The 57,671-nt window shown below is 70.3% G+C and carries 49 protein-coding genes, 1 tRNA gene and 1 pseudogene (1 of these 51 running past the window's edge); 32 read left to right on the forward strand and 19 right to left on the reverse strand.

Annotation, left to right across the window (positions count from 1 at the left end):
• The first annotated feature begins 229 nt into the window (after positions 1–229).
• The 20 genes from ACIBQ1_RS31955 (at position 230) to ACIBQ1_RS32050 (ending at position 24,101) form a co-directional block, all read left to right on the forward strand.
• Entirely contained in the window at positions 230–1,522 is a 1,293-nt protein-coding gene (locus ACIBQ1_RS31955) for a bifunctional folylpolyglutamate synthase/dihydrofolate synthase (protein ID WP_397283234.1), read from the forward strand.
• A complete protein-coding gene (locus tag ACIBQ1_RS31960) occupies positions 1,519–1,860 on the forward strand; it encodes a DUF4233 domain-containing protein (protein ID WP_397283013.1) in 342 nt (113 codons plus the stop codon). The genes ACIBQ1_RS31955 and ACIBQ1_RS31960 overlap by 4 nt, the downstream gene beginning before the upstream one ends.
• A 9-nt stretch (positions 1,861–1,869) precedes the next feature.
• Positions 1,870–3,345, forward strand: coding sequence for a hypothetical protein (locus ACIBQ1_RS31965; RefSeq protein WP_397283014.1), 1,476 nt, complete (start codon positions 1,870–1,872; stop codon positions 3,343–3,345).
• 153 nt (positions 3,346–3,498) lie between these two features.
• The gene (gene ndk, locus ACIBQ1_RS31970) at positions 3,499–3,909 is read left to right on the forward strand and encodes a nucleoside-diphosphate kinase (RefSeq protein ID WP_350740740.1); all 411 of its coding nucleotides are present in this window, start codon (positions 3,499–3,501) and stop codon (positions 3,907–3,909) included.
• A 380-nt stretch (positions 3,910–4,289) separates the two neighbouring features.
• A complete protein-coding gene (locus tag ACIBQ1_RS31975) occupies positions 4,290–5,321 on the forward strand; it encodes a rod shape-determining protein (RefSeq protein WP_397283015.1) in 1,032 nt (343 codons plus the stop codon).
• Positions 5,321–6,214, forward strand: coding sequence for a rod shape-determining protein MreC (gene mreC, locus ACIBQ1_RS31980; protein WP_397283016.1), 894 nt, complete (start codon positions 5,321–5,323; stop codon positions 6,212–6,214). Before ACIBQ1_RS31975 ends, mreC begins: the two co-directional genes overlap by 1 nt.
• A gap of 679 nt (positions 6,215–6,893) precedes the next feature.
• Positions 6,894–7,358 (forward strand): rod shape-determining protein MreD, encoded by a 465-nt coding sequence (mreD, locus tag ACIBQ1_RS31985; RefSeq protein WP_355374900.1) that lies wholly within the window; start codon positions 6,894–6,896, stop codon positions 7,356–7,358.
• Positions 7,355–9,400, forward strand: a complete 2,046-nt coding sequence (mrdA, locus tag ACIBQ1_RS31990) for a penicillin-binding protein 2 (RefSeq protein WP_397283017.1) — start codon at positions 7,355–7,357, stop codon at positions 9,398–9,400. Before mreD ends, mrdA begins: the two co-directional genes overlap by 4 nt.
• Positions 9,401–10,151: 751 nt before the next feature.
• Positions 10,152–11,318: a rod shape-determining protein RodA gene (rodA, locus tag ACIBQ1_RS31995; protein ID WP_397283018.1), complete on the forward strand. Its 1,167-nt coding sequence runs from the start codon at positions 10,152–10,154 to the stop codon at positions 11,316–11,318.
• Between the two features lie 4 nt (positions 11,319–11,322).
• Positions 11,323–11,502 carry a hypothetical protein gene (locus ACIBQ1_RS32000; protein WP_355374891.1) on the forward strand — a complete coding sequence of 60 codons (180 nt, stop codon included), beginning with the start codon at positions 11,323–11,325 and terminating at the stop codon, positions 11,500–11,502.
• 20 nt (positions 11,503–11,522) lie between these two features.
• Entirely contained in the window at positions 11,523–13,433 is a 1,911-nt protein-coding gene (locus tag ACIBQ1_RS32005) for a TIGR03960 family B12-binding radical SAM protein (protein ID WP_397283019.1), read from the forward strand.
• A 138-nt stretch (positions 13,434–13,571) separates the two neighbouring features.
• Positions 13,572–14,339: a TIGR03936 family radical SAM-associated protein gene (locus tag ACIBQ1_RS32010; protein WP_397283020.1), complete on the forward strand. Its 768-nt coding sequence runs from the start codon at positions 13,572–13,574 to the stop codon at positions 14,337–14,339.
• 144 nt (positions 14,340–14,483) lie between these two features.
• Positions 14,484–17,342, forward strand: a complete 2,859-nt coding sequence (locus ACIBQ1_RS32015; protein WP_397283021.1) for a ribonuclease E/G — start codon at positions 14,484–14,486, stop codon at positions 17,340–17,342.
• A 216-nt stretch (positions 17,343–17,558) separates the two neighbouring features.
• Entirely contained in the window at positions 17,559–17,861 is a 303-nt protein-coding gene (rplU, locus tag ACIBQ1_RS32020; RefSeq protein ID WP_139635552.1) for a 50S ribosomal protein L21, read from the forward strand.
• A gap of 15 nt (positions 17,862–17,876) precedes the next feature.
• Positions 17,877–18,134 (forward strand): 50S ribosomal protein L27, encoded by a 258-nt coding sequence (gene rpmA / locus ACIBQ1_RS32025; RefSeq protein WP_012893687.1) that lies wholly within the window; start codon positions 17,877–17,879, stop codon positions 18,132–18,134.
• A 121-nt stretch (positions 18,135–18,255) separates the two neighbouring features.
• On the forward strand, positions 18,256–19,608 hold the full coding sequence (gene obgE, locus ACIBQ1_RS32030; protein ID WP_397283022.1) for a GTPase ObgE: 1,353 nt from the start codon (positions 18,256–18,258) through the stop codon (positions 19,606–19,608).
• Between the two features lie 63 nt (positions 19,609–19,671).
• Complete coding sequence (gene proB, locus ACIBQ1_RS32035; protein WP_397283023.1) at positions 19,672–20,790, forward strand: glutamate 5-kinase; 1,119 nt, start codon at positions 19,672–19,674, stop codon at positions 20,788–20,790.
• 26 nt (positions 20,791–20,816) lie between these two features.
• Positions 20,817–22,091, forward strand: coding sequence for a glutamate-5-semialdehyde dehydrogenase (locus tag ACIBQ1_RS32040; protein ID WP_397283024.1), 1,275 nt, complete (start codon positions 20,817–20,819; stop codon positions 22,089–22,091).
• 50 nt (positions 22,092–22,141) lie between these two features.
• Positions 22,142–22,318 carry a hypothetical protein gene (locus tag ACIBQ1_RS32045; RefSeq protein ID WP_397283025.1) on the forward strand — a complete coding sequence of 59 codons (177 nt, stop codon included), beginning with the start codon at positions 22,142–22,144 and terminating at the stop codon, positions 22,316–22,318.
• 82 nt (positions 22,319–22,400) lie between these two features.
• Entirely contained in the window at positions 22,401–24,101 is a 1,701-nt protein-coding gene (locus ACIBQ1_RS32050) for a serine/threonine protein kinase (protein ID WP_397283026.1), read from the forward strand.
• A gap of 146 nt (positions 24,102–24,247) precedes the next feature.
• On the opposite strand, the gene ACIBQ1_RS32055 is transcribed toward ACIBQ1_RS32050, so the two are convergent.
• The gene (locus ACIBQ1_RS32055; RefSeq protein ID WP_397283027.1) at positions 24,248–25,279 is read right to left on the reverse strand and encodes a M48 family metallopeptidase; all 1,032 of its coding nucleotides are present in this window, start codon (positions 25,277–25,279) and stop codon (positions 24,248–24,250) included.
• A gap of 87 nt (positions 25,280–25,366) precedes the next feature.
• On the opposite strand from ACIBQ1_RS32055, the gene nadD reads away from it, so the two are divergent.
• The 6 genes and pseudogenes from nadD to ACIBQ1_RS32085 form a co-directional block, all read left to right on the forward strand.
• A complete protein-coding gene (gene nadD / locus ACIBQ1_RS32060; RefSeq protein ID WP_397283028.1) occupies positions 25,367–25,984 on the forward strand; it encodes a nicotinate-nucleotide adenylyltransferase in 618 nt (205 codons plus the stop codon).
• A 91-nt stretch (positions 25,985–26,075) separates the two neighbouring features.
• Positions 26,076–26,471: a ribosome silencing factor gene (gene rsfS / locus ACIBQ1_RS32065; RefSeq protein ID WP_192786886.1), complete on the forward strand. Its 396-nt coding sequence runs from the start codon at positions 26,076–26,078 to the stop codon at positions 26,469–26,471.
• A gap of 34 nt (positions 26,472–26,505) precedes the next feature.
• Complete coding sequence (locus tag ACIBQ1_RS32070; protein ID WP_355374861.1) at positions 26,506–27,135, forward strand: histidine phosphatase family protein; 630 nt, start codon at positions 26,506–26,508, stop codon at positions 27,133–27,135.
• A gap of 113 nt (positions 27,136–27,248) precedes the next feature.
• Positions 27,249–27,321, forward strand: a tRNA-Ala gene (locus ACIBQ1_RS32075).
• A 61-nt stretch (positions 27,322–27,382) separates the two neighbouring features.
• Positions 27,383–28,165, forward strand: a complete 783-nt coding sequence (locus ACIBQ1_RS32080) for a glycerophosphodiester phosphodiesterase (RefSeq protein WP_397283029.1) — start codon at positions 27,383–27,385, stop codon at positions 28,163–28,165.
• Positions 28,166–28,171: 6 nt separating this feature from the next.
• Positions 28,172–28,498: pseudogene (locus ACIBQ1_RS32085) on the forward strand (Hsp20/alpha crystallin family protein); the annotation flags it as partial.
• A gap of 29 nt (positions 28,499–28,527) precedes the next feature.
• On the opposite strand, the gene ACIBQ1_RS32090 reads toward ACIBQ1_RS32085, so the two are convergent.
• The 5 genes from ACIBQ1_RS32090 to ACIBQ1_RS32110 form a co-directional block, all read right to left on the reverse strand.
• Positions 28,528–29,814, reverse strand: coding sequence for an HEXXH motif domain-containing protein (locus ACIBQ1_RS32090; RefSeq protein ID WP_397283030.1), 1,287 nt, complete (start codon positions 29,812–29,814; stop codon positions 28,528–28,530).
• Positions 29,815–29,822: 8 nt separating this feature from the next.
• The gene (locus tag ACIBQ1_RS32095; RefSeq protein ID WP_397283031.1) at positions 29,823–31,007 is read right to left on the reverse strand and encodes an FxsB family cyclophane-forming radical SAM/SPASM peptide maturase; all 1,185 of its coding nucleotides are present in this window, start codon (positions 31,005–31,007) and stop codon (positions 29,823–29,825) included.
• A gap of 49 nt (positions 31,008–31,056) precedes the next feature.
• Positions 31,057–32,706, reverse strand: coding sequence for a tetratricopeptide repeat protein (locus tag ACIBQ1_RS32100; protein ID WP_397283032.1), 1,650 nt, complete (start codon positions 32,704–32,706; stop codon positions 31,057–31,059).
• Positions 32,703–33,590: an SIR2 family NAD-dependent protein deacylase gene (locus ACIBQ1_RS32105; RefSeq protein ID WP_397283033.1), complete on the reverse strand. Its 888-nt coding sequence runs from the start codon at positions 33,588–33,590 to the stop codon at positions 32,703–32,705. Before ACIBQ1_RS32105 ends, ACIBQ1_RS32100 begins: the two co-directional genes overlap by 4 nt.
• Before the next feature lie 146 nt (positions 33,591–33,736).
• On the reverse strand, positions 33,737–33,904 hold the full coding sequence (locus tag ACIBQ1_RS32110) for a hypothetical protein (protein WP_397283034.1): 168 nt from the start codon (positions 33,902–33,904) through the stop codon (positions 33,737–33,739).
• Positions 33,905–34,014: 110 nt separating this feature from the next.
• Between ACIBQ1_RS32110 and fxsT the strand changes: the two genes are divergently transcribed.
• Complete coding sequence (gene fxsT, locus ACIBQ1_RS32115; protein ID WP_397283035.1) at positions 34,015–36,570, forward strand: FxSxx-COOH system tetratricopeptide repeat protein; 2,556 nt, start codon at positions 34,015–34,017, stop codon at positions 36,568–36,570.
• A 423-nt stretch (positions 36,571–36,993) separates the two neighbouring features.
• On the opposite strand, the gene ACIBQ1_RS32120 is transcribed toward fxsT, so the two are convergent.
• The 4 genes from ACIBQ1_RS32120 to ACIBQ1_RS32135 form a co-directional block, all read right to left on the reverse strand.
• Positions 36,994–37,875 (reverse strand): 4'-phosphopantetheinyl transferase, encoded by an 882-nt coding sequence (locus ACIBQ1_RS32120; RefSeq protein WP_397283036.1) that lies wholly within the window; start codon positions 37,873–37,875, stop codon positions 36,994–36,996.
• 71 nt (positions 37,876–37,946) lie between these two features.
• Entirely contained in the window at positions 37,947–38,996 is a 1,050-nt protein-coding gene (locus ACIBQ1_RS32125; RefSeq protein ID WP_397283037.1) for a glycosyltransferase family 2 protein, read from the reverse strand.
• A gap of 1,118 nt (positions 38,997–40,114) precedes the next feature.
• Positions 40,115–43,960: a S8 family peptidase gene (locus ACIBQ1_RS32130; protein WP_397283038.1), complete on the reverse strand. Its 3,846-nt coding sequence runs from the start codon at positions 43,958–43,960 to the stop codon at positions 40,115–40,117.
• A 130-nt stretch (positions 43,961–44,090) separates the two neighbouring features.
• Positions 44,091–45,377: a PHB depolymerase family esterase gene (locus ACIBQ1_RS32135; RefSeq protein WP_397283039.1), complete on the reverse strand. Its 1,287-nt coding sequence runs from the start codon at positions 45,375–45,377 to the stop codon at positions 44,091–44,093.
• Positions 45,378–45,649: 272 nt separating this feature from the next.
• On the opposite strand from ACIBQ1_RS32135, the gene ACIBQ1_RS32140 reads away from it, so the two are divergent.
• Positions 45,650–46,582: a GNAT family N-acetyltransferase gene (locus ACIBQ1_RS32140; RefSeq protein WP_397283040.1), complete on the forward strand. Its 933-nt coding sequence runs from the start codon at positions 45,650–45,652 to the stop codon at positions 46,580–46,582.
• Entirely contained in the window at positions 46,579–46,794 is a 216-nt protein-coding gene (locus ACIBQ1_RS32145; RefSeq protein ID WP_397283041.1) for a hypothetical protein, read from the forward strand. The genes ACIBQ1_RS32140 and ACIBQ1_RS32145 overlap by 4 nt, the downstream gene beginning before the upstream one ends.
• Here the strand turns inward: ACIBQ1_RS32145 and ACIBQ1_RS32150 are convergent.
• Complete coding sequence (locus tag ACIBQ1_RS32150; protein WP_397283042.1) at positions 46,779–47,756, reverse strand: helix-turn-helix transcriptional regulator; 978 nt, start codon at positions 47,754–47,756, stop codon at positions 46,779–46,781. The two genes, ACIBQ1_RS32145 and ACIBQ1_RS32150, sit on opposite strands and share 16 nt — an antisense overlap.
• A gap of 46 nt (positions 47,757–47,802) precedes the next feature.
• Here ACIBQ1_RS32150 and ACIBQ1_RS32155 point away from each other — a divergent pair, with 46 nt between their 5' ends.
• On the forward strand, positions 47,803–48,255 hold the full coding sequence (locus ACIBQ1_RS32155; RefSeq protein WP_397283043.1) for a hypothetical protein: 453 nt from the start codon (positions 47,803–47,805) through the stop codon (positions 48,253–48,255).
• Positions 48,256–48,270: 15 nt separating this feature from the next.
• On the opposite strand, the gene ACIBQ1_RS32160 is transcribed toward ACIBQ1_RS32155, so the two are convergent.
• The 8 genes from ACIBQ1_RS32160 to ACIBQ1_RS32195 form a co-directional block, all read right to left on the reverse strand.
• On the reverse strand, positions 48,271–48,474 hold the full coding sequence (locus ACIBQ1_RS32160) for a hypothetical protein (protein ID WP_397283044.1): 204 nt from the start codon (positions 48,472–48,474) through the stop codon (positions 48,271–48,273).
• Between the two features lie 428 nt (positions 48,475–48,902).
• Complete coding sequence (locus ACIBQ1_RS32165) at positions 48,903–49,361, reverse strand: hypothetical protein (RefSeq protein ID WP_397283045.1); 459 nt, start codon at positions 49,359–49,361, stop codon at positions 48,903–48,905.
• Between the two features lie 38 nt (positions 49,362–49,399).
• Positions 49,400–51,196, reverse strand: a complete 1,797-nt coding sequence (nhaA, locus tag ACIBQ1_RS32170) for a Na+/H+ antiporter NhaA (RefSeq protein WP_397283046.1) — start codon at positions 51,194–51,196, stop codon at positions 49,400–49,402.
• A gap of 40 nt (positions 51,197–51,236) precedes the next feature.
• On the reverse strand, positions 51,237–51,920 hold the full coding sequence (locus tag ACIBQ1_RS32175; protein WP_397283047.1) for a GAP family protein: 684 nt from the start codon (positions 51,918–51,920) through the stop codon (positions 51,237–51,239).
• Positions 51,921–52,034: 114 nt separating this feature from the next.
• Positions 52,035–53,405 carry a Dyp-type peroxidase gene (locus ACIBQ1_RS32180; RefSeq protein ID WP_397283048.1) on the reverse strand — a complete coding sequence of 457 codons (1,371 nt, stop codon included), beginning with the start codon at positions 53,403–53,405 and terminating at the stop codon, positions 52,035–52,037.
• A 159-nt stretch (positions 53,406–53,564) separates the two neighbouring features.
• Entirely contained in the window at positions 53,565–54,563 is a 999-nt protein-coding gene (locus ACIBQ1_RS32185) for a lytic polysaccharide monooxygenase (RefSeq protein ID WP_397283049.1), read from the reverse strand.
• A gap of 41 nt (positions 54,564–54,604) precedes the next feature.
• Positions 54,605–55,903: a sensor histidine kinase gene (locus ACIBQ1_RS32190; protein WP_397283050.1), complete on the reverse strand. Its 1,299-nt coding sequence runs from the start codon at positions 55,901–55,903 to the stop codon at positions 54,605–54,607.
• A gap of 52 nt (positions 55,904–55,955) precedes the next feature.
• A complete protein-coding gene (locus ACIBQ1_RS32195; RefSeq protein WP_355374782.1) occupies positions 55,956–56,633 on the reverse strand; it encodes a response regulator transcription factor in 678 nt (225 codons plus the stop codon).
• Positions 56,634–56,672: 39 nt separating this feature from the next.
• Here ACIBQ1_RS32195 and ACIBQ1_RS32200 point away from each other — a divergent pair, with 39 nt between their 5' ends.
• Positions 56,673–57,215 carry a hypothetical protein gene (locus tag ACIBQ1_RS32200; protein WP_397283051.1) on the forward strand — a complete coding sequence of 181 codons (543 nt, stop codon included), beginning with the start codon at positions 56,673–56,675 and terminating at the stop codon, positions 57,213–57,215.
• 79 nt (positions 57,216–57,294) lie between these two features.
• Positions 57,295–57,671: the 5' portion of a hypothetical protein gene (locus ACIBQ1_RS32205; protein ID WP_397283052.1), read on the forward strand. It continues 67 nt past the right edge of the window; the window shows 377 of its 444 coding nt (coding positions 1–377); its start codon is at positions 57,295–57,297; its stop codon lies beyond the right edge, outside the window.

Consider the following 57,671-nt stretch of genomic DNA (forward strand, 5'->3'; position numbering starts at 1 on the left):
TACTGCACTCGGGAGGGTGTGGGAGAGTAGGTCGCCGCCGGACAATTTTTGGAGAAGGGCCTCACGCTTGGGCGTGGGGCCTTTCTTGTTTTGTGGGGGGGTTCGACGCCGTGTGCGTCGGGCCCCCTCTTTTTGTTGCGCGTCCATGTCGGCACAGCCCCCGGTCGGGACCGCGTCCGGCGGTCAGTAGGGTTGAGGTGTGGATTATCGTGCGGTTGAACGCGCGATCATGGAGCGCGGCGTCGAGTGGGATTTCGAGCCGACGCTCGACAGGATCGCGGCCCTTCTCGATGTGCTCGGCTCGCCGCAACGGGCGTACCCGGTCATACACATCGCGGGCACCAACGGAAAGACGAGCACGGCGCGGCTCACCGAGGCCCTGCTCAAGGAGCGCAATCTGAGGGTGGGGCGGTTCACCAGCCCCCATCTGGTGTCGGTGCGCGAGCGCATCACCGTGGACGGCGAGCCGCTGAGCGAAGAGCGGTTCGCGGAGGTCTACGAGGAGATCATCCCCTACGTCGAGCTGACCGACACCCAAGGGCGGCGCATCCAGTTCTTCGAGCTGCTGACCGCCATGGCCTTCGCCGCCTTCGCGGACACCCCGGTCGACGTCGCCGTCATCGAGGCCGGCATGGGTGGGTCCTGGGACGCGACGAACGTGGCCGACGGCATCGTCTCCGTCATCACGCCCATCTCGCTCGATCACACCGATCGGCTGGGCCCCGACATCCCCAGCATCGCCGGTGAGAAGGCGGGCATCATCAAGCCCGACACCACCACCGTGCTCGGCCAGCAGGAACTGGCCGCGGCCGAGGTGCTCATGCGGCGGGCCGCCGAGGTCGGCGCGGTCGTGGCCCGTGAGGGGCTCGAGTTCGGGGTGCTCAACCGGGAGGTGGCCATCGGCGGGCAGTTGCTCACGCTGCGCGGCCTCAAGGGCGTCTACGACGAGGTCTACCTGCCGCTCTACGGCGCGCACCAGGCGAGTAACGCGGCCTGCGCGCTGGCCGCCGTCGAGGCGCTGACCGGCGGAGACGACCCGCTCGACGTCGATCTCGTACGGCAGGCGTTCGCCCAGGCCTCGTCGCCGGGGCGGATGGAGGTCGTGCGGCGCACGCCGACCGTCGTGATCGACGCGGCCCACAATCCGGGCGGCATGCAGGCCACCCTGGAGGGGCTGCACGAGGCGTTCGACTTCGCCAAGGTCGTCGGGGTCGTCGCGGTCATGCGGGACAAGGACGTCGACGCCCTGCTCGAACTGCTCGAACCGATGCTCGACGAGATCGTCGTCACGCGTAACTCCTCCCCCAGGTCCATGTCGCCGGAGGAGCTCGCGTCCCTGGCCGAGCCGCTGTTCGGCGAGGAGCGCGTACACGTCGTCGACCGGCTCGACGACGCCATCGACCAGGCCATCGGCATGGCCGACGCCGAAGGCGAGTTCAGCGGCACGGGCGTGCTCATCACCGGGTCGGTCGTGACGGCGGGTGACGCGCGGCAGCTGCTCAAGGCGGATGGTTCGCGATGAATTTCCAGGTAACTCCAGGTATGCGCAGGCTGGGCGCCAGCGTGCTCGGCATGGAGGCCATCGTGGCGGGGCTGATCACGCCCGTGGCGATCACCGTGGGCGGAGTGACGCCCGCGCTGGCGGTGACCGCCGGCATCGGGCTGGCCGTCCTGTGCGTGGTCGCCGCGGGCCTGCTCAAGCGGCCTGTCGGGTATGTCCTCGGCAGTCTCGTACAGGTGCTGGCGATCTGCACGGGCTTCCTGGTGCCCATGATGTTCTTCCTCGGTGCGATCTTCGCGGCGCTGTGGATCACGGCGATTATCGTCGCTCGGCGTGTTGAGGGCGCTACTTCCCGCTAAAGTCGGCCCATGACCGTCCCCCCGATAGAGCGGTCGGCCGGGCCCAGGGTCCCGTGGCTGCTCGACGTGACGCTCGGGCTGCTCGTCGTTGTGGCGCTGCCGCTGGCGATCGTCACCGTTCCCAACACGCTCTCCGTCGTCGCCAGGCTGCTGCCCGGCGACATCGACCAGGTCGGGCTGATGCGCACGCACGGGCTCGCCCTGCCGGTGCTGATGCTGACCGTGCCGCTGGCGGCCGCGGTGCTGCGGCGGGCGCAGGTGGTTCACGTGGTGCTGGCGGGGCTGGCGCTGGTGGCGCTGTCCGACGTCGCCGGTGGGTACGCGGGTTCAGAGCTCCTCGCCGGGGTGGCGCGCGTGCTGCGTGGCGTCGGCGCGGGCCTGGTCGTCCCCGCCACGCTGGCGGCCGTCTGGGACCGCGTGCTGGTGCTGCGGGCGCTGTGGGTGGGGGTGTTCAGCCTGAGCCTGCTCGCGGCGGAGGCGCTGGCCCTGTGGCCGCTCGACAAGGCGACCAGCTGGCAGGTCACGCTGCAGCCGTACCCGATGCTGACGGGGATCGCGCTGGCCCTGGCGGGCGCGTACCTGGTCGTCTGGATCCTGTGCGGGCGGCCCGCGGCGCCGGTGCTCAACGACGGGGAGCGGAGCCGGCTGCTGCTGGCCGCCGTGCCGGCGGCGGGCATCGCGGTCGTGGCGGTCAGCACCGCGAGCGAGGGTTGGCGGGCCGTTCCGGTGATCCTGCTGGCGGTGGTGGCCGTGGGCGGGCTGCTGGCGCTGGCCACGATCGGGGCCCCCGAGAGCCGGACACTGGCGTACTCCATGGTGGCGGTCGGCGTGGTGCTGCTGCCCAGCGCGGCGCAGATCACGCTGGTGGAGATGGGTGGGCTCGGCGGGCCGGGGCTGAAGGGGCTCTGGGTGCCGTACGGAGTGGCGGGGCTGCTGGCCATCGGCGCTTCCGCGGTGGTGCGGCGGTTCGCGCGGGGCTCCGGGCGGTGGCTGGTGCCGCTGGGGCTGTTCGCGATGGTCGTGGGGCTGTGCTCGGTGCGGCTCGTCGTGCCGTCGCCCGACGGGCTGGTGCTGGCGGTGCCGTTCACGCTGCTCGCCGTGGGGGCGGCGGTGGCGTTGACGTCGGCGCTGCAGGAGGTGGGGGTCGGGACCGCGGTCTTCGGGCTCTCGCTGTGCGTCGCGGGGGTGCTGGCGGGGTTCCTGCTCGGTACGGGCGTGCAGATGACGATGCTGGACGGGGTCTCGTCGGCCCAGGAGCTGGTCGACAGTTTCGTCGGCGCGCTGCACTCGTGGGCCCTGATCGGCGGGTTCCTCGTGGTGCTGGTCATCGTGCTCTCCACCGTGATGGCGCGGCGAGGTGCCAGGGACGCGGCCGCCACGCCCGTCGAGGAAGCCGAGAAGCCGGCGGAGGACGGCGAGGCGGGGGGCTCGGTGCCCGCCGTGCCGCCGCAGGGCCAATCGCCTGAGGACACCGCCTCTTCATAAAGCCGTTCCGTAGAAAACCGAGGGTGGGGGCGCGGGACGGTAAGCTGAGGCCCAAGCCACGGCGACGCGTGGGCCCATCCCCCGCGAAGCGTCCTGCGGCCGGGCCGGGCGCCCGTGACCGCGATCCTCACTCTGTTCGAAGGAGAACTCCAAGTGTCCGAGCGCACTCTTGTCCTGATCAAGCCCGACGGGGTTAAGCGCGGCCTCATCGGTGACGTGATCGCCCGTGTGGAGCGCAAGGGCCTCAAGGTCGTGGCGATGGACCTGCGCACCCTCGACGCCGACACGGCCAAGTCGCACTACGCCGAGCACTCCGAGCGGCCGTTCTTCGGTGAGCTCGTCGAGTTCATCACCTCGGGGCCGCTCGTCGCCCTGGTGCTCGAGGGCCCGCGTGCCGTCGAGGCGTTCCGCGCGCTGGCCGGCGCCACCGACCCGGTCAAGTCGGCCCCCGGCACGATCCGCGGCGACCACGCACTCGAGATCGGCGAAAACGTCGTCCACGGCTCCGACTCGCCCGAGTCCGCCGCCAGGGAGATCAAGATCTTCTTCCCGGACCGTTTCTAGGCGATTCCGCCCGCTCGACCGCGCCCGCGCAGCCTGTCGCTGCGCGGGCGCGCGTTTTTGTCGGGCGACTGCCGTAGGGTGGCGGGGTCTTGGTGTGCGGGGCGGATTCGTGGGCGAGGTCGGGGCGGGTTTTTGTCGGCGCTTCCGCGTACGGTTGACAAGGTCGAGATGTGAGGCGCCGAGTGGGTGGGCGTTTTGGATCGTTCCAGCAAGCGATCGGGTGTTGTGGTGTAATCCGGGCAAAATTGCGGTTGAGGTAGGGGCTGGAGATTTTTGTGGGGCGCGAGGGCTCATTGCGCCCATCGGTGGGTACGTCACGTTACGATTCGAATTCGGTCCGTAATCATTCGCGAACGACGTTACGGAGGGCTCCGTTCCCCATGGGCAGCAAGCTCGCGTTTCTCGGCCGTGACATGGCGGTCGACCTGGGCACCGCCAACACGCTGGTCTACGTGCGCGGCCGGGGCATCGTGCTCAACGAGCCCTCAGTCGTCGCGATCAACACCGCCACGGGCAAGATCGTGGCGGTCGGCATCGAGGCCAAACGGATGATCGGCCGTACGCCTGGCAACATCGTCGCCGTCCGCCCGCTCAAAGACGGCGTGATCGCCGACTTCGACGTTACCGAGCGGATGTTGCGGTATTTCATCCAGAGAGTGCACAGACGTCGGCATCTCGCCAAGCCGCGCATCATCATCGCCGTGCCGAGCGGCATCACCAGCGTGGAGCAGCGCGCGGTGAAGGAAGCCGGCTACCAGGCCGGCGCCCGGAAGGTCTACATCGTCGAGGAGCCCATGGCCGCCGCCATCGGGGCCGGGCTCCCGGTGCACGAACCGACCGGAAACATGGTGGTCGACGTCGGCGGGGGCACCACCGAGGTGGCGATCATCTCAATGGGCGGCATGGTCACCAGCCAGTCGATCAGGATCGGCGGCGACGAGCTCGACCAGGCGGTGATCGCGTTCGCCAAGAAGGAATACTCGCTGATGCTCGGCGAGCGCACCGCCGAGGAGATCAAGATCGCCATCGGCTCGGCCGGCCCGAGCGGCGAGGAGTCGCACGCGGAGATCCGCGGGCGCGACCTGGTCAGCGGGCTGCCCAAGACCATCGTCGTGTCGAGCGAGGAGATCAGGAAGGCCATCGAGGAGCCGGTCAACGCCATCGTCGACGCGGTCAAGACCACGCTCGACAAGTGCCCGCCCGAGCTGTCCGGCGACATCATGGACCGTGGCATCGCGCTGACCGGCGGAGGCGCCCTGCTCAAGGGGCTCGACGAGCGGGTCAAGGCCGAGACGGGCATGCCCGTGCACCTCGTCGAAAACGCCCTCGACTCGGTCGCCATCGGCTCCGGCAAGTGCGCGGAGGAGTTCGAGGCGCTCCAGCAGGTCCTGGTGCCGGAGTCGCGGCACTGATGAGAGATTCTCGCCATGCGCGGCTGATCCTGGGCGGGCTGCTGACTGCGGCCCTGATCATCCTCACCGTCGACCATCGCACTGGCGACAGCTCGCCGCTGCGTCCGCTGCGGACGGCCGCGGCTTATGTGTTCGGCACAGCGGAGCAGTTCGGCGGGGGGCTGGTGCGCCCCGTCGGGGGGTTCGTCAGCGCCCTCTTGAGCGCGCCCGGCGCGCAGGAGCGCATCGACGCGCTCAAAGCGGAGAACGCCCAGCTGCGGGCCGGTCTGGTGGCCAGCAAGCTCGACGCGAGCCGCTCCAACGAGCTCAAGCAGTTGCTCGGCCTGTCGGGTTCGGGCGGATACAAGATGGTCCCGGCCAACGTGGTCGCCCGGCGCGGGCTGCCCGGCTTCGAGGATGCCGTGCAGATCGACGCGGGCACGAGTGACGGCATCCGTACGGAGATGACCGTGCTCAGCGGCCAAGGCCTGGTCGGGCGCGTCATCAACGCCTCCCCGCACAGCTCGACGGTGGTGCTGCTCAGCGACCCCGCCTCGGCCGTCGGGGCGCGGCTGGAGGGCGGCAAGGAGATCGGCGTGGTGCATGGGGTGGGGGAGAACGGGCGGCTCGTCCAGTTCCGGCTCCTCGACTCCACGGCGCCGCTGACCAGTGGCGCGCGGATCGTCAGCTTCGGCTCGCAGAACGGCAGCCCGTACGTGCCCGGGGTGCCCATCGGGGTGATCGAGCGGGTGGAGTCGACGCCGGGGGAGCTGACCCGCATCGCGTACGCCCGCCCGTACGCGGATCTGTCGGCGCTGGACGTGGTCGGCGTGGTGGTGGAGGCGCCCAAGCGGGATCCGCGTGACGCGGTCCTGCCCACCAAGGCGCTGCCTGCCAAGGAGGGATCGCGATGATCGGGCGGCGGGCGGTTTCACGGCGCCTGCCGATCGATGGGCGCGATCGCCTGGTCGTTCGCGGCGGCGGTGATGGCCGTCTGGGCGCTGGGTGGGGTGCCGGCGGGCGTGTGGGCGAGTGTGAGGGTCGCGGCGGCGTGCTGGAGCGTTCCATCGAGGTGCTCCGTTACGCGTCTCCGAGAGCGCTTGTGGCGGCGTCTGGCGGGGGCTGGGCGCGGCCGTCGCGGGGGTCGTCGGGGCGGGTCGCCCAGCGGGCGCCTCACGGGAGCATGGCTACGGCGTCGGTGCGGGCATCGGGCTCGTGTGGGCGTGTGGCGGGCACGTGTGGACGGGCATCCGGCTCAGGTGGGCGTGTGGCGGGGTCGTGTGGGTGTGCAGGGGCGCTTGGGCTTTCGGGGCCGGTGCTGGGGTGGGCGGCGCTGGGGTGGGCGATGGCGGGCTGTCGCGGGGCGGGCTCAGCGCTGGGTGACGGCGTGCGAGGCGATGAGGACGGCGGTGGGTGGCCGTTGGTGCGGGCGGTCGCGGATGGTGGCTTTTGGGCGCCGGCGGGGGTGGTTCGTCGGCGGTGCCGTCCGCCGGGACGGCTCGACCGATCCGGCCGGGCTCGACCCGGTAGATCGGGCGTGGGGCGGGCGTGCGGAGTGGGGCGGAATGCGAGGGATTCCCGGGAGGGAGCGCGGTGATCGGCGGGTTGTCCGTGTTGTTGGCCTTGCTGGCGCAGGTCATGTTGGTCAACCGATTTCCCCTGCCGGCCGGGGGCTCGCCCGACCTGGTGCTGCTGGCCGTGATCGGGGCGGCGTTGGGGCGGGGCGCGTCGTCCGGGGCGGTGCTCGGGTTCAGCGCCGGGTTGCTCGTCGACGTCATGCCGCCGACCGCGCACCTCGTGGGACAGTACGCGTTCGTGCTGGCGCTCGTCGGTTACGTGGCCGGGCGTGGCGCGGGCGGGCCGGTGACGACCGTGGTGTTGTGCGTGCTGATGGCGCCGTTGCTGGCGGCGGTCGTGGGCGGGCTGATCGCCGACCCCCGGGTGACGGTCGCCACGCTGACCGAGCAGGTGCCCGTCACCATCGTCTACACGCTGGTCGTGTCCCCCATCGTGATCTGGCTGACCACACGCGGCAGGGAGGCGGGGTTCTCGACATGATGCGGATGCGGGCCAGGCTGCTGGTGGTTCAGGTGCTCGTGGTGACGTTGCTCGTCGTGCTGGCCGTGCGCTTGTGGCAGGTGCAGGTGGTGCGCGGGAACGAGTTCGTGACGCGGGCGACGGAGACCAGGACGCGGGCCGTGATCGTGCCCGCGGTGCGGGGGCAGATCCTCGACTCGCACGGGCGGCCGTTGGTGCGCAACAAGACCGCGCTGGTCGTGTCCGTGGACAGGACCAGGCTGACCAGGACGCCGGACGGCGGCCTCAAGGTGTTGCAAAAGCTGTCGGCGGTGCTCGGCCGGCCGGTGGCGGATCTGCAGCAGCGCATCACGCCGTGCGGGCCGGGAGTCTCCAAGCCCTGCTGGACGGGGTCGCCGTACCAGCCGGTTCCGCTCGACGAGAAGGTGGACACGCGGGAGGCGCTGCAGATCCTCGAGCGGCAGGAGGAGTTTCCCGGGGTGACGGCGGAGGTCCACTCCGTCAGGCAGTACCCCGGCGGGCGCGACGGGGCCCAGATGCTCGGCTACCTGCAGCCGGTCACCGAGGCCGAGTTGGAGAAGCGCGAAGGGTTGAAGGCCAGCTTCTCCGGGGTGGACCTGGCGGGGCGTGACGGTCTCGAATACGTCTACGACGAGGCGTTGCGCGGCAAGGCGGGGCTGCGCCGGGTGCAGGTCGACCGGATGGGCAAGGCGCTCGGCGTCGAGGAGCAGATCACGCCGGTTCCCGGCGACCACCTGGTGACCAGCATCGACTCGCGGGTGCAGTCCGTGGTGGAGAAGGCGCTGGCGAAGGCGATGAAGTCGGCGCCGGCGGCCGACGGCGGCGCGGGGGTCGTGCTCGACGCGCGTACGGGACGGGTGGTGGCGCTGGCCAGCGCCCCCGGGTACGACCCGGCGGTCTGGGCGGGCGGGATCTCGACGCGCGGGTACCAGTGGCTGCTGTCCGACAAATCCGACAAGCCGCTCGTGTCCCGGGCGATCAACGGCCAGTTCGCGCCCGGTTCGACGTTCAAGATCTCGTCGGTGGCGGCGATGCTGCGGGCCGGATACCCGCTGAACGGCACGTACGGCTGCCCGGGCTCCTACATGGTCGGCGACCGATCCTTCAGCAACTTCCGCGGCGTCTCGCTCGGCTCGCTCAGCCTGCACACCGCGCTGGTCAAGTCGTGCGACACGATCTTCTACAAAGCCGCGTACGAGCAGTACCTGAAGGACGGCGGGCGCAACCCGAAGAAGGCGACCAAGGAGATCTTCGCCAACACGGCCAGGGCGTTCGGGTTCGGCAGTCCGACCGGGGTGGACCTGCCGGGTGAGTCCTCCGGGCGCATCCCCGACCGGGCGTGGAAGAAGGACCTCTGGAACCGTACGAACGCGGTGAGCTGCGAGCGGTCGCGCAAGGGATATCCGGAGGTCAAGGACCGGGCGCGGGCCGATTTCCTCAAGCGGCTGGCGCTGGAGAACTGCACCGAGGGGTTCCTGCTGCGGCCGGGCGACTCGGCCAACTTCTCCATCGGCCAGGGCGACGTGCTGGTGACGCCGATGCAGCTCGCGCGGGCGTACATGGCGCTGGTGAGTGACGGGAAGGTACGCAGCCCGCGCATCGGGTGGGCGCAGGTGCGGCCCGACGGCACGGTGGTCAGGACCATCCCGGTGCCGGTGGTCGGCAAGCTGCCGATCAGCGAGAAGGAGCGCCTCTACATCAAGAACGCGCTGAGCCAGGTGCCCTCGGACGGCACCGCGGCGGGGGCCTTCGCCGGGTTCCCGATGGACAAGGTGCGCATCGGCGGCAAGACCGGTACGGCGGAGGTCTGGGGCAAGAGCGACACCTCGTGGTTCGCGTCGTTCGCGCCTACGAAGAATCCGCAGTACGTGGTCGTGGTCATGGTCTCGCAGGGTGGCATGGGCGCGCAGACGGCGGCGCCTGCCGTGCGGGAGATCTACGAAGGGATCTACGGCATCAAGCGGCCTCCGGCCGTGCCCGGGGGGAGGCTCACGACGAGACTGCCCCGCTTCTCGCCGGATGGAACGGTGGCCGGAGGATGAGCACCCGGGGCCCGGAGCCGGGTGCGGGCGGGTGGGCGGTCGGCCTCTGCACGGATGGGCGGGGGATCGGCTTCCGGACGGGCCAGTGGGCAGCCGGTCTCTGCACGGATGAGTGGGTGGTCGGCCTCCGTACGGATGGGTGGGCGGTCGGCCTCGGTGCGGGCGGGTGGGGAGTGGCCGACCTTGGGGTGGGCCGTTGCGAGGGTGGGCCGCGGGTTGAGGGGCGGTTGGCCCGAGCCGAGGAGGGTTCGCTGTCGATCGCCCATGCGCCGGATCCTGTGGGCGGCGTCTGTGCGCCTGATCGGGAGGGCTGCGTCCGGGGTGGCGGCGGATGGGCCGCCGCACGCGGAGACGGCCCGGGGGCAGGCGGTCGTGCGGGTGGTGGGCGGGAGGCTGCCGCTCGTGCGGGTGGGTCGGTTGTGGCCGGTTCTGGCGGTGGTCCTGGGGCGGGCTCGCATGATCCGGGCGTGACCGGCCGCGTCAGTCCTCGGTGGGTGGGGCGCCATGGCCGCGGATCGAGGATCGGCGCCCGTCGTCGGCCAGCGGCGGGCGGCGGCTGGGGGCGCTGGTCGGTGGTGGGCGGCGGCCGGGGACGCTGGCCAGCGGTGGCGGGTGGCCGTGGGAGTTCGTTGAGGGTGGCGGGTTGGCGTGGCGTGTTTGGGCGGGTGGTCGGGTGGGTGATCGGCTGTGCGGCCGGATGGGTGATCGGTTGCGTGGTCGGGTGGATGGTCGCTGGAATGGGGGTCCGGAGGTGATCGATCGAACGGTGGCCGTCCGGCGGCCGTCGCTGTTCCGCCGAGTCGCCGGTGAGAACTCGACGGTGCGCAGGCTCGACGGCCTGATGCTGGTCGCGGTGGTCGGGCTGTGCGTGATCGGCACGCTGCTCGTCTGGTCGTCCACCAGGACCTGGGCCCCGGGTTCGACGGGGCTGGTGAAGAAGCACCTGTTCAACGAGATGATCGGCATCGTCCTGTGCGCGGTCGTGGCGACGGTCGACCATCGGGCCATGCGGGCGTACGCGCCGCTGGTGTTCCTGGTGTCGCTGATAGGGCTGGGGCTGGTCATCACGCCGCTGGGCGCGACGATCAACGGGTCGCACTCGTGGATCCTGCTCGGTGGCGGGTTCGCGGTGCAGCCGTCGGAGTTCGCCAAGGTCGGGCTGCTGCTGATCATCGCGATGCTGCTGGCGCAGCCGGCAGAGGGCAGCGATCGGCCGCGCGGGCTGGACATATGGCTGGCGCTCCTGGCCTCGGGGGTCACGATGGGGCTGGTGATGCTCCAGCCGGACCTCGGGACGGCGCTGGTGCTGGCGGTGATCACGGCCGCCGGGCTGATCATCGCGGGGGTGCGCAAGCGGTGGATCGCGGCGCTGGCGCTGGTGGCGGCGGGCGGGGTGTTCTCGGTGTTCTACTTCCAGCTGCTCGAGCCGTACCAGGTGGCGCGGTTCACGGCGTTCGTCGATCCGAGCGTGGATCCACGCGGGGTGGGCTACAACAGCACGCAGTCGATGATCGCGATCGGCTCCGGGCAGCTCCTGGGCAAGGGGCTGCTGGGCGGCGGGCAGACGACCGGGAGGTTCGTGCCCGAGCAGCACACCGACTTCATCTTCACGGTGGCGGGGGAGGAGTTCGGGTTCCTCGGGTCGGTCACGGTGGTGCTGCTGCTCGGGGTGGTGCTGCTGCGTGGGCTGAAGATCGCCAGGCAGTGCGACGACAGGTTCGGGACGCTGGTCGCGGGCACGATCGTGTGCTGGTTCGCGTTCCAGACGTTCATCAATGTGGGCATGACGATCGGGATCATGCCGATCACGGGCCTGCCGCTGCCGTTCGTGTCGTATGGCGGTACGGCCACTTTCGCGAATCTGATTGCGATTGGGCTTCTCCAGGCCATCAGAGTGCGAAGACAGTCGTTTAATTAGAGTCATGTTCTTGGCCTATTGCGATGAGTGCGAAGAGCGCTTCCTGCTGCCCGCGAGCCATGTCGTCGGCGTGCACAACCTGGCAAACGGTGTGATCGCCGTCGAGCTGACCTGTTACGAGGGGCACCATCTCCTGGTGCTCAGCGGAAACGACATCGACATCCCTGGACCTGCCACCGTCTGAGCGCCGCTACCCTGGACGGTATGCCTGTCGAGTCGATATTCCCTCGCCTGGAAGCGCTGCTGCCCAAGGTGCAGAAGCCCATCCAGTATGTCGGGGGTGAGCTCAACTCGACCGTCAAGGACTGGGACTCCGCCGACGTGCGGTGGGCGCTGATGTACCCGGACGCCTACGAGGTCGGGCTGCCCAACCAGGGTGTGGCGATCCTCTACGAGATCCTCAACGAGCTGCCCGGCACGCTGGCCGAGCGCACCTACGCGGTGTGGCCGGATCTCGAGGCGCTCATGCGGGCCGAGGGCGTCCCGCAGTTCACCGTCGACGCGCACCGGCCGGTGCGCGCCTTCGACGTGCTCGGCGTGTCCTTCTCGACCGAGCTGGGCTACACCAACATGCTCAACGCGCTCGACCTGGCGGGCATTCCGCTGTTGGCCGTGGACCGGGGTGAGGACGACCCGATCGTGCTCGCCGGCGGCCACGCGGCCTTCAACCCGGAGCCGATCGCCGACTTCGTCGACGCGGCCGTGCTCGGCGACGGAGAGCAGATCTCCATCGCCATCTCCGAGGTCATCCGCGAGTGGAAGGCCGAGGGCAGACCCGGCGGGCGGGACGAGCTGCTCATGCGGCTCGCCGAGTCCGGCGGGGTGTATATCCCGAAGTTTTACGATGTGGACTACCACCCGGACGGTCGCATCAAGCGCGTCGCCCCCAACAGGGCCGACGTGCCGTGGCGGGTGCACAAGCACACCGTGATGGACCTCGACGAGTGGCCCTACCCGAAGAAGCCGCTGGTCCCGCTGGCCGAGACGGTGCACGAGCGGTTCAGCGTGGAGATCTTCCGCGGCTGCACCCGTGGCTGCAGGTTCTGCCAGGCCGGCATGATCACGCGCCCGGTGCGGGAGCGCTCGATCACGACGATCGGGGCGATGGTCGAAAACGGCATCAAGGAGTCCGGCTTCAACGAGGTCGGCCTGCTGTCGCTGTCGTCGGCCGACCACTCCGAGATCGGCGAGGTCGCCAAGGGCCTGGCCGACCGCTACGAAGGCACCAACACCTCGCTGTCGCTGCCGTCCACCCGGGTCGACGCGTTCAACATCGACCTGGCCAACGAGTTCTCCAGGAACGGCAGGCGCTCCGGCCTGACGTTCGCGCCGGAGGGCGGCTCCGAGCGCATGCGCAAGGTGATCAACAAGATGGTCACCGAGGAAGACCTGATCCGTACCGTCACCACGGCCTACTCGCAGGGGTGGCGGCAGGTCAAGCTCTACTTCATGTGCGGGCTGCCCACCGAGCAGGACGAGGACGTCCTGGGCATCGCCGACCTGGCCAAGAAGGTCATCAAGGCGGGCCGTGAGGCGACCGGCAGCCGCGACATCCGCTGCACGGTCTCCATCGGCGGCTTCGTGCCCAAGCCGCACACGCCGTTCCAGTGGGCCGCCCAGGCCGATCACGAGACCGTCGACCGCCGGCTCAAGGAGCTGCGCGACTCGCTGCGCGGCGACAAGGTGTACGGCAGGGCCATCGGCTTCCGCTACCACGACGGCAAGCCCTCGATCGTGGAGGGCCTGCTCTCGCGCGGCGACCGCCGGGTCGGCTCCGTGATCCGCGCCGTCTGGGAGGACGGCGGCAGGTTCGACGGCTGGAGCGAGCACTTCTCCTACGAGCGCTGGATGACCGCCGCCGAGAAGGCGGGCGTCGACGTCGACTGGTACACCACGCGCGAGCGGGAGGAGAACGAGGTCCTGCCGTGGGACCACCTCGACGCCGGGCTCGACCGCGAGTGGCTCTGGCAGGACTGGCAGGAGGCCGTCACCGGTGGTGAGGTCGAAGACTGCCGCTGGACTCCTTGCTACGACTGCGGCGTCTGCCCGACGATGGGCACGGAAATTCAAATCGGTCCCACGGGGCGGAAACTCCTTCCACTTACGGTGGTCTAGCGCGCTCAGTGGGCAGCCGGTGTCTCGGCGTACACGTACACGCGTCGGGGCGGCTTATCCTGAGACGAAGGAACTCTTACAAGGGAAGGACGACAAGCTCTGAAACCTGTTCCCGAGGGGCCTCCGCCCGCGCCTACGGTGCAGCGCCTACGCGTGCGCTACGCCAAGCGCGGCCGCCTGCGCTTCACCAGCCACCGCGACATCTCGCGGGCCGTTGAGAGGGCGGTCCGCCGTGCCGGCATACCGGTGGCCTACAGCGCAGGTTTCTCGCCCCACCCGAAGATCTCCTACGCGGGCGCGGCGCCGACCGGCGTCGCCAGCGAAGCCGAATATCTCGAGATCGGCGTCACCACGCTGTGCGATCCCGAGCAGGTGAGACAGGACCTGGACGGGTCGCTGCCGCCGGGGCTCGATGTGCTCGACGTCGTGGCGGCGGGCCCGGGTGGGCTGGCTGACCGCTTGGAGGTCTCCGACTGGGAGGTGCGGCTGCCCGGTGCCGATCGCGAGTTCGCCGAGGTGGCGGCGGAGAAGTTCCTCGCGGCAGGCGCTGTGGAGGTTGAGCGCCTCACCAAGAAGGGTCCCCGTCGCTTCGACGCGCGGGAGGCCGTCCTGGGGCTCACGGTTTCCGAAGGAACAGACAGAACCGCAGCTCAGGTGCTTGGAGGGCCGTGTGTCATACTGCGCATGGTTGTTCGGCACATGACGCCTGCCGTTCGACCCGACGATGTGCTCACAGGGCTGCGCCTTGTGGCCGACTTCGCGCCGCCGGTTCCCCCCGAGGTGACCAGGCTGGCGCAGGGGCCGCTCGACGTCAGCACTGGTGCGCTTGCCGATCCGCTCGACCTGGACCGCGACACGACGCGCGGCGGCGAGGCGGGATCGGCGAGTGAGCACGTCGCCGGTTGACGAAGTGCCCTGCGTGAGCGGGGCACGACCGCTGACAGGACTTGGCGCCGACACCCCCTCATCGGGGGCGTTGGCGGACAACGAGACACGAGAGCTCCTGCGCGGCGCGGCGACGCGCCCGGGGGCTGACGGGAGAGCGCCCGCATGCTCGAGAACGAGCCCAACGCCGGGGCCATTGGCCCTGACGGGGAGACAATTGAACAGCCAGAGGTGACCCCACGTCGCCGCTCCGCCAGCCGCCCCGCGGGTCCACCGCCGGAGCTGCCGGAGGAGCCTGCTCACGTTCCGGTCACCACCATCGCGGCGCAGACGGCGCCGTCCGTGGCTGACGTACAACCGGTGCAGAGCACCGCCGCGCAGCGCGCGGCGGGAGAGCCCGCACCCAAGATCCTCGCCGCCGCGACCGAGGCGGAAGCCGTCACGGCGCAGGCCGCGCCGGAGAGCCTGGTCGAGGCGGCCGTGGCCGAGGCCGTCACCGAGGAGAAGCCCAAGAGGACCACGCGCACCCGGTCCACCGCCACGACGACGCGGCGCCGTACGACGAAGAAGGCCGCCGAGGACGAGGCGGAGGCCGCGGGAGCGCTGCCGGTGGAGGAGCCGCCCGCCGAGGCCGCCGAGCCGGTGAAGCGGCGCAGGACTCGCAAGAAGGCGGAGCCGGACGAGGCCGTCGCCGTCGAGGAGGCCGTCGCGGGCGCTGTGGGGGCGGTGGCCGACTCCGAGAAGGCCGCCGCGAGCGAGGGCCCGGCCGCCGAGGCCGCGACCACGCAGAGCGCCGAGGCGGCCGAGGACGAGGACATCCTTGAGATCCTGCCCGAGGACGAGCCCCTCGACGACGAGCCCGCGGGCGAGGACCTCGACGAGGAGTCCGTACGGCCGAGCCTGCTGTCCGACCCGTTCGGGTTCGCGGCGCGGAGGCCGGACGAGAGCGGCACCGCGTTCCAGCGGCCGGCGGCCATCTTCGCGCCGCTGTTCCAGGCGCCCGACCCCAGCAAGGCCAAGCCCGCCGCCACCCGGCGGGCCGAGGCGGCGCAGCCCGCTCCCGAGCCCGAGCCCGAGGAGATCGAGGAGCCGGTCGACGAGTCCGTGACAGAGGACGAGACCGACATCGACACCTCCGACGAGCAGGAGGAGGAAGAGGGCGCGGGCCGTCGTCGCCGCCGCAGGCGGGGCGGCCGGGGCCGCGGCAAGTCGCGCGAGCGTGACGAGGCCGAGGACGGCGAGGAGCAGGAAGAGGAGTCCGAGGAGGAGCAGAGCGAGGAGGGCGCCCAGGACGAGGAGGCCTCCAGCTCGCGTCGTCGTCGTCGCCGTCGCCGCCGGGGCTCCGAGGAGGGCGCTGAGCCGGCCAGCGACGACCCGCCGAACACGGTGGTGCGCATCCGCGCGCCGCGCGCGGGCCGCAGCAGCACGCTGGACACCGCGACCGACGGCGTGCAGAGCGTGCGTGGCTCCACCCGGCTTGAGGCCAAGAAGCAGCGCCGCCGCGAAGGGCGCGAGCTGGGCCGCAGGCGGCCGCCGATCATCACGGAGTCGGAGTTCCTGGCCCGCCGCGAGTCCGTCGACCGGATGATGGTGGTGCGCCGCCAGGGCGACCGTACGCAGATCGCGGTCCTGGAGGACGGCGTGCTCGTCGAGCACTACGTCAACCGCGAGGCCAGCCAGTCCTACGTCGGCAACGTCTACCTCGGCAAGGTCCAGAACGTGCTGCCCTCGATGGAGGCGGCGTTCGTGGACATCGGCAAGGGCCGCAACGCCGTCCTGTACGCCGGAGAGGTCAACTTCGACACCGCCGGGCTGGAGGGCCAGCCCAAGCGCATCGAGGCGGCGCTGAAGTCGGGCCAGTCGGTGCTCGTTCAGGTCACCAAGGACCCGATCGGGCACAAGGGCGCCCGGCTCACGTCCCAGATCAGCCTGCCCGGGCGATACCTCGTCTACGTGCCGGACGGGTCGATGACCGGCATCAGCCGCAAGCTGCCCGACAAGGAGCGCACGCGGCTCAAGAGCATCCTGAAGAAGGTCATGCCGGAGAACGCCGGCGTGATCGTCCGTACCGCCGCGGAGGGCGCCTCCGAGGACGAGCTGGCGCGTGATGTGGCCCGCCTGTCCGCCCAGTGGGAGAACATCCAGAAGAAGGCCAAGTCGGCCAGCCCGCCCGAGTTGCTGTCCGCCGAGCCCGATCTCACGATCAGGGTCGTGCGCGACGTCTTCAACGAGGACTTCACCTCGCTGGTCGTGCAGGGCGCCGACGCCTGGGACACGGTGGACGACTACGTCAAGTACGTCGCGCCGCACCTGGGCGAGCGCCTGTCGAGGTGGGACGGCGACCAGGGTGACGTGTTCGAGCGCTACCGGATCGACGAGCAGCTCGGCAAGGCGCTGGAGCGCAAGGTGTGGCTGCCCAGCGGCGGCTCGCTGGTGATCGACCGCACCGAGGCGATGACCGTCGTCGACGTCAACACCGGCAAGTTCACCGGGCAGGGCGGCAACCTCGAGGAGACCGTCACCAGGAACAACCTGGAGGCGGCCGAGGAGATCGTGCGCCAGCTCAGGCTGCGCGACATCGGCGGCATCATCGTGATCGACTTCATCGACATGGTGCTGGAGTCCAACCGGGACCTGGTGCTGCGGCGGCTGCTGGAGTGCCTGGCCCGCGACAGGACCAAGCACCAGGTGGCCGAGGTCACCTCGCTGGGCCTGGTCCAGATGACGCGTAAGCGGGTCGGACAGGGGCTGCTGGAGGCGTTCTCCACGCCGTGCGACTGCTGCAACGGGCGTGGCCTGCTCGTCTCCACGGAGCCGGTCGAGCCCAAGCCCGAGCCGCGTGGCACGCAGGGGAAGATGGCCGTCGAGAAGGCGGTCTCCGACAAGGTTTCCGCGGCCAAGGACAGCTCGAGCCGTGATACGGTGACCGGTGCGCTTGAAGACGTCCCGGCTGAGGACGACCAGGCAAGCCAGACTTCCGGCAGAGGGCGGCGACGCTCGCGCCGAGCCAAGTCGGCCGAGTAGCTCTCGGCAGGCTTCCGACGTTCCGTCCGGTTCGCCTAGGGGACCGTTAATCCGGTACCCTGGTGTATCGGTGCGTCAGGTGACGTGCCCTGTTGGCGCGCTTACTCGGTTCGTCGGTTTGAGACAGGCCGAATGACAGGCGCAGCATTCGGCGGCCGCCTCTCCATGAGGCGGCCGATGTACGAGACAACAGTGAGTCAGTAGAAGGGTTCCGCGGTGTACGCGATCGTTCGTTGCGGCGGCAGGCAGCAGAAGGTCTCCGTCGGTGACGTCCTCGAGGTGGACAAGGTCGCCGGCGAGGTCGGCTCTTCGGTTTCGCTGCCGACGGTGCTCGTCGTCAACGACGGCGATGTGACCACGGAGGCGGGCAGGTTCACGGTCAGCGCCGAGATCCTCGGTGAGACCAAGGGCCCGAAGATCCGCATCCTCAAGTACAAGAACAAGACCGGTTACAAGAAGCGCCAGGGTCACCGCCAGCGGTACACCCAGGTGAAGATCACCGGTATCGAGCAGGCCTGAACGGGAGTTTGAGAGATGGCACACAAGAAGGGCGCGTCGTCCACCCGGAACGGCCGTGACTCCAACGCCCAGCGCCTGGGCGTCAAGCGCTTCGGTGGTCAGCTGGTCAACGCGGGCGAGATCATCGTCCGGCAGCGTGGCACCCACTTCCACCCCGGCGACAACGTGGGGCGTGGCGGCGACGACACGCTGTTCGCGCTGGCGGCCGGGCACGTGCAGTTCGGTGTCAAGCGCGGCCGGCGGGCCGTGAGCATCGTTCCCGTCGCGGAGTAAGGGCTCTTCCTCTCCGTAGACCTTGGGTTTTCTTGCCAAAGGGGTGGATCGCGGTGTCGATCCACCCCTTTGGCTTTTGTCTGACTTCCGCCGATGGGCGGCGTGTGTGGAGGAGTGCGAAATGCCGGACTTTGTGGACCAGGTGGTCCTTCATGTCAGTGCCGGTGACGGGGGGAACGGGTGCGCCTCCATCCACCGGGAGAAGTTCAAACCGCTCGGCGGCCCCGACGGCGGGAACGGCGGCCGGGGCGGTGACGTCGTCCTCGAGGTCGACCCCAACACGGCCACGCTGCTCGAATACCACCGCCGGCCGCATCGCAAGGCCGAGAACGGCAAGCAGGGGCAGGGGTCCAACCGGGACGGCGCCAACGGGCCCGACGTGATCCTGCCCGTGCCCAACGGGACCGTGGTGAAGGACGCCTCCACGGGCGAGGTGCTGGTCGATCTCGTGGGCGCCGGCACGCGGTACGTCATCGCCGAGGGCGGGCACGGCGGGCTGGGGAACGCCGCCCTCGCCACGACCAGGCGGAAGGCGCCCGGGTTCGCGCTGCTCGGGGAGCCGGGGGACGGGCTCGACGTCATGCTGGAGCTCAAGAGCGTGGCGGACGTGGCGCTGGTCGGGTTCCCGAGCGCCGGCAAGTCCTCGCTGATCGCCGCCTTGAGCGCGGCCAAGCCCAAGATCGCGGACTACCCGTTCACGACCTTGATCCCCAACCTGGGCGTGGTGACCGCGGGGGAGACCGTGTTCACCGTCGCCGACGTGCCCGGGCTGATCCCGGGGGCCTCGCAGGGGAAGGGGCTCGGGCACGAGTTCCTGCGGCACGTCGAGCGGTGCGACATGCTCGTGCACGTCATCGACTGCGCCACCATGGAGCCCGGGCGCGACCCGATCACGGACTATGAGGTGATCGAGGCGGAGCTGCACGCGTACGGGAAGCTGGAGGACCGGCCGCGGCTGGTCGTGCTGAACAAGGCCGACGTGCCCGACGCGCGGGAGCTGGCCGAGCTGGTCGCGCCCGAGTTCGAGGCGCGGGGGCTGCGGGTGTTCACGATCTCCGCCGCCACGCATGACGGGCTGCGGGAGCTCACGTACGCGATGGGCGAATGGGTCGCCGCGGCCAGGGCACAGAAGCCGGTCGAGGAGCCCACCAGGCTCGTCATCAGGCCCAAGCAGCTCGGCGACGCCGGGTTCCGGGTGCGGCGGGTCAACGACAACCTGTTCCAGATCACCGGCGAGAAGCCGGAGCGCTGGATCAGGCAGACGGACTTCAGCAACGACGAGGCCGTGGGCTACCTGGCCGATCGGCTGGAGCGGCTCGGCGTCGAGGCGGAGCTGGCCAAGGCCGGCGCCACCGCCGGGGCCGAGGTGGTCATCGGGTCGATGGAGGGCGGCTACGTCTTCGACTGGCAGCCCACGCTCAGCGCCGAGTCCGTACGGCAGGGCCCGCGAGGGTCCGACAACCGCCTCGTGTGAGGCGGGGCGGCCGCGACGCCGGGCGGGTCAAGGGCTCCCCGGGGCTCGGATAGGCTGCCAGACGTGCGGGAACAGATCAGCTCAGCGTCGAAGGTCGTTGTCAAGGTCGGCTCCTCCTCGCTCACCACCCCCCAGGGCACGATCGACGTCGATCGGGTCGACGCCCTTGTGGACGTGCTGGCGGCGCGGCGCCGTACGGGGACCCAGATCGTCCTGGTCTCCTCCGGGGCGATCGCGGCGGGCCTCGGCCCGCTCGGGCTGACCGCGCGACCACGCGACCTGGCCACCCAGCAGGCGGCCGCGTCCGTCGGGCAGGGTGTGCTCGTCGCCCGCTACACCTCCTCCTTCGCCCGCTACTCCCTGCGCGTGGGCCAGGTGCTGCTGACCGCCGACGACATGATGCGGCGCGCCCACCACGCCAACGCCCAGCGCACGCTGGCGCGCCTGCTGGAGCTGGGCATCGTGCCCATCGTCAACGAGAACGACACCGTGGCCACCGACGAGATCCGCTTCGGCGACAACGACCGGCTGGCGGCGCTGGTGGCGCACCTGATCCACGCGGACGCGCTCGTGCTGCTGTCGGACGTGGACGCCCTCTACGACGGCCCGCCGAGCCGCAGCGGCTCCCAGCGCCTGTCGGAGATCCGCGGGCCGGAGGACCTGGTCGGCGTCGAGCTCGGCAAGAACGGCGCGGCGGTGGGCACCGGCGGCATGGTGACCAAGGTCCAGGCCGCCAGGATCGCCACAGGGGCGGGCGTCCCCGTGGTGCTGACCGCGGCCGCGCACGCCGCCCAGGCGCTCGGCGGGGCGGATGTCGGCACCTACTTCCATCCCGGGGGGCGCCACCCCGGCACGCGCCTGCTGTGGCTCGCGCACGCCACCACCGGGCGCGGCCGCCTCCACCTCGACCAGGGGGCGGTGGAGGCCATCGTGGGGCGGCGCAAGTCGCTGTTGCCCGCCGGGGTGACGTCCGTGGAGGGTGAGTTCGCGGCGGGCGATCCGGTGGACCTGTGCGGGCCTCAGGGGCTCGTCGTGGCCCGCGGCCTGGTGAACTTCGACGCCGTCGAGATCCCGGAGCTGCTCGGCCGCTCGACGAGGGAGCTGGCCAGCGCCCTGGGTCCGGAATACGAACGTGAGCTGATCCACCGTGATGACATCGTCATACTGGAAGCCCACAACTAGGGCCTAGATCGTAGCGGAGCGTAGCCATGAGTACTGAGTTCCTGAAGGTCGCCCGAGCGGCGCGAGAGGCCGCCGCCGAGCTGGCCCCGCTGCCGCGGGCGCCGAAGGACCGGGCGCTGCGTGCCGTGGCCGACGCCCTGGTCGCGCACGCGGCGGAGATCGTCGAGGCCAACGCCAAGGACGTCGAGCAGGCCAGGGCCCAGGGCACGTCAGAGGCGATGATCGACCGGCTGCGGCTCGACGAGGCCAGGGTCGCCGCCATCGCCGATGCCGTGCGCCAGGTGGCCGACCTGCCCGACCCGGTCGGCGAGGTCGTACGCGGCGGCACCCTGCCCAACGGGCTGGAGCTGCGCCAGCTCAGGGTGCCGCTCGGCGTCATCGGCATCATCTACGAGGGCCGCCCCAACGTCACCGTCGACGCCGCCGCCCTCTGCCTCAAGAGCGGCAACGCGGTGCTGCTCAGAGGCTCCTCCAGCGCCTACTCCTCCAACACGGCCCTGGTGAAGGTGATGCAGGACGCGCTGGAGGGCACCGAGGTGCCCGCGGGAGCCGTCCAGCTCGTGCCGGGGCAGACCCGAGACTCGGTCAAGGAGCTCATGCGGGCCCGCGGCCTGGTCGACGTGCTCATCCCGCGCGGCGGCGCCTCGCTGATCAACTCGGTGGTCGAGGAGTCCACGGTGCCGGTGATCGAGACCGGCGTCGGCAACTGCCACGTCTACGTGGACGCCGAGGCCGACCTCGACCTGGCCGTGCAGATCCTGGTCAACGCCAAGGCGCAGCGGCCGTCGGTGTGCAACGCGGCCGAGACGTTCCTCGTCCACGAGGACGTCGCCGACGCGTTCGTGCCGCGGGCGCTGGCGGCGCTCGCCGAGGCGGGCGTGACCGTGCACGGCGACGACCGCGTCGCCGGGTACGGCTCCGGCGTCATGCCCGTCACCGAGGACGACTTCTACGCCGAATACCTCTCGCTCGACATCGCCGCCGCGGTCGTCGGCTCGCTGGAGGAGGCGGTGGCCCACATCAGGAAGTACGGCTCCGGCCACACCGACGCCATCGTCACCAGGTCGCAGCGGGCGGCACGCAGGTTCGTGGCGCTGGTCGACTCGGCGGCCGTGGCGGTCAACGCCTCGACGAGGTTCACCGACGGCGGGGAGTTCGGGTTCGGGGCGGAGATCGGCATCTCCACGCAGAAGCTCCACGCGCGCGGCCCGATGGGGCTGCCCGAGCTCACCTCCACCAAGTGGGTCTATACCGGTGAGGGGCATTTGCGCACGTCAGAGGGCACGGTGGTGGCAGGTTGACCGGCGTGTCGGCCTGACCGGTGCCGAGGAGCGCAGGTTGACTGAGAGGCATGGAGATTGTCGTCGCCCTTGTCTTCTCGGCGGCCGTGCTGATCGGCGCCGACCGGCTGCTGCTCTGGCTCGAGAGCCGCGGACACGTCCATTGGCGCAGAAAAGGCCGCAGGCAGCTGTCGGAGGAGCCCACGGCGGCGCTCGACAGCATGCTCTCCGATCACACTCGCCGATAATCCTTCGGCGTGCCTCAAGCGTCGACGGGCGTCCCAGCGCTAGGGTTAGGTCCCTTATGGGTGGGCCGGGCGGGGAGGGACGGTGAGCAAGCTCGGCAAAATCGGGCCGTACAGCCTGGTCGAGCGGCTTGGCCGGGGTGGCATGGGCGAGGTCTACCTCGCGACCACCCGCCGGGGCGAGAGCGTCGCTCTCAAGGTCCTGCACGACCTGGCCGAGGATGAGACCTCCCGCGTCAGACTGGAGCGCGAGGTCCGGGCGCTGCGCCGGGTCGAGAGCCCGTACGTGGCCAAGGTGCTCGACGCCGACCTCAACTGTGCCCGCCCGTACCTGGTCATGGAGTACATCGAGGGCGCCACGCTCCTCGACCGCGTGCGCCAGAGCGGCGCGCTCGACGTCGCCGACCTCGTGGGCCTGGCCCAGGGCATCGCCGCGGCCCTCGCGATCATCCACGCGGCCGGGGTCGTGCACCGCGATCTCAAGCCGGGCAACATCATCATGGGCTCCGAGGGGCCCGTGCTCATCGACTTCGGCATCGCGCAGGTGCTCGACGCGACCCGGCTCACCATAACCGGCACGTTCCTCGGCACGCCCGGCTACACCGCGCCGGAGATCTTCGCCGACGAGCACGTCGACTCGCCCGCCGACGTGCACGCCTGGGCGGCGACGGTGGCGTTCGCGGCGACGGGGCGGCCGACGTTCGGGCGGGGTACGGCCGAGGCGCAGATGTACGCGGTGCTGAACGGGCAGGCCGACCTCAAGGGCGTGCCCGTGGAGCTGCTGCCACTGGTACGCGCCGCGCTCAACAGGGAGCCCGGCAAGCGGCCCACGGCGGCGTTGCTGGCCGATCGGCTGTCGCGGCTGGCCAGAGCCACCAGCGCGGCCGAGCCGGAGCCCGCCTCCGGGCCCGCGGAGGAGGCCAAGACAGGCCGGACCGCCCCTGATGACAAGTCCGCGCGCAGCCGGGCGAACACTGACAGTAAGGTGCCCCCGCCTCGTTCCCGTACGAACCCGGACACGAAGGGCTCGGCCGTCCGCGCCGACGGCAAGGGCGCCGCGGGGCGGAGCCGTACCGGAACGGATGGGAAGGGTGCTGCGGTCCGCAGCCGCGCCGAGGTGCCCGCGCCCCGCGCCCGCACGGGCGCGGACGGCAAGTCCGCTCTCGCGCGTTCCAAGATGACCGCGCCGCGCCAGCGTGCGGCGGCGGCCGTCCGGAGCCGGCCTCAGGTGCGCAGGAAGGCCGGGCTCAGGGCAGAGTCGGCCACCACGCTGCCCGCGGGCAACGGCGCCCTGCTGATGCTGGCCGTGCTGGCCGTGCCGTGCGTGGTGACCTCGGTGATCTGGCCGATCGCCTCCATCGCCATCACCACGGTGTTCGTGGTGCTGACCAGGACGCTCTGGATGAGCCACTGGTTGATCAGGAACCGCAGCTCACGGGGTACGCGGGTGGCGCTGCGCGTGCTGCTCTTCCCGGTCGCCCTGGTCGGGGCGGCCGCGACCGCCGCCGTGTGGCCGGGCGTGCCGGTCGCGCTGGCGTCGGGCGGCGCGCTCTGGGCGACCGGCGGCGGAGTGATCGACTCCGACTGGTGGCAGCAGCCCGCGCCCGTGACGGTGGCGGGTGTGGTGTTCGGGATGTTGTGCGGCGGTTTCGCCGGGCGCGAGATCGAGCGGATCGGGCATCGGCTGCCTGACCTGCGGAGGGAGGGGCTGCGCGCACTGGCCGTGTTGGGCGGGTTCGTCGCCCTGTGCGCGGCCGCCGTGCGCGCGATCGCCCTCCTGCTCTGACCCGCCGCTCTCCAAGGCAGGCCGGAGCGCCGGCTGCCGCCGCCCCCTGGAGGGGTCGCGGCTCCAACCCGCCGTCGCTCGTCGCCGACCGCGGCGGGTCTTCGCGGCCGATCAAGCTGATCGGCCGCGTACGGCGGTGCGGCCGGTCAGCCCTGGCCGCCGTCGCGGCGCGAGAAACGGTTGAAGATGCGCTCGCCCGCGTTGACCGCGCCCTCGGCCACGTCGCGCAGGACACCGATGAACGGGTCCTGCGACTGGGACCAGGACGCGCGGTAGGACTCGGCCGCGGCCTTGATCTCGTCGGTCACTCGTGCGTTGGCGTCGTCCTCCCTGCGCGGGTAGTCCCCGCCCAGGATGCGCTCGTACTCGCCGCTGCGCTGCCACTTGTCCAGCTCGGCCACGCGCACGACCGCGAACGGGTGGGTGGTGCCGAGCAGGTTGAGCACCTTGAGGAAGCCGTCGCGAAGGTCGCCCGCGGTGTCGTATTCCTGGTACTGCTCCAGGAACGCCTCGATGTTCATCTCGTGGGTGTAGTCGCCGCCGGCGAGCTTCATCAGCGCCCTCTTGGCCGCCTCGGGATCCTGGCCGACGAGCAGGCCGCCGCGGTCGGAGGACAGCTCCGACTTGCGGTACCACTCCTCCAGGCCCGCGACGATCGCCCGCAGGCCGATGTAGCCGAGCGGGATCCACGCCACGCGGGCGGCGAGGGTGGTGAGGATGTCGAGCATCGTCCGGTAGACCGCGTGCCCCGAGAGGATGTGCGAGGTCTCGTGGCCGATGACGAAGCGCTGCTCCTCCTCGTTCATGAGGTTGAGCAGACCGGTGGTCACGACGATGAACGGGTCGTCGAAGCCGATGGCCTTGGCCTGGACCCGCGGATCCTGCTGGATGTAGATCTCCGGGATCCGGTGCAGGTCGAGCGTGTAGGCGGCGTCGCGACCCATGTCGTAGACGGAGCGGAACTGGGTCTCGCTCACGCGGACGGACGACGCCAGGTACATCAGGCGCAGGCGGCGCTCACTTACGAGGCCGGACATCTGCTTGAGAACCGTGTCGAACCCACTCAACTTACGCAGAGCGACCAGGGCGGACCGGTCTGCGGGGTGTTCGTAGGCTCGGGACGAGATGCCGGGCAGTTGGACGCGGTTGCGGTCCGGGGTGGTCGTCATGCCCGGCATGCTACGTCCGCAACGGGAGTGATGCGCGGTCATCACCAAGGGGGGTGCCATCATGTTGTGGTACAAGGTCCGCGTAAGGTCCGTTTCATGATGAATGCGCCTGGTGTGCAGGGGAAGCGGCGAGTCGGAGTGATGGGTGGGACGTTTGATCCCATCCACCATGGCCACTTGGTGGCCGCCAGCGAAGTGGCCCACCACTTCGACCTGGACGAAGTCGTGTTCGTGCCGACCGGGCGGCCGTACCAGAAGGCCGAACGCGAGGTGTCGGCCGCGGAGGACCGCTATCTGATGACGGTCATCGCGACCGCGTCCAATCCCCGTTTCTCGGTGAGCAGGGTGGACGTCGATCGCCCGGGGCCGACGTTCACCATCGATACTTTGCGCGATATTTCGGAAATTTACGGTCCTAGGGTTGAGCTGTACTTCATCACCGGCGCCGACGCGCTCGGCGCCATCCTGGACTGGCAGAACGCGGACGAGCTGTTCGAATTGGCCCATTTCGTCGGCTGCACCCGTCCGGGGCACACGCTGCACGACCCGGGGCTGCCGGAGGGGCGGGTGACGTTGCTGGAAATCCCCGCGCTGGCCATCTCGTCGTCCGAGTGCCGGCAACGTGTCGCCAAGGGAGAGCCGATCTGGTATCTGGTGCCGGACGGAATCGTCCAGTACATCAACAAGCGGGGGCTGTATCACTCGGAAGGGTGAACGCCTCCGTGCCGTAGGTGAGGGGTTTCGGCCCGGAAGGGTACCCTCAACGTATAGGCATGCTGCCGACACAGGAGGACAGACCCGCATCGTGACCGCATCCGACAGATCCGTCCAGCTCGTGCGCATCGCCGCGGAAGCCGCGGCGGACAAGCTGGCCGATGACATCCTCGCATACGACGTGAGCGAACAGCTCGTCATCACCGACGCCTTCCTGCTCTGCTCCGCCACCAACGACCGCCAGGTACGCGCCATCGTCGACGAGATCGAGGAGCGGCTGCGCGCCGAGGCCGACGCCAAGCCCGTGCGCCGAGAGGGCGAGCGCGAGGGCCGCTGGGTGCTGCTCGACTACATCGACATCGTCGTGCACGTCCAGCACGAGGAAGACCGTACGTTCTACGCGCTTGAGCGCCTGTGGAAGGACTGCCCGGCCATCTCGCTGCCGGAGAGCGTCATGCAGGCCAACCTCCAGCGGGCGCGCGCGTGAGCGGGCTCCCCCATCTCGGATCCGAGCGTTCCGCATGAGCAAGAGGATCGTCTGCCTGCGCCACGGGCAGACCTTGTGGAACGTCGAGCAGCGATTTCAGGGACACTCCGACATCCCCCTCGACGAGACCGGCATCGCGCAGGCCGCCAGGGCGGCGTCGTTGCTGGCCTCACTGCGGCCCACCCTGATCGTCTCCTCCGACCTCCAGCGTGCCAACGACACGGCGCTGGCGCTCGCGCGGGTCGTCGGGCTGGACGTGGCCGTGGACAAGGACTTCCGCGAGCGCGGGGGCGGCGAATGGGAAGGGCTCACGCGCGACGAGATCGCCGCGCGCTGGCCCGACGAATACGTGGCCTGGGAGGCGCCGGGTGGAGAGCCCGTCACCGACGTGGCCACCAGAGTGGCCGGCGCCATGCGGCGCTGGGCGGCCAAGCTCGACGACGACGGCCTGCTGGTCGTGGCCTCCCACGGGGCCGCGCTGCGGCTGGGCATCTGCGAGCTGCTCGGCTTGCCCGAGTCGCTCTGGCCGGCGCTGGGCGGTCTGGGCAACTGCTCGTGGTCGGTGCTGCAGGAGGGGCGCAGGGGCTGGCGGTTGCTGGAGCACAACGCCGGGACGCTGCCCGAGCCCGTCCGCAGTGACGACCGGCCGGAGGCAGAGGCGTAGCGAGCTCGTACGGCTCGGGGGCCGTACGACCCGCGCCGCGCGATTAGGCGAATCGGCGCGGATGGCTATATGCTCTCGGAGCGCCGCAACGGGTGGACCCGGAGCGGTGACCAGGGGCTATAGCGCAGTTGGTAGCGCGCCTCCATGGCATGGAGGAGGTCTGGGGTTCGAATCCCCATAGCTCCACCTTTCCTGCTGCCCGGTGTGGCAGAGTGCGAGGGGACAACAAGATCGAAAGGTAAGAATCTTGGCAGTCCCCCTCGTCGCGTTAGCGCTTGCCTCGTTACTCACCTCTCCGTCCGTCGCACTGCCCGCCTGCCCGCAGATCTTCGGGCACGGTGGCTACCCCACCGGCGCCAACGCCTGGGAGCGGGACCAGGTGCGCCAGCCCAACAATCCCACGGCCATCCGCCGCTACCAGTCCTGGGGCGCGTCCGGCGTCGAGGCCGACCTGCAGCTCACCAAGGACGGCACCAAGGCCGTCATGTGGCACAACACCTCCACCTGGGGCCTGACGAGCACCAAGAAGAACATCACCGACATCTGGTGGGCGGCGGGCGACACCGCGCTCAAGGGCCGGACCATCAACCGCGGCCTGTTCCAGGGCGAGACCGTCCACACCTTCCGCGAGTGGCTGGCCGCGATGAAGACCACCGGCATGATCGGGCTGGTCGAGATCAAGCCGGAGGCCCGGCAGTCGCTGCTCAGCTCCGACGCCACGATCAGGTCGCGGGCCTGGGCCGAGGTGCTCGACCCCGTCAAGGAGCGCTACGAGTCGCAGGAGATCATCCTGTACTCCCACAACAGCGAGATCGCCGCCGAGCTCAGGAGCCGCGTGAGCGCCGCGGGCATGGCGCAGGTGCTGAGCGGCGGGCCCATCTGGCCGGAGGTCACCAAGTGGGAAGAGCCGCCTCCCTCCTGGACGCTGAACGAGAGCGCCTGGCAGGCGGCGCTCGATCGCGGTGCGAAGCGGGTGGCCACCGACTACACGCTCCAGTTCAGCGCGTGGCTGAAGGGGAAGTGCCAATGACCAAGTTTGTCGCTCTGGACGCGGCGTGACCCCTTCGCCGAATTCGACGCCCTGGTCCGCGGCGTCTTCGCCCCGGTAGCGGTCCGGATTTCCGCCCGGCCGACCGGGTTCAGGCCGGCCACCGAGATCGTCCGGGACGGGGACGACGCGGTGGTCCGGGTGGAGCTGCCCGGCGTGGACGTCGCCAAGGACGTCGCCGTCGAGGTCGACCGGGGCCGGCGGGTCGTACGCGACGAGCGGTCCGAGGAGCGTGACGGACGCGGACTGCACGAGGTGCGCTACGGCTCCTTCCAGCGGTCGTTCGACCTTCCCGGGCACGTGACTGCCGACGCGGTCAGCGCGGCCCGGTCACTGCGGTCCGGTCAGTTCAGGTCGCCGTTGCGGGCGCGCCAGCGGGTCCGGTGGCGCTCGGCGGCGTCCTCGGCCAGCGCCGTCGCCGCGGCGGGCACCGGCTCGCCGGCCCAGGAGTCGAGCCGGCTGTCCATCCGGTCCACGAAGGTCACCCCGTGCTCGGTCAGCCGGCCGCTGCTCAGGAGGGTGCGGGTGACCAGACGGGCCGCCGCGCGCCAGCGGGTGAACTCGGCGCTCGCGCGGATCTCGTCCTCGCCCGTCTCGTGCCGCCGCTGCCGCCGCCAGAAGTCCGTCACGCCCAGGTACGCGTACGCGCCCTGGAGCAGGCCGCCGGCGGGCCTGGGATCCTCGCGCCAGGGCGCGTAGTAGCGGGAGCCGTCGTCGGGCTTGGTCAGCGGCACGATGTCGAGGAGGGCCGAGAGCTTGGCGTGCTGGGCCTCGTGGGTGAGGGTCTCCGCCAGCGTACGGGGGTCCGGCGGGTCGGAGAGGGCGATGCAGCCGTAGGCGTCGCGGGAGGAGGCGCTGGTCGAGCCCGTCGAGGGGGCGGCCAGCGGGGTGAGGACCGTGATGCCGGCCGCCACCTCATCGGCGACCGGCTCGTGGTGGCTCACGAGCAGTCGCCAGGACTCGTCCAGCAGGCGCTGCCAGCGGGCCGCCTCCGCGTCCGTGAGCCGACCGTGAAGATCGCTCGCCCCCGGCAGCCGGTGCGGGTCCAGATCGTCGATGAGAACGTTCAGGCGCCTGCCGCCGGACTCGGTCGCGAGGGCGCGCAGCCGCTGCCAGCCTGGGGCGTCGTCGCGGATCTCGACCACCAGGTCGCCCGCGCTCACCTCCGCGCCCTCCGGCCAGCAGTGCACGGTGGCCATGGTCACGCCGCTGGGGAACGTGACCTGCCCCAGCGACGGCAGCATGGCCCGGCCGACGATGACCGGCACGTCCACCTCGCACGCCGTACGGGCGTGGATGGCCGCCGCCGCGGCCAGCGCGGCCAGCTGCTCCGGCGAGCGCCGGGAGCGGACCGCGTGACGGGCCCAGGCGCCCACCGACGGGTGCTGCAGGACCCTGCCGACCGCCTCCGGATGGCTCGACTGCAGCGTGGCGAGCAGGTCGTACGCGCGGCGCGTCTGCGCCCAGGAGTCGTGGCCCAGCTCGCGGGCCACGTCCAGGACGCCCCTGATGAGCAGCAGGTGCTTGCTGTATTGGGCGCTCTTGAGCCGTCGCACCGCGCCGCCGCCTCCGCCGCCGCTCGCGAGGGCGTCGAACGCGTCCGCCGGGATCCGGTGGTCAGTGAGGTTCATCGGGATCCTTAGATACGGCGCCGGACGTCGGCCTGGACGGTCTGGCCCACATGCTTGACCAGGCGCAGCAGGTCGGCGCAGTAGACCGAGGGGTGGTGGAAGCCGCTGCCCGCTCTGTAGCGGTGGGCGAACAGGCCGCCGCCGCAGATCATGCCCACCTCGCACGCGGCGCACTCCGGCGCGGGGTCGAGGCGGGCGAGCTGGCGGGCGGCGGTGAAGGGGAGCAGCAGGAGGTCGTCGAAGGAGTCGCGGGCCACGTGCAGCCCGGTGCTCCCGGCGCCCTCGAAGGCGGATTTGAGCAGGTCGGACTGCTCGATCTCGCCGTCGGTCTCGATCACGATCATGGCCGCGGGCGAGAGGCCGATCTGCTCGGTGGCCGACTCCCCGCCGAGGAGCAGGTGGATGATCTCGTCGAACAGCCGGACGCGGGTGGGGTGGGACGGGGTGGCGTACCACCCGTCGAAGACGGTCGTCAGCCAGGTCGCGTACGGGGTGTCCGGCGAGCCGAGGACCCTGCCGGGCGGTGGCTCGGACCAGTTCCCATGGGGGAGGAGGAAGTCGATCACCGGCGGATCGAAGGCCAGGAGGGCGGCGTAGGTGCCGAGGGGGTCGTTGCGGAGATCGACCGTGCAGAGCAGCCCGTGGAACAGGTGGCGGAAGTCCTCGGACGCGAGGAGCTCCAGCGCGGCGGCCACCCGGTGATAGCTGCCGCGGCCGTCGGCGGTGCGGCGGGAGCGGTCGTGGTCGGCCTGCCCGCCGTCGAGGCTGACCCCGACGCCGATCTCCAGCTCGTCGAAGAGCCGCAGGAAGCGCCGGTCGAGGAGCGTCGCGTTGGTCTGCACGCTCACGTCGACGCGGACCGGCACGGCGGACCTGACGATGCCCACGAGGTCGCGGACCTCGTCGTGACCGGCCAGGAGCGGCTCCCCGCCGTGCAGGATCACGTCGACGCGGTCGAGATCGTGGGCCTTGATGTGCTCGGCGATCCTGCCCGCGGTGGCCTCGACCGTTTCCCGCGACATACGTTTTGGGCGAAATCTCCAGCTTTGATCCGCCATTTCGTACATGTAGCAATATGTGCATGCCAAATCACATCTGCTATGTACTTTGAGGATGAACTGCCGGAACGGCGTCGGCCGCCAGCCGCGGGCCAGCAGCGCGTCGACGTCCAATGTCGCTGGCCACTCTGACACCGCGGATCAGCCTCCACATTGAGACTTGCGAGGTGCCCAGCATATGACGTCATTCAGATAGTCGAAGCATCTCGTTCGCCCTGTCGAGCGCCTCGTCCGCGAGCAGGGGAAAGATGCCGTGAAGCACGGCCGCGGCGGCTCGCGGAGTGCCCGAGCGGTGAAATGCCTCCGCTAGCGCCATTTGTGCGGATATGTCATTTGGTGCGAGGGTCACTGCGGCGTTGATCTGCTCGATGGCTTTGGTGAGATCTCCGTGTGCCAGGTGCCAGCGGCCGTCGATGGTGAGCGCGCGGGCGACCCCGTCGAAGCGTCCGCGTTCGGCGTACAGGCTCACCGCCTCCTCGCAGTAGCGGCGCACCTCTTTGACATCGCCCTGCGCGAGCGCCGCGTCGGCGTGGATCTCGGCGACCTCGGCACGTACCCAGGAGTCGTCGGGCTCGGCCGCGTGCCTGGCCTCGTCGGCGAGGCGGGCGGCGAGCGGCCAGTTGCGCTGCGACTGGGCCGCGCGGGCCGCCTCCAGGTAGGTCGCGGGAGAGCCGCGATGCGAGACCGGGCCGATGAGCCGGTCGTGGGCCAGCTCGTACCAGCGGCTGCCCATGCGGTGCTCGCCGCGCAGGATGTGCCGGTCCTCAAGGGCGCGGGCCACGGCGTTGGGCACGCCCATGGTCTGCTCGATGCCCTCGTACGCGATGTTGCGGGTGCCGTGGTCGGTGATGAACGTACGGCGCAGCCAGAGCAGGAGCTCCCCGACGGGGATGCCGAACTCGCGCGCCACCTCCCCGACGGCCCGCTTGAAGAAGTCGAACAGGAACTCCTCCACCACGGCGTACACCCGCACGTGCTCCTCGCCGATCTCCGTCACCTCGACGGGCAGCGAGTCCCACAGCGCGGAGCAGACCACCTGGAGCTGGACGGGCTCCACCAGGTCGAGTTCGACGGTGGACAGGTTGCCCCACGCGTCCTTGACGGTGGCCGAGCGCAGCTCGCCGACCAGGAGCCGGGTGGCAGCCTGGGTGATGGTCCTGGCGGTGCGGTCCAGCGGCCGCTCCACGGCCTGCCGCGCCGCCTCGGGGGAGAGCGGCTGCAGGTGGAAGCGGGCGCGCGAGCCCTGGCCGAACGGGCGCTCATAGGGCAGGACGAGGAACAGGTACTCCTCGCGGAGCGACAGCAGGAGGTGGAGGCTGGGGTGGTCGCGCATGGCCCGCACGAGCTGGTCGACGAGCTCCTTGCGGTCGCGCTGGCGGGCCAGGTCGCTGTGGAACATGGTCTCCGCATGGTCGATGGCGGCCAGGACGGGCAGCGGGTCGCCGTACTCGTCCTCGCGCCGGGGGCGCTCGGCCAGGAACCGCGTGATGGTCATGCCCGCCAGCGAGCCGGGCGTGGCGTCCGGTGCCCAGGCCGACAGCAGCGCCATGACGTACGGGTTGCCGCCCGCGATCGGGAGCGGGGCGTGCGGCGCGATCCTGGCGAGAGGCAGCACGTCGGCCCGCTCCGGGTCGATCCTGGGCAGCACGCCCGCGTTGAGCAGCGAGGTCTTGCCCACGCCGGAGGCGCCGTAGAGCACGGTCAGCCCGGCCGCCCGCCAGAGCGTGGCGATCTCCCGTGACTCCTGCTCCCTTCCGTGGAACAGGTCGCTGTCGGCGCGGCCGAAGGGGCGCAACCCGACGTACGGCCGGTCGGAGGGATCAGTCACGGTCATAGCGGCGTCCTCGCATTCCAGTCGAGCAGTTCCTTGAAGAACGCGGACGTGGTGCCGACGTAGATCGAGATCTTCAGGTCGGCGTAATAGCTCCTCAGGAAATCACTCGCCAGATTCTCCGCGTCGGTCAGCGAGGTGTTCAGGTCCGGCAGGAGTTGCACGCTGATATGCGTGCGCTGACGGGTGGAGGGAATGGATTTGATCAGCCCGTGGAAGAGCACCCGGAAGTTCCAGTCCTGGAGGCTGTAGCCGAGGAAGAGCAGCGGGCTGGAGGTCATGGCGTCGAGCACCGGCTCGGGGATCGGGAGCAGTTGGCGGCCGTTCGCGTCGTCGACGTCGCGCAGGTTGAGGAGATACTGCACATAATCGTTCTCGGTCAGCACGATGGAGGCCGGGTCGTCCCAGTTCCCGTGCAGGTGATAGATCAGCGGGTGGTCGGGATCGGGGTCGGGCACGACGGCCCGCTTCGTCGGCTCCCACCACGTCGACCTGCAGACATTCGGGGTTCGCGGACCTTTGCGGCAGTGCTGTAAAGCCTGGAGCATGAAGTCGTCGTAGTTGGTGGTGAGAAAAGTCTTGATCGGGAACTCGGCCAGCACCGTGTGCGGGTCGAGCGGGTCGTCGGCGCTCGCCGCGCGCTGTTTCAGGTAAGTGCAGACTTCCACTTTGAGATCAGTGGGATCGTTATGCACGTGAGCTGCGTACTGCATCACGTGCGCGAGATTTCCGTTGTCGGTGAACGGAAAGCCGTACTCCTTCGCGAAGTGCTTGCTGAGCTCCTTGCCGGTCGGAAGTCGCCCATAGCAGGCGCCCGCCCCGAGAAGCGGGGTGCAGTCGCCTCTGCGGAGCTGTCTGACCAATCGCACCCAGTCCGCTTCGTTCACGCGCCACCCCACCGGCAGGACCATTCTTGTGCTGAGGAGTATATGACCCGGGACGGATGGAAATATGTGATTGTTTTCGGGCCGGCCTAAATGTGGGGGAAGTGTCTGCCCGCAGGTCAGGCGTGGCGGCCGACCCGCGGGCCGGCTCAGATGGAAGACTGGAATTTGGCCACGGGTGTCACGCCGGTCTCGTCGAGAAGGCGGCCTATGGCGTCCTTCAGCCGGGAGTCGTCGAGGTCTTTCAGCTCCTCCAGGGTGCGCCCACTGACGTCAATGAGCCCACCGCCGTACCCTTGCACTGCTTCCTTGTTCATCGCTCTCCCTGGACCTGATGGATCTAGCGGATCCTGTCTATCTCTGGCTTCAATATGCTGTCTATGCTTGTCTCAGCTGATGTGACGACCGGCCGACTCGAGGCGATATCGTGACAAATTCGAGCTCGCACCACGATTCTGGCCATGCTCCGTCCGTATGGGGCAAAGTCCCCCAGCGGAACAAGAACTTCACGGGTCGGGACGACCTCATCGAGAAGCTGCGTACGGGGCTCCAGTCCAAGGTCACCGCCGTCCTCCCCCAGGCACAGGACCAGTCTCAACCCGTGCCTCACGCTCTGCAAGGACTCGGCGGAGTGGGCAAGTCGCAGCTCGCGATCGAGTACGCCCACCGCTTCAGGCACGCGTACGACCTGGTGTGGTGGGTGCCGTCGGCACAGACGATGCTGGTGAAGTCGTCGCTGGCCGGGCTGGCCCGCGAGCTGCATCTCAGGGTCGGTCCCCATAGCGTCGAGGACGCGGCGGAGGCGGCGCTGGACGCGCTGCGGCGCGGCGATCCGTACCGGAACTGGCTGCTGATCTTCGACAACGCCGAGAACCTGGAGATCAACGACATCGTCCCGCGCGGCCCCGGCCACGTGCTGATCACCTCCCGCAACCACAGCTGGCAGGGCGTGGTCGACACCCTGCCCGTGGACGTGTTCGAGCGCGAGGAGAGCATCGCGTTCCTGGTCAAGCGCGTGGGGCAGGCGCTCGGCAGGGAGCAGGCCGACCGGCTGGCCGAGGCGCTGGGCGACCTGCCGCTGGCCCTGGAGCAGGCGGGCGCGCTGCAGGCGGAGTCGGGGATGTCGGCCGAGGAATATCTGCGGCTGCTGAAGAAGCAGACGACCCGGCTCCTGGGCGCCAACAAGCCGTCCGACTACCCGCTGTCGATGACGGCGGCGTGGGCCACCTCGGTGTCGCAGCTCAAGGCGAGGCTGCCCGAGGCGGTGGAGCTGCTGCGCTGCTTCGCGTTCTTCGGGCCCGAGCCGATCCCGCGCGACCTGCTGGACGAGCTGCCCGAGCAGTACGCGGCCGGATCCAAGATCGCCGGCCTGCTGGCCGACCCGATCCAGCTCAGCCAGGTCATCCGGGAGCTGGGCAGGTACGCCCTGGTGCGGATCGACTCGGAGAGCCGTACGGTCCAGGTGCACCGGCTGGTCCAGGCGCTGCTGCGGGACGAGCTCGACGAGGATGACGCCGACGCGTTCCGCCGCGAGGTCCACCTCCTGCTGTCGGCCGCGGTGGCCGACTACGAACCCGACGACACCACGGCCTGGCCCCGCTACGCCAACCTCCTCGGCCACATCACCACGGCGGACGTCAAAGGCAGCCGCGACCCCAACGTCCGCAAGTTCGCGCTCAACATCATCCGCTACGTCTACATCTCGGGCGACTTCACCTCGGCCCGAGAGCTGGTGCAGGAGTTCCTGGAGGCCTGGCGGGAGGACAGCGGCGAGGAGGACCGGCACGTGCTCACCGCCCAGCGCCACTACGCGATCGTCATCCGCGAACTGGGCAGCATCGACGAGTCGTTCGAGCTGAACAAGGCCCTCATGGAACGGATGCGCCGCGTGCTGGGCGAGGGCGACGAGGAGACCCTGCTGCTCACCAACAGCCACGGCGCCGACCTGCGCTTCCGCGGCGAGTTCGCGGAGGCGCGGGAGCACGACCAGGACTCGCTGAGCAGGCACGAGGCGGTCTTCGGCCGGTCGCACCGCCGCACCCTCCGCGCCATGAACAACCTCGCCCTCGACCACCTGCTGCTCGGCGACTACGAGACCGCGCAGTCCCTGCACGCGCGCGTGCTCAAGCTCCAGCGACAGGCCGGATCGGGCGCGAGCCGCGCCAATGTGCTCTCCTCGATGAACAACCTCGCCCGCGTCGTACGCCTCCAGGGCCGCTACCGCGAGGCGTGCGACCTCGGCCAGGACGCCTACGACTTCGGCCTCCAGGAGCTGGGCCAGGAGCACCCCTGGACCATGCGCAGCGCCAAGGACCTGTCGATCGCCAAACGCCGGGCGGGCCTCATCGAAGAAGCGCTCGAACTCGCCGAACGCACCTTCGAGGTGCAGAAACGCGGCACCAGCATCGACCACCCCGACACGCTCGCCGCCGCCCTCTGCCTGGCCAACGCCCAGCGGGCGGCCGACCAGGTGGACGACTCGCTGCGGCTGCTGCGGGACATCGTCTCCAGGTTCGCCAGCATGTACGGCGACGACCACCCGTTCAAGTACGGTTGCGACAGCAACTTCGCCCTGCTGCTGCGGGTGAGCGGCAACAAGGATCAGGCGCGGGAGATCGACGAGGCGGCGCTGGCCGGCTTCGACCGGCGGCTCACGCGCAAGCACTACTTCTCCCTGACCTGCGCCATCAACCTCGCCAGCGACTTGGCCGAGGTGGGGCTGCACGAGGAGGCGCGGGTGCTCGGGGAGCAGACGCTCCAGGACCTGCGGGCCCTGTTCGGCGACGATCACCCGGTCACGCTGGCCGCCGCGGCCAACCTCGTCGTCGACCTGCTCGCCACGGGTGCCGCGGAGGAGGCGGGGGCGCTGCGCGAGGACGTTCTGGATCGCTACGACCGGGTCCTCGGGCCCAACCACCCCGACGTGCTGGTGTCCCGCCAGGGCAACCGCTTGGACTTCGACTTCGACCCACCCGTGCTCTAGCCGGCCGCCCGGGGGCGTCGCGTGCGACGCTGGCGCCGGCCCCGGCCCGCTGGCTGTCGGGTGCGCGGCGTCGAGTGTCGGGTGCGCGGCGTCGAATGTGGGGTGCGGCGTGTCGGGTGTGATGGTGGACGAGGCACGCTGCCCGGGGTGGCGATGGTGGGCTGGGATGTGGCTGCAAACCGGGGCCGAGACGCTGCCTGGTGGGTGGGTGGCAGGTCCCGGAGGCGTACAGCGGACTGGGCATGCGAGAGCGGTGCGGTGGATGCATGTCGGCGGTGTGCTGGGGTGCGTGCCAGCGGTGTGCTGGGGAGCGTGTCGGTGGTGGGGCGGGGTGCATGTCAACGGTGCGGTGGGGTGCGTGTCGGCGGTGTGGTGGGGTGTGTGTCGGTGTGATGGCCAGTGGGTGTGATGGCGGGGTGTGGGTTAGGCAGAGAGGGCGGGGACTGCGATGGCTGTCAGGATCAAGCCGCTGCTCACCAGCCAGCGGCCCTCGAAGTGGGTTGGCCACCCCGGGCCGTGGGCTGCGATCTCGGCGTTGAAGGTGCCGAACATGGTCAGCGTTCCGGATTGCGTGGCCGTCTTCGCCGCGGCGGGTGCTGCTGCCGTGGCGGGCGCTCCTGGCTCGGCGAGTGCTCTGGTATGGGCTGGGGGCGTCGTGAGGTGGGCGGGTGGTGCGGGTCGGGGGCTGAGCTTAAGGGCGTCGGAGGCGTGTTGCGCCGAGTGGCTGGGGGCGTTGGGGGCTGGCTGGGGCGTGGGTGTTGGGGTTGTGGAGTGTGGGGAGGGGGGTGGGGGTTGGGAGGTTGCGAAGGTTACTTTGGCGTCCAGGAAGCCGAGCCAGTGGCCCGTCAGGGGGTACCACGCCTTGTAGATCGATTCCTTTGCGCTGAACAGCAGGCGGCCGGGGTTGGGGAGGCCCAGGAGGTCAAGGGCGGCAGCTTCTGCGGGGGTTGCGGTTCGTTCCAGGACGCCGGTGGGCATCGGGAGATGGGGTTCTGCGTCGATGCCGATCGATAGGGCGCCGTGGGCTACCGCTGCTGCTCGGTAGCCCGTGCAGTGCGTGATGCTGCCCACGACGCCGGGTGGCCAGGTGGGGGCGCCGCGGTCGCCCCGGAGGATGGGGCGGGGATTCACGCCGAGTTGTCGTAGTGCCAGGTGGGCGCAGTGGCGGGATGTGCGGAACTCGCGCTGCCTCTTTTCCGCCGAGTCCGAAACGAGTGCTTCCTCCTCAGGAAGGAGCGTGATGTCGGGTGGGTCGCCGAATAGCTCGGCGGCGGCGACCCACGGGGGCAGGATCTCGTCGATCATGGTGAACGCATTATCGTTCACCGTCTCGCGATGCGTCTGGGGCTTGCCGGTTGCCCGGCTCACGTCGTCGGTCAGCGGCCCTTTTCGTAGATGGTGAGGCTATGGGACAGGCGTAGGGGGACCAGGATGAGCTCGATCACTAAGGCTTTCCAGGCGTAGTACAGGTTGACGGCCTTGTTGAGGTAGACGAACGGGAGGTTGAAGAGCACCTGGCGGACGGGTAGCCGGCGGCGTTTGGCGGCGTAGAGGAGGGCGGGGACGGTGAGGAGGAATTCGCCGCCCGCCCACCACACCAGCGTGCCGGAGATCGGCTTGTGCATGGCGAAGGTGAGGATCAGTGGGGTGGCCCACCAGAATGGGGCCAGGATGATCTCCAGCAGGGCCACGATGATCCAGGTCGCGAGCATGGGCTTGCGGGTGATCAGGCGGGGCAGGTGGAGGCGGACGTTCTGCATGAAGCCCGCCATCCAGCGCCATACCTGCTTGCGGAGGTACGTGAGGGTTTCCGGGTCGGCGGCCCAGGCCATGGCGTCGGACACGTAGACCGCCTTGCGGCCTTCGAGTTGCTGGCTCCAGGTGAAGTCCATGTCCTCGACGATTGTGCGCTCGGGGAAACCGCCGAACGCCGTCAGTGTCGTGAGTCTGAAGGCCGAGCAGCAGCCTGAGCAGACCACGGGGCTGTTGGCCAGTTGCTGGATGGGGCGGTGCCAGTGGAAGCCGAAGAGGTATTCGGTCGATCGGCCGCGCTCCCATGGGGTGCGGGTGAAACGGGTCTGCACGTTGCCTGCGGCCACGCCCACGGCTGGGTCGTCGAAGGCGGGCTTGATGCGCTCTATGTAGTCGGGAGCCAGGACGGTGTCGGCGTCCACGGCCAGGACCAGGTCTGTGCCGCAGTGGGGGAGCGCGTGGTTCTGGGCCCTGGCTTTGCTGCCGAGGTTGCGGGGTGGGCGTAGGACTGTCACGCCGTCGTAGGACCTGGCGACCTCGCCGGTGCGGTCGGTCGAGCCGTCGTCCACCACGATGATCTTTTCGGGTGGGACTGACTGGGTCTTGATGGAGTGGAGGGTGGCGGGGAGGCCGGACTCCTCGTTGTGGGCGGGGATGATGACGGTGATTGTCATCTTGTTGCCTTTTGTGCCAGTGGTGGTGCCCGGGGTTGAGGTGGCGCCCGGGCCGGTGGTGGTGACGGCGGTGCCTGGGCCAGCGGTCGTGGTGTCTGGGCTGGTGGTGGTGGCGCCTGAATGAGTGCTGGGGGTTGGACGCGGGCTCACCTGCGCCTCCTCAGCTTGAGGGTGATCAGGGTCACCAAGCCGACCATGGCGTAGATGATCAGGCTGAAACCTAGCGTGGGTGGGCCTCCGGGCATCCTGTGGCTCCCTTCCGAAGGGGTGGGTGATGTGGAACGAGGATGCTCTGGCGGGCCGAGGCTTGAGGGCGCCGAATCGGGTTCTGGGGATGGAGCGGGGTATCGGGGGTTGGGGTGTGGATAACGCGTGGTGGTCAGCACCCATGGGGAGGGGTCAGTTGGCAGTCGTTGTCCGTGAGGGCGGGGCAAGGGCAGTGGGTCAGGACCCTTGGGAGGGCAATGGCCAGGGGGCGTGGGAGCGGTCCGCGCGTCGAGGGCATGCGGAAGGCCAGCGGCTTAGGGGGTGGAAGGGCGGTGGTTCAGGGGATGGAGTGGCGGCGGCTCAAGTGTGGCGGAGGGCGGAGGGTGGAGGGCGGTGGTCAGGGTCCGTGGGCAGGCTCGCGGCCAAGGGAGTGGGAGGTGGGTGTGCCGAGGGATGTGTGGGGCCAGCGGTTAGGAGCGGGGGGGAGGGCTGCGGTCAGGGTCTGTGGGGAAGGCAGTGGCCAAGGGAAGGCAGTGGCCAAGGGGGCGTAGGAGGTCGGCGCGTCGTGAGGCGTGCAGAAGGCCAGCGGCTCAGGGGCGGGCGGTGGAAGGGTGGTGGATCCGAGGGGAGGGCGGTGGTTGAGGCTGGTGGCTGAGGGGTGGGGCGGCGGGCGTGCTGAAGGTGGTGGGTGGGGCATGACCGGGTGTGCGGCGGGTGGTGGTCCAGGGGTGGATGCGGCGGCGGTCATGGGCGCAGGAAGGGGTGTGGGCCGGAGTTGGGGAGGGGCGTGAGCCTGGGCTGGAGGTAGGGGTGTGGTTGGAGGGGGAGGGGTGTGGGTCTGGGCTGGAGGTAGGGGTGTGGTTGGAGGGGGAGGGGGACGGCCAAGGTGGTGGGGCTTGGCCGTCCGGGGGTTATTTCAGGGTGTAGGCGCGGGTGATGGTTTGGGTGGTTGAGGTGTCTGTTGGGTTCGATGCTGTGACTCGTAGCGAGACGAAGCCGTTGGTCTGTGCCAGGGCAGGGTGTGGCAGTTCCACTTGGAATCGACCGTCGCCGCGCTTCTTGACGCGGGTCGCGGCGCGCCACGTGGTTCCGTCATCGACCGAGAACTCGACCGTGACCTGGTTGACGGCGGGCGCCCGGCGGATGGTGGAGTGGGTGCCGGCGCGCAGGTCGAAGGTGAACGGCTGGCCGGCCGGGGCGCGGTTCTGGAGGTCGAGGGGGAGGTCGTACGTGAGCTGGATGGCCGGTTGGAAGGCGCAGCCCGGCCCGAACGAGCACGAATAGCCCCGGGGAGTCCCCGACCACGGCGCTGGGGAGGAAGGGAAGCGGGACGTGGTCGTGACCTTGGTGGACAGGGTGCGGCCGGGGGTGTCCAGCGATTCCACGCGGTAGGAGCCGGGGTCGCCGGGCACCGTGAAGGATCGGGGCCGCCACCCCTGCGGCGCGAACTCCCGGTCTCCGACGAACAGGCGGGGGGTCGAGGTGGCCGGGCCCAGGTCGCTGTAGTGGCGGGGGTCGGAGTCGCGCCACTGTTCGAAAGGTACGAACCGATCCGAGTCACGGCACAGCGCGCACGGCACCTTGACCGGGTAGCCCGACGGCACGTCCGCGGCCCCGGGCACCAGCGGGGCCTTGAACCACTGCTCGGAGACCCGCCGCTCGTCGCCGGTGAACCGGTCGTCGGAGTGCAGGATCAGCCCGTCGTTCGTGATCGTGCGGGACCACACCACGTCGTCGGACACGGGTCCGAAGTACTCGGCCCGGGTGACGGGCATCCGCAGCGACCCGCCGTACGCCATCCGCCCCGGCTCCTCGCCGGTCGTCGACTCGCCGAACTCCCAGCCGCTGGTGTCCGGTTTGTCGGCGTGGTAGGCGGCGTCGATCCGTATCAGCCGCCGCATGTCGACCTTGGCGGGCCGCGAGGGCACCCGGCCGCGCGAGTCGAAGCGGAGGTGGTAGGTCGCGCCCGGCCCCGCGTACGGTTCGAGACGCAGTGACACCGGGCCCTTGGCCAGCGCGGACCGCAGCGAGCGACCTTCGGCGGCGGTCAGCCCCATCCGGAGCGACCAGCCCTGCAGCACGCGCGCCCGCCCGCCGTCCACGTCGAGGAAGCCGATGACGCCCGCCGCGCCGCGCAGGGAGGCCTCGCGGCCGGCGTCGTCCATCCGGACGCTCGCGTTGACGTAGCCGTTCTCGACCGGGATCCCGACCAGCGCGATCTTGCCGGAAACGTCCACACCGGAGAAATCCTCCGGCCGGCCTCTTCCGACTGAGACGAGGGGATATGCGGTGGGAGCGGTGAGGCGGCGCATGGACTCCACGTCGTACGCCGGGTGCAGGGCCAGCCCGTCGGCGGTGGCCGAGGTGAGCACGGGGGGCTCCAGGTTCCACTGGTGCGAGAGCCGCACCTTGCCCGTCCTCACCGAGGACATCGGTGTGACGAACATGTCCTGCCCGCCGCCCTGGACCCCACCATAGAGGGAGACCGGCTGGGTGCGGTCGGCGAACGTGCGCACGTAGTACGCGTTCCCGCCCCCGTCCAGCGCCTTCGGCGTCCGCGGCCGGATGGGCGCCGTCTTGCGCGCGTCGAGGGTGACGGTCTTGTCCCCGTCGAGCCGGACGTTCTCGATCACCCAGCTCGTACGGTTGCTGATCCGGCTCTCGTTCGCGACCCCGATCACCTCGTAGTCCCCAGCGGGCAGCCAGAACTCGCCGTTGCCCGAATAGTCGGTACGCAGGTAGTAGTACCCGTACGGGTTGAACGGGTCCTCAGGGCTGTTCGCCCGCTTCGACGGGATCGCGTACACCAGGGGCTCGGCCTGGTAACCGGGGAAGAACTCCTTGGTCCCGTACGAGTTGACCAGCGACACCCCCAGCCGGTGCGTGGCCGGACCCGTGTAGTAGCTGAACGGCGTCACCAGCCGCACGTCGCCGCCGCCGGCCGTCACCCAGCCGCCGTACACGCCGATCGGGCCGGCCGACGGGTCGACGGTGAGGGAGACATCGGCGGTGCCGTTCGCGGGGACGGTGACGCTCTGCGTGCCCAGTTTGACCGCTTTGTCCGGCGCGGGACTGCCGCTCCAGCCACGAGTGACGAGCGACACGGCCAGCGTGACCGGTTCGGAGCCGAGGTTGCGGTACGTGACCTGACGGGTGGCGGGCTTGCCGAGAAGCCGGAAGTCCACCACGGAGCTGGCGAACACGCTCTGGGTGACGGCGCGGGCCACGTCCACTCGCCCGCTGCCCTGCTCGAACCAGTTGTGCCCGTCGTTGCGCACGGCCGTCGAGGTCAGCGCGTCACGCAACTCGGCGGCCCGCCAGCCGGGATGCTGCTGGGCCAGGATCGCGGCGGCCCCGGCGACGTGCGGCGTCGCCATGGAGGTGCCGCTGAAGGTCGTGTACTTGTCGTCGCCCGGAATGCCGGGCAGCGAGGAGTCGGCCGAGCGCGCGGCGACGATGTCGACGCCGGGGGCGACGATGTTCGGCTTGACGGCGGCGTCGTCCAGCCGCGGCCCCTTGCTGGAGAAGTCGGCCAGCGTCGTGCCGGTCTCCTTGTCCACCGCGCCCACGGCCAGCGCCTCGTCGGCCGCCGCCGGGACGCTCACCGTGAGCGGGTCCGCCTCGTTGCCGGCCGCCGTCACGAAGAGCGTCCCGTACTTCTTGGTGAGCTCGTTCAGCGCCTGGCTCATCGGGTCGGTCCCGTTGCCGCAGCAGGTGCCCAGGCTCATGTTCACCACGTCGGCGCCCTGCGCGGCGGCCCACTCCATGCCGGAGATGGCCCACGACCAGTCGCCCTGCCCGTTGTCCGCGAGGATCTTGCCGACCAGCAGGGACGCGGCCGGCGCCACGCCCTTGTACGTCGCCCCCGCGCCGGCGATCGTCGAGGCGACGTGCGTTCCGTGCCCCACCTTGTCGGCGATGCCGGCGGAGTCGGTGAAGTTCTCGCCGGCGAGGATGCGTCCGGCGAAGTCCGGGTGGCCGGCGTCGATCCCCGTGTCGAGAACGGCGACCTTGACGCCCTTGCCGTCGAACCCGCGCTCCCAGCCGGTCGGCGCGCCGATGAGGGGCACGCTCTTGTCGAGTGAGGCCCGCGTCTTGCGGTCCAGCCAGATCTTGGAGGGCGCGCCGCCGGTCAGTCCGGCGCCGCCGCGGAGCCCGGCCCAGAAGTCGTCCGCCTGGTCGGCGCGTACCGTGAGCGCGGCGCCGTTGACGCTGTCGAGCACCCGTACGTTCTCACCGGCCGGCAGGGACCGGGCGGCTCTGGCGAGGGCGGCGGGGGCCGGGTCGCCCGGGTAGGTGACGAGCAGCGGGATCGCCTCGACGCGCTGGTCCCGTGCCAGCGTCTCGACGTCGAACAGCTCCTCGTCCAGCGTCCCGGCCGCGACCATGGGGGCCGCGTCGGAGGGCAGGACGAGATATCCGCCGTCCTTGCCGGGCAGCGTGGCGAACGTGACGTCCGCGCCGTCGGGCCTGGGCGCCGGCCTGATGGCGATGGAGGGGGCGCCGCCCTGCGACGGCGCGTAGTCGACGACGTCTCCGGTGATGAGGGTGAGGGTGAGGGGGACACGGGCCGGCCGGGTCTCGGCGGGCTTGGTGGGCTTGGCAGGCTCGGTTGCCGCGGTTGCCGCGGTTGCCGCCTGGTGGAGCGGCGTCGTTTCGGCGGAGGCCGCCGCCGGGTGAAGGGGCGTGACGCCGGCGGCGAGCATGAGCGCCGAGCCCGATAACACCGCCGATAAGCGCGCGTGAAATATGGACAAGGGGTGCCCTTTCGGTTAGAGCGGGAGCGCTTCGGGAGCGCTCCCAAATTCTCCGAGAGGGCCAGTATCCATCAGATGATCAAGGAGGTCCGCACCGGGACCGAGGGGCCGGACCCGGTGCGGAGAGTCGTCACGTGCAGGTGGCGCCGTTGAGGGTGAAGGCCGACGGCTTGGCGGTGTTGCCCGTGTGGGTGGCCTGGAATCCGAACGAGGCGGACGCGCCCGGCGCGACCGTGCCGTTGTAGCTGACGTTCCTGGCCGTGACCTGACCGCTCGTGGGCGAGATCGTGGCGTTCCACGCGGAGGTGACGGTCTGGCCGCCGGGGAGCGTGAAGGCCAGCGCCCACGAGGTGAGCTGGCTGGTGCCGGTGTTGGTGATCGTGACCGCGGTCGTGAAGCCGGTGTTCCAGGTGTTCATCGTGTACGTGACCCGGCACGCCCCGGTCCCGGGCGTCGGGGTCTGCGGTGGGGTCGGCGTCGTCGTGGGCCCGCCGCCCTGGTCAAGGCCGAAGAACGCGATCACGGCGGCGGCCATCCCGCTCATCGGGACGTTGTGGCCGACGCCCTGGAGGCTGATCGCCTCGACGGGGGCCATGGTGCCGGTGCCGCCGTACCTGGTCCTGGTCCAGCCGGACTGCGGCTGGTCGGTGCTGCTGGGCGTCTGGCTCAGGCCGTGGACGTTGGTCCACTGCTTGATCTGCTCCTGGAAGTTCGGGTAGTACAGCGTGTTGTCGGCGGTGCCGTGCCATACCTGCATGCGCGGCCGGGCGCCGGTGTAGCCGGGGTACGCGCCGCGTACGAGGTCGCCCCACTGCTGCGGCGTCTTGGAGACCTGGCCGTTGGCGCAGGCGCTGTTCCACATCGACCCGTCGGTGGTGGCGAAGCAGGCGAACGGCACGCCCGCGAACGCGGCTCCGGCCTTGAAGACGTCGGGATAGTCACCCAGCAGGACGTTCGTCATCATGGCGCCCGACGAGGCCCCGGTGACGAACGTGCGGTCGGTGTCGGTGCCGTAGCGCTGCTGCACGTACCTGACCATGGAGACGATGCCCACAGGGTCGCTGCCGCCGTCGTGCCGCAGCGCCTGCGGCGAGGAGACGTCGAAGCAGGAGCCGCTCCTGGTCGCGGACGGGTAGATCACGATGAACTTGTACCGGTCGGCCAGCGAGGCGAACTCCGTGCCGGAGTAGAAGGCCGGGCCCGATCCCGTGCAGTAGTGCACGGCGACCAGGAGAGGCGGTCGGGTCCCGACGCCGTCCGGGACGTACAGGTGCATGCGTAGGTTTGTCGGGTTAGTGCCAAAGCCGGTCACCTCCGTCAGCTGTGCCGACGAGGCCGGTGGCGCGGCGATCAGCCCCGCGACGATCAGCGTCACGGCGGCGATCAGGGCACCCACGATCCGAGCTCTCACGTTCATCGGGTTCCTCTCGTTCGCCTGAAACATTGCGAGTGTGAAGAGAAACTTTCGCCAGCGCAATCGTCGCTGGTGGTGATGTGTGGAGCGAGCTGGGTGACCTGCGGAGAAGGATGAAAGGGCGGCGGCCGGTCGTGAAAGTTTCGGAGGAAGGTAGGGGCAAAAGAAATTTTCTAAACCTGCGTCGAAGGAGAAAATTAATTCCCGATTCATCTTGACCAGGTCGATGACCATGGGAAAGCTGTGACGGGAGAGCCAAAGGTGAAAGGACCCTGATGGTCACAGTCCGCGCCTTCGCGTCCGGTGACGAGGTCTTCCTGGTAGACGCCTGGAACCGCAGCATGCCGGCCGATCCCACCACCTCCGCCTGGTTCCGCGACTGCGTGTTGCTCGACCTCAACTTCGACCCCGAGGGCCTGCGCGTGGCCGTCTCCGGCGGCCAGGTGGTGGGCTGCGCGTACGGCGTGCGCCGCCTGACCCCCTTGGCCCCGGGGACCGACCTGGAGCCCGACACCGGATGGATCCCGTTCTTCTTCGTCGTCCCCGAGCATCGCGGCGGCGGGCTCGGGAGGCGGCTGGTGGGTGAGGCGCTGGCGTTCCTGGAGCGGGCCGGCCGACCAAAGGTCGATTTTTCGTCCTATACACCGAACTATGTGCTCCCCGGAGCGGACGCCGAGCTCTACCCCGACGGCTACCGGCTGCTGAACGGGCTCGGCTTCCGCACTCTGTACTCGCCGGTCGCCATGGACCGGACGCTCGTCGGCTACGTCACCCCCGACGAGGTACGCGAGCTGCGCGCCAAGCGCGAGAGCGAGGGGTACGTCTTCCGCAGCCCCTCCGACGGAGAGCTGCCCGAGCTGATCCGCTTCGCGGCCGGCGCCTTCAACCCCGACTGGGGCGAGGCGATTCGCCAGCATCGTGACCCCAAACGCATGATCATCGCGAAAAAAGATCAAATAGTGGGATTCGCTCTGTATGCGGCCTATCGCGGCGTCCCCGAGCGCTTCGGCCCCTTCGGCGTCGACCCCGACCAGCGCGGCACCGGCCTCGGCAAGATCCTCCTCCATCTCACCATGACCATGATGCGCGCCGAAGGGCTCCACTCGTCGTGGTTCCTCTGGACCGGCGAGGCGAGCCCGGCCGGCCGCCTCTACGCCAGGGCCGGCTACGAGGTCACCCGGCGCTTCCACGTGATGAGGAAGTCATGACACACGTCCTGGCCATCGGCGCTCATGCCGGTGACCTCGACCTGACCGCCGGTGCCGTGCTCGCCCTGAAACGCAGTCTGGCAGTACTCCTCGCCCTGGCCCTCGCAGGCTGTTCGAGCAGCGGCGGCCCCACCGGCAAGAGCGGCGCGAGCGCGCCGCCGCTGGTGATCCACGCCATCGACGCGGGTCAGGCAGGTCAGGCGGGGCAGTAGCGGGCGGCGAGCTCGGCGGCGGTGGCGGCCATGCGGTCGCGTAGCTCGGCGGGGGCGAGCACCTCGACGTCCGTGCCCAGCCGCAGGAACTCGGCCAGCGCGTGCTCGATCGACTCGATCGGCACCGTGACCCGGGTCCAGCCCTCCTCGTCCGGCGGCTGCGCGCTCTCCCTGGCCGCCGTCACCACGCCGGGGGTCATGAGGTCGGGCAGGCGTTCCATGCCGCGCGGCGACAGCCGGAGCACCGCCTCGCCCCGCCGCAGCCGGGCCTCGAACTCGGCCAGGTAGCCCTGCCAGTACGCCGCCAGGTCGAAGTCGTCCGGCCTGGTGAACCCCTCGGAGAGCGGGTGCAGGTCGAGGATCTGCGAGACCCGGTAGGTGCGCACGTCGTCGCCCACCCGCGCGACGAGATACCACCGCCCCGCCTTGACGACCAGCCCGTACGGGTCCAGCCGCCGCTCCACCTCCTGTGGCGCCTTCCAGCGCCGGTACCTGACCTGGACGCGGCGCTCGTTCCAGACGGCGTCGGCCACGGCGGGCAGGTAGGTCACCGGCTCCTGGTCGCGGTACCAGGTGGGCGCGTCGAGGTGGAAACGCTCCTGGATGCGCCCGGCGCGGTCGCGGAGCTCGACGGGCAGCGCGGCCATGAGCTTGAGCTGCGCGGCCGTGACCACCGCGCCCAGCCCCAGCTCCGCCGCCGGACCCGGCAGGCCGGCCAGGAACAGCGACTCGGCCTCGTCGGCCGTCAGCCCGGTGAGCCGGGTGCGGTAGCCGTCGAGCAGTTGGTAGCCGCCCTTCGGGCCCGCGTCGCCGTACAGGGGGATGCCGGCGGCGTGGAGGGACTCGACGTCGCGATAGATGGTGCGTACCGAGACCTCCAGCCGCCCGGCCAGATCCTGCGCGGTCATCCGGCCGCGCGTCTGCAGGAGCAGGAGGATCGAGACCAGGCGGGAAGCACGCACATTCACTGACACTACCTGTCAGTGACCACGTCCTAGCGTCGCCCGCATGAACGATTTCGACTTTCTCGCCGGCCACTGGAACGTCGTCAACCGCAGGCTCGTGAAGGCGCTCGCCGGCAGCGACGAATGGGACGAGTTCCCCGGTCGATCGGTCGCCACGCGGCACTTCGACGGGGCGGCCAGCTTCGACGAGATCGCGTTCCCGACCAAGGGGTCCAGCGGGCTGACCGTGCGCCTGTTCGACCCCGAGTCGCGGCAGTGGTCCATCTACTGGGCCAGCAGCAAGAGGGGCACGCTCGACGCCTCGCCGATGGTGGGTGAGTTCGCGGGGAGCCGGGGCGAGTTCTACGGGGAGGAGGCGTATGAGGGCAGGCGGGTGCGGTGCCGGTTCATCTGGACGGTGCTCGGATCGGACGCGGCCCGCTGGGAGCAGGCGTTCTCGACCGACGGCGGGCTGACCTGGGAGACGAACTGGACGATGGACTTCAGCCGGGCGTGAGGCCGGTCTCCGGGGCTAGGCGCCGGTGCGTGCCAACAGAACCGCCGCCACCGCGACGGCCGCGACCAGCAGCACCAGCGACCCGGCCACGATCGCCCACCACCAGGCCGATTTCGGCGCCCTGGCCTCGTAGTGGGCCACGTCGGGCAGCATGTCCGGCGTGTAGGGGAGCCGCTGCGTGGAGGGTGGATCCTGCGGCCCGCGTCCGGGTCGGCGCACGCGCACGGTCGGCGGGGCCGGGGGCGGCGGCACTCGTACGGTCGCCGGGCCCTGCTGGGGCGGCGGCGGCACATGGACGGCCGGGGGCCCCTGAGGGGGCGGTGGCACACGGCCGGGCGGAGGGCCCTGCGGGGGCGAGTGCCGCTGCGGCGGGACCTGTCCGGGCCCCTGGTGGGAAGGCTGTGGCGGGACCTGTCCGGGTGGTCCCTGGCGGGATGGCTGTGGTGGTCCCTGGCGGGAGGGCTGTGGCGGTCCCTGCGGAGAGGGGTGCGGCGGGAAGGGGGGACGGTGCCTGATCGTCTGGTGGGGATCCGGTCCCTGCGGGTCAGGTTGCTCTCGAGTCATGATCTCCTCAGGAGCTGCTGCGGAGAGTGCGGGCGTACAGATCCATTGTCACACTTCGCCGGGGGACCCGTCCCGCGAGTTCGTCAGCTCTGGCCGCCGCCGTAGGGCCCCTGCGGCGGGTTCTGCCAGCCGGGCTGCTGGTAGGGCGGTTGCTGGGGCTGCTGCTGCCAGCCGGCCGGGGGCTGCTGGGGCTGCTGCCAGCCGGGGCCCGGCTGCGGCTGGGTGGCGGGCGTGCGCGGCTTGCGCCGGGCCACCACGGCCCAGATCAGCAGGGCCGTGCCGCCCCCGTCGAGGAGCAGGGAGACCAGGTTGGTGACGGTCAGGGTCGTCTGGAGGTCCATCGCGCTGCTCATCTGCGGGAAGAGCACGTAGCTGCGGAAGATGTTGAACGCCAGTCCCAGCAGGAGCAGGATGCAGCCCGCCATGCCGATCATGGCGGCCGAGCCGTGGTCGCGCCGGGCCATCGCGGTCACGACGATGCCGAAGAGAAACAGGATGCCCATCACCACGAAGGGGATGATGTTGCTGATCGTTGATATCACGGGGGACTCCGATTGGCGACAAGTCGGACGCGATGACGCTACGGGGATTCGAGTAGATCGTCCACTGCCTTGCCGATCGACCCCTCGTTCAGGGGGCCCTGGTAGCGCACGCCGTTCAGGAAGAGCGTGGGGGTGCCGCGCACGCCGCTGTCGCGGCCGGACTCCTCGTTGAGGGCGATCCGCGCGGCGTGGCCCGGCACGTCGGACCAGGGGTCGATGCCCAGCTCGGCGGCGTAGTGCTCCAGGTCCGCGTCGGTGAGGAAGCGCTGGTTGTCGTAGAGGATGTCGTGCATCTCCCAGAACCTGCCCTGGTCGGCCGCGGCCTCGGAGACGATCGCGGCCGACGCGGCCCGCGGGTGCAGCGTACGGATCGGGTAATGCCGGAAAACCAGCCGCACGTCGGGATTCTTCTGGCGGATCTCTTCCAGGATCGGGTGCAGCCGCCCGCAGTACGGGCACTCGAAGTCCCCGTACTCGACGATCGTGACCTTGGCGGCCTCGGGCCCGCGCACGTGGTCCCTCGGCCCGACCGGCACGGTGAGCCGGTCGGGCAGCTCCTCGGGAGGCTCGGCCTCGGGCGGCGCGCACACCCCGCCCCGATCCCAGGCCAGCCGGAAGATCACCCACCCCAGCAGGGCGGACAGCAGCGACCCCGCCAGGATGCCGATCTTGGCCTGGGCGTGCACAGGGGACCCGTCGAAGGCCAGGTCCACGATGAACAGCGCCACCGTGAACCCGATCCCGGACACGGCCGCCCCGCCCAGCAGCTGCCCCCACACCAGGTTCCCGGGCAGGACTCCCCACCCGAACCGCAGCGGGAGCCACGTGCCGAGCGAGATCCCGACGAACTTGCCCAGCACCAGCCCCAGCGCCACCCCGATGGCGACCGGTGAGGTGAGGGCGGCCCGCAGGGTCTCGGCGTCGAGCCGCACCCCGGCGTTGGCCAGGGCGAAGATCGGCACGATCACGTAGCTGCTCCACGGGTGCAGGCGCAGCTGCAGCCGCTCGTTGACGGAGACGGCCCGCTGGACCCGCCGCATGGCCTCGCGGGCGGCCCGCGCGCTCGGCTCGCTGGTGAACCCCTGCACGGCCTCGCCGGCGAGCAGCAGCTTCTGGTCCGTGGGCGCGTAGACGAAGACCAGCATGCCCAGCGCGATGCCGACCAGCGTCGGGTGGATCCCGCTTTCGAGGGTGGCCACCCAGAGCGCGAACCCCAGCAGGATGTAGGCGGGCGCCCGCCAGATCTTCAGCCACCGCAGCGTCACGATGGCCGCGAGGAGCACGGCCGCGCTGATGAGCGCGGTGACGGAGAGGCTGTCCGTGTAGAAGATCGCGATGATCATGATGGCCAGCACGTCGTCCACGATGGCCAGCGTCAGCAGGAACGCCCGCAGCGGATCCGGGCACCGGGCCCCCACGACGGCGAGCACGCCCAGCACGAACGCGGTGTCGGTGGCGATGGGCACGCCCCACCCGCCCGCGCCCGGCCCGCCGAAGTTGAGCAGGAGGTAGATCCCGGCCGGCACCAGCATCCCGCCGAGGGCCGCGACGGCGGGCACGGCGATGAGCCGCCGGTCCCTGAGCTGGCCGAGCCGCACCTCGTACGAGACCTCAAGGCCGATGAGGAAGAAGAAGACGGTCATCAGCCCGTCGTTGGCCCAGTGCCGCAGGTCCAGCGAGAAGTCGGCGTCCCCGAAGGAGATGCCCATGGGGATGTGCCAGAACGCCTCGTACGTGTCACCCCACGGCGAATTCGCCCAGAGCAAGGCAAGCACCGTGGCCACCAGCAGCACGAGCGTGCTGCCTGCCTCGGTTCGCAGGAATGCCCGCAACATCACAGATCTCCCCCCGAAGATCCAGCGGAGGCATCCGATCCTACGGTCTCTGGAAGAACAGATAAAACGCCGCATCCCGGGCGAGCAGGAACCCGACGATGGCCAAGCCCCAGCTCAGGGCCGATGCCGCGTGCTTGTTCATCCAGGTCCGCAGCCGCTCCAGCTTCGGCTCCAGCCAGGTTCCCGCCAGGCCGCGCAGCGCCATGAGCGCCAGCGGCGGCAGGATCATGACCAGCACGTACGCGGCCAGCACCGGCACCCACTGCCCGGTGGTCAGCTCCGCCGTGGTCATGATGCCGATCGCGGCGAGGTAGGGCACCATCGTCGCCACCTCCAGCGCTCCGGCGGTCAGCCCCAGCAGCACCATCACGCGCGGACCGCCCACCCGGGGCTCGAAGCGGCGCGCGGGCTCGCCCCGCTTCGCGCGCCGTTTGGGGTCGAACCGGAAGCTCAACGCGAACAGCCCCACGCCCAGCACGAGCTGCACCCAGTACGCGGGATCGCTGCGCAGCACGTCGCCGAAGCGCTCCATCACGGTGGACAGCCCCAGCATGAGCGCGACCCCCACCAGGAAGTAGAAGATCGCGATGGTGGCCAGGTAGATCAACAGCCCGCGCGACCGTTTCGAGGCCAGCAGCAGGTAGACGGGAATGCCGAGGGTGCCGAAGCTGGTGCTGTCGACGAGGGCCAAGGCGGCGAGGGCGAGCAACAGTCCGATCGTCATGTTATCGATCGTGCTGGGTCGCGACCGCCGCCTCCTCCTCCGGCGGGCTGAACCGGGCGTACATACTTCTTCGTATCGCACGGGGAAAGGCCGGGCCACGCCCGGCCTTTCCGGCTACAGGTTCCGCAGGTACGCCAGCGACGGCGCGAAGAAGTACTCGCCGCCCTTCATCGTGACCGTCTGGGCCACCTGCGCCTGCGGCGCCGACAGCTCGGGCTTGCCCCAGACCTTCGGGAACGCGACCTTGATGTCCCGATCGCCCTGGCCGATCACCGGGTCGTGGCCGGTGGCCGGGTTCTCGAAGTCCGGGTTGTTCGCCCACGACTGCTGCGTGAACTCGAACTGGCTCAGCAGACTGCCGTTGAACGCCATGAACAGCAGGCCGACCTCACCGCTCGGCCGGGTCTCCGGCGGCGAGTCGTCCCACGGCTCGTCGGCGCGCTCGCCGTACGTCTGCCCGCGCCGCGCCATGAGCACCTCACGCCCGAACGAGCGCGGGTTCGTCTTCCTGATGTGCCCGCTGAACGGGCACTTCGTGCCGTCGTCGCCGTCGAAGGTGAAGTCGTTGCCCACCGGCCCGCCGCCCGGCTTGGGCTTGCCGGTCAAGGGCGTGCCGTCCTTGAACCGGCCGACGAGCATGGCGCCCGCCCGGTCGCGGTCGGCGCCGACCAGGCCCAGGCCGTCGGCCAGCTCCTGCTCGATCTGCTTGAACGCCCGCACGTTCTGCTCCAGCTTCCTGAACACCAGGTAGCTGCCGTGGTGACGGACGGGGTTCGGCGCGAACGGGTCGGGCACGAGCACGTTGCTCAGCGGGAAGGCCGGGTTCCAGTGCTTCTTCGGCTCCTTGTCCACCTCGTCCTTCACGAACAGCGGCTGGCTGCGGCCGTCCACGTACCCGAAGTGCTCGATGCCGTCGCCGGCGGGGTTGCGCATGCCCTGGCCGGTCTCCTCACCGAGCAGCCGCGCGCTCTCCGGCAGCTCGCCGAGGATCTCCTCGCGCAGCGCCGCCACCGGCTCGGGCTCCGCGTCGCCGATCAGGATGACGGCGTGGATCTCCCGCTGGTACGTGCGCTCCCACGTCTCCACGGGCGGGTCGGCGACCTCGGCCACGCGCCGCTTCATGCCGTCGCGGAAGACCCTGTCCTCGAACCTGCGCACCTCCTCGACCGAGTGGCCGAGGTCGCGGTATCCGGCCTTGCTGATGCCGATGCCCACATACGGCGTGCCGCGGCCGCCTCGCGCGTTGAAGTCGCGCACCTCCTCCAGGTGCTTGCGGGCCGACTTCATCCTGGTGGTCGCGACGTGCCGCAGGAACGCCTTTCCTTCCGCCACGTCGTTGAACCGGACGAACAGCACGGACAGGTGCTCGCGCACGTGGGCGCGCAGGATGTTCGGCTGGAGATTGTCGAGCATCGCCTTGGTGTCCGCGTCGAGCGTGGCCGAGTCCCAGGCCAGAGGTTGTGCGTTGTTCAGGTCGACAGGCATTGCCGAGTCCCTTCCCCGTTTCGATGTGAAATCGGGCCCCCTTACGCGCCGTACGAGGAACGCTCTCCACGAATCCCCCGTATTCCGACGCGCCCCAACCTGTACGACTCCTGGGAACGCGGGAAGGTTTCCGGGAAATGGGTCGGGTTGCTTTCCCGATCAGCTGACGGTCAGACCGGTACGCGCCACGCCGCCGTTCTCGCAGCGCACCGTCACCGCGAACCGGCCCGCCTTGACCGCCTTCAGAGCCTGTGACCAGGTGGCCGCGGGCGCACCGGGGCGGCTCCTGACCGTGGCGAAGGCGCCGGAGGTCACGTCGCGCACCTTCGAACCGCCGCAGACCGCCGTCACCCGCACCTGCTGGCCCACCCTGGCCGCGGCGGGGGCGAGGCCGACGCCCGCGTTGACGGCCGGCAGGTCACCGGAGGGCTGCGTGGGCGTCGACGGGGGTGTCGACGTGGGGGTGGGCTTGGGGGTGGCCGTCGGGGTGCCGGTGGGCGTGGGGGCGGGGGCGGGGTTGGCCTGGCCGAAGACCACGTCCGAGCAGGAGTAGAACGCCTCGGGGCTGTCGCTGCGCTGCCAGATCGCGTAGATCAGGTGCCGTCCCTGCCTGGCGGGCAGCTTGGCGGCCATCGTGTAGAAGCCGTCCGTCACCACCGGGTTCTGCACGGTCTGGAACGGCTTGGCCTCCAGGTCCGACCACTTCAGCGGCCTGGCCGGGTCGTAGCCGTCCTTGGTGATGTAGAGCTCGAACGACCCCTTGTGCGGCGCGGTCGCCCGATACCTGAACGTGTGGGACGCGCCGCTCGCCAGGGTCGTCGCGGGCCAGTCCGCCCGCGCCTGGTCGAACCCGCGGTACTTGTCCCGCCCCGCGCTGCACAGCTTGCCGTCCGGGATGATCTGCCGGTGCCGGCCCGCCGCGTCGGCGATGTTGACCTCGTTCCAGTCGTACAGCGGCTGCGTGCCGCCGATGGCCACGGCCTGCTTGCAGGCGGCCGACTTCGGGTTCTCCGGGCCCTCGCTGTAGCAGACCATGGTGCGGCTGGGCGGGTTGCTCATGGTTCCGTGCGCGGAGGCCGTGCCGGGGGCGACGGCGAGCACGAGCAGCGTGGGGGCGGCCAGGGTGGTGGCGACGAGCGCCTTGCGGGTGATCTGCATGCAGATCACCTTGATGCACTCGAAAGAGCGAAACTTCGGGCTTAAGTGTTCTTTAAGGCTGGCTTAGCTGCTATTTCAGTACGCAACCACACCTGCACCTGTGCCCCGCCCAGCGCCGCCCGGTCCAGCCGCACCCGCCCCCCGGTCGACTCGGCGAGCCTGCGCGCGATGTCCAGCCCGAGCCCGGTGGACCCGCTGCCGCTGCTGCCCCGCTCCATCGCCGACTCCGGGTCCGCGATGCCGGGCCCCGCGTCGGCGATCAGGATGCCGACGGTGTCCTGGCCCTCGTGCAGGGTGACGCCGAACGCCGTGCCCTCCGGCGTGTGCCTGAACACGTTCCCGAGCAGCGCGTCCACCACCGCCGTCAGCTCGCCGGCCGGTACGGGCACCCGTACCGGAAGCGTGGCCCCGACCAGCTCCCACGGGCGCCGCTGATCCTCTGCCAGCGCCGACCAGAACGTCAGCCGCTCGCGCAGCACCTCGGCCGCGTCGCACGACCTGGCCGCCCGTGACGGCCGGCGGGCCGCCGCGATGATCGTGTCCACCTCGCCCTCCAGCCTGGCCAGCGCCTGCCTGCCGGGCTCCGCCTGCGGCCCGAGCTGGTCCAGGCTGAGCTTGAGCGCGGTCAGCGGGGTGCGGAGCCGGTGGGAGAGGTCGGCGGCCAGCTCCCGCTCGGCCGCCAGGAGCTGGGTGACGCGGTTCGCCATGGCGTTGAACGCGGTCGCGGCCGCCTTGAGCTCGGGCGGCCCGTCGGGGTAGACGCGTTCGCTCAGGTCACCGGCGCCCAGCGCGGTCGCGGCCGTGCCGAGCCGGCGCGCCGCCCGCACGACCCGCGCCCCGAGCCGGTCGCCGACCAGCACCGAGCCGAGCACCAGCGCCACGGCCACCCCGGTCAGGACCGCCCATGACGTGAAGACGCCCCGGTGGAGGTCGGCGGCGGGCACGAACACCTCGATCACCGCGCCCCGGTCCTCGTCCAGCGCGACCGGGCGCAGCAGCACATATCCGCCGTCCAGCTCGACCGTGCTCGCCCTGGTCTCGCGGGCGGCCCTGGCCACCTCGGCGGCGGGCGCGCGGGAGGTGCCCTGCGTCGCGCCGCCCTTGACGTGGACGGCCAGCAGGCCGCGCCGTCCGGCGTCGGTGCGGGCCATGGCGTGTCCGAGGTCGTCGCTCCTGGTCGTCAGCGCCAGTACGGGGACCAGCGCCGACGCCTGCCGCTCGGCGCCCGCCAGCGCCCTGCTCTGCGCGGTCTCCTTGACGATCATCGCCAGCGGCACCAGGAAGGCCAGCGCGACCATCGAGGTGACCGCGACCATCAGCACCGCCAGAGTCCGCCTCATCGGGATGCTCTCGGCGGCGCACTCATCCGGGATGTTCTCATCCGGGGCGCTCTCATCGGGGCGCCGACAGCATCACGCCGACGCCCCGGACCGTGTGCAGGTAACGCGGCCGGGCGGCGCTCTCGCCGAGCTTGCGCCGCAGCCACGACAGGTGCACGTCGATCGTCTGGTCGTCGCCGTACGACTGCCGCCAGACCTCGGCCAGCAGCTCCTGGCGGGTGACGACGCGGTCGGCGCGGGCGGCGAGGTAGGCGAGCAGGTCGAACTCCCGCCTGGTCAGCGAGAGCGGGCCGCCGTCGAGCGCGGCCTCGCGCCGCCCCACGTCCACCTCCAGGCCGCCCACGCGGAACGTCTGGGGCGCCGGCGCGGACCTGGCCCTGCGCAGCACGGCGTCCAGCCGGGCGCTGAGATGGTCGCCGGAGAACGGCTTGACCAGGTAGTCGTCGGCGCCCGCGCGTAACAGCCGGACGATCTCCGCCTCCTCGTCGCGGGCCGTGGCCACGATGACGGGCACGTCGGAGACGCCGCGGACCATGCGCAGCGCCTCGGACCCGTCCAGGTCGGGCAGGCCGAGGTCGAGGACGACGGCGTCCGGCGGGCGCTGCGAGATCTCCCTGAGCGCGTCGAGCGCGCACCCGGCGCTGCGGACGGCGTGCCCGCGCCTGCCGAGCTCGTGGATGATCGCTGATCTGACGAATTCATCGTCTTCCACTACGAGAACCGTCGCCATGCGCCCAACCGTACCGATCAAGCGGACATAATTCGTCTCATGCGTCGAGCCCTTCGATATGCGGCGATCTGGTGCGGTGCCACCGCGGTCGCAGTGTCGGTCTCGTGGTTCGGCGTGCGGGGCGTGCTGCGGGAGGAGTTCGTGGACGACGTGGACGTGGAGCCCTTCGTCGCCCAGACGATCGCGGCCGACGACGCCCCGCTGACCATCACCAGCCCCACCAGCAGCCCCTCCGCGAGCCCCACCACCAGCCCCACCAGCAGCCCCACCGCGAGCCCCACCACCGGTCCCACCCGCCGCGCTCCTTCCGCGACGCCCACCCCGAGTCGTACGCAGCGGAAGCCGGCCAAGAGCCCCGAGCCGCGCAAGCCGCTGAAAGTGGTGAAGGTCAAGGGCGGCGAGGTGGCGTTCACGCTCGGCCCGGAGGGGTGCCGCCTGGTGTCGGCCACCCCGGTCAGCGGCTACACCGCCAAGGTCGCCCGCGCCACCGGCTGGATCAGGGTGGACCTGGTCAAGGGCGCGCACGGCACGGGGGTGTTCTGCATCAGCCACGAGCAGCGCACCGACACCTGGGAGTACTGACCGCCTACGGCGGACGCGGTATCCACGCCGCCTCCCTGGGGACGATTCGCCGGCCCGCCACGGGTGCCAGGGTGAACGCATGGACGTACTTCGCAGGGCTCTGGGCTGGCTGTCGCTGCTGTACGGGCTGATCTTCCTCTCGTTCGCGCTGCTGCACGCCGGGATCGCGGCCGGACCGGTACGCGAGCCCGTGATCGTGCCGGCCGCGATCGTGGAGACGCTGTGCGCCGCGGCCACGTTCGCCGGGGCGTACGGCGTGCTGGCCGAGCGCGCGTGGGCCTGGGACGGGCTCATCTACAGCCATGCCGCCGCGCTCGGCGGGGTGCTGCTGGGGATCCTGTCGCTGGCGCTCGGGGCGGGCCCGTCGAGCACGCTGCTGAGCTGGTATCACAGCGCGATGGCGGCCGTGCTCGCCGCGGGGCTGGCGGGCTCCTTCTACGTGTCCAGGGTGCGCGG

The organism is Nonomuraea sp. NPDC050153 (assembly GCF_044460125.1).
GTDB lineage: Bacteria > Actinomycetota > Actinomycetes > Streptosporangiales > Streptosporangiaceae > Nonomuraea.

Coding starts and splice junctions, on each gene's coding strand:
- obgE (WP_397283022.1), top strand. CDS start 18,256: ATGCCGGACTTTGTGGACCAGGTGGTCCTTCATGTCAGTGCCGGTGAC.
- ACIBQ1_RS32090 (WP_397283030.1), bottom strand. CDS start 29,814: ATGAACCTCACTGACCACCGGATCCCGGCGGACGCGTTCGACGCCCTC.
- mreC (WP_397283016.1), top strand. CDS start 5,321: ATGAGAGATTCTCGCCATGCGCGGCTGATCCTGGGCGGGCTGCTGACT.
- ACIBQ1_RS32185 (WP_397283049.1), bottom strand. CDS start 54,563: ATGCAGATCACCCGCAAGGCGCTCGTCGCCACCACCCTGGCCGCCCCC.
- ACIBQ1_RS32000 (WP_355374891.1), top strand. CDS start 11,323: ATGTTCTTGGCCTATTGCGATGAGTGCGAAGAGCGCTTCCTGCTGCCC.
- ACIBQ1_RS32070 (WP_355374861.1), top strand. CDS start 26,506: ATGAGCAAGAGGATCGTCTGCCTGCGCCACGGGCAGACCTTGTGGAAC.
- nhaA (WP_397283046.1), bottom strand. CDS start 51,196: ATGTTGCGGGCATTCCTGCGAACCGAGGCAGGCAGCACGCTCGTGCTG.
- ACIBQ1_RS32145 (WP_397283041.1), top strand. CDS start 46,579: ATGACACACGTCCTGGCCATCGGCGCTCATGCCGGTGACCTCGACCTG.
- ACIBQ1_RS32005 (WP_397283019.1), top strand. CDS start 11,523: ATGCCTGTCGAGTCGATATTCCCTCGCCTGGAAGCGCTGCTGCCCAAG.
- ACIBQ1_RS32100 (WP_397283032.1), bottom strand. CDS start 32,706: ATGACCGTGACTGATCCCTCCGACCGGCCGTACGTCGGGTTGCGCCCC.
- ACIBQ1_RS32125 (WP_397283037.1), bottom strand. CDS start 38,996: ATGACAATCACCGTCATCATCCCCGCCCACAACGAGGAGTCCGGCCTC.
- ACIBQ1_RS32135 (WP_397283039.1), bottom strand. CDS start 45,377: ATGAACGTGAGAGCTCGGATCGTGGGTGCCCTGATCGCCGCCGTGACG.
- ACIBQ1_RS32155 (WP_397283043.1), top strand. CDS start 47,803: ATGAACGATTTCGACTTTCTCGCCGGCCACTGGAACGTCGTCAACCGC.
- ACIBQ1_RS31960 (WP_397283013.1), top strand. CDS start 1,519: ATGAATTTCCAGGTAACTCCAGGTATGCGCAGGCTGGGCGCCAGCGTG.
- mrdA (WP_397283017.1), top strand. CDS start 7,355: ATGATGCGGATGCGGGCCAGGCTGCTGGTGGTTCAGGTGCTCGTGGTG.
- ACIBQ1_RS31955 (WP_397283234.1), top strand. CDS start 230: ATGGAGCGCGGCGTCGAGTGGGATTTCGAGCCGACGCTCGACAGGATC.
- ACIBQ1_RS32015 (WP_397283021.1), top strand. CDS start 14,484: ATGCTCGAGAACGAGCCCAACGCCGGGGCCATTGGCCCTGACGGGGAG.
- ACIBQ1_RS32175 (WP_397283047.1), bottom strand. CDS start 51,920: ATGACGATCGGACTGTTGCTCGCCCTCGCCGCCTTGGCCCTCGTCGAC.
- ACIBQ1_RS32055 (WP_397283027.1), bottom strand. CDS start 25,279: ATGCCGGGCATGACGACCACCCCGGACCGCAACCGCGTCCAACTGCCC.
- ACIBQ1_RS32140 (WP_397283040.1), top strand. CDS start 45,650: ATGGTCACAGTCCGCGCCTTCGCGTCCGGTGACGAGGTCTTCCTGGTA.
- ACIBQ1_RS32045 (WP_397283025.1), top strand. CDS start 22,142: ATGGAGATTGTCGTCGCCCTTGTCTTCTCGGCGGCCGTGCTGATCGGC.
- ACIBQ1_RS32180 (WP_397283048.1), bottom strand. CDS start 53,405: ATGCCTGTCGACCTGAACAACGCACAACCTCTGGCCTGGGACTCGGCC.
- ACIBQ1_RS32040 (WP_397283024.1), top strand. CDS start 20,817: ATGAGTACTGAGTTCCTGAAGGTCGCCCGAGCGGCGCGAGAGGCCGCC.
- nadD (WP_397283028.1), top strand. CDS start 25,367: ATGATGAATGCGCCTGGTGTGCAGGGGAAGCGGCGAGTCGGAGTGATG.
- ACIBQ1_RS31965 (WP_397283014.1), top strand. CDS start 1,870: ATGACCGTCCCCCCGATAGAGCGGTCGGCCGGGCCCAGGGTCCCGTGG.
- ACIBQ1_RS32200 (WP_397283051.1), top strand. CDS start 56,673: ATGCGTCGAGCCCTTCGATATGCGGCGATCTGGTGCGGTGCCACCGCG.
- ACIBQ1_RS32190 (WP_397283050.1), bottom strand. CDS start 55,903: ATGAGGCGGACTCTGGCGGTGCTGATGGTCGCGGTCACCTCGATGGTC.
- rpmA (WP_012893687.1), top strand. CDS start 17,877: ATGGCACACAAGAAGGGCGCGTCGTCCACCCGGAACGGCCGTGACTCC.
- ACIBQ1_RS32110 (WP_397283034.1), bottom strand. CDS start 33,904: ATGAACAAGGAAGCAGTGCAAGGGTACGGCGGTGGGCTCATTGACGTC.
- ACIBQ1_RS32195 (WP_355374782.1), bottom strand. CDS start 56,633: ATGGCGACGGTTCTCGTAGTGGAAGACGATGAATTCGTCAGATCAGCG.
- ACIBQ1_RS32120 (WP_397283036.1), bottom strand. CDS start 37,875: ATGATCGACGAGATCCTGCCCCCGTGGGTCGCCGCCGCCGAGCTATTC.
- ACIBQ1_RS31975 (WP_397283015.1), top strand. CDS start 4,290: ATGGGCAGCAAGCTCGCGTTTCTCGGCCGTGACATGGCGGTCGACCTG.